Below are 55,773 nucleotides of genomic sequence, written 5' to 3' on the forward strand. Positions count from 1 at the left end.
TGACGAGGAGGCTCGGGCCGAGGTTGAAGCGTCCGGCGACGACTCTGGCGGCGTCGCGTTTGCCGAGCAGGTGCCGGCGGTGCAGATGGCAGTACGCGCGCAGCTGCTCGCGCCAGTCGCCCTCCCGCGGCGGGGGCTCGGCGTCGGCCACCAGGGCGTCGGCCAGCAGGTCCAGCAGTTGCTCCTTGTTGCGGACGTGCCAGTAGAGCGAGGGTGCCTGCACCCCGAGTTCGGCCGCCACCCTGCGCATGGACAGGGCGTCGAGGCCGTCCCGCTCCAGCACCAGCAGGGCGGCCCCCACCAGCGCTTCCTGGGTGAGCGGCGGCTGCTGGCCGGGCGCCTTCGCGCGGTCTGTCCTCATCGGTCGACTCCTCGTGTCCGCCGATACCGCCGATACCGCGGATATCCACTTGCCATCTAACACCGTTAGGGGCAATCTAACGGTGTTAGAGATCGACTAACACTGTTAGGGGACCCCATGGCGGAGCTCGGCTCCCGACGCAAGTACCTGGTGCTCGCCACCCTGTGCGCCACGATGTTCATGGCCATGCTCGACAACGTCGTGGTGAACACCGCCCTGCCCCGGATCGGACAGGAACTCCATGCCGGGGTGAGCGGCCTGCAATGGGTCGTGGAGGGCTACAGCCTCGTCTTCGCCGCCCTGCTGCTCACCGGCGGCACCCTCGGCGACCGCTACGGGCGGCGGCGGACCTACCTCGCCGGCCTCGCCCTGTTCACCGCCGGCTCGGCGTTCGCCGCGCTCTCCGGCACCACCGGACTGCTCATCGCGGCGCGCATGACGCAGGGACTGGGCGCCGCGCTGCTCACCCCGGGCAGCCTCTCGATCCTGCGGCACACCTTCGAGGACGAACGGGAACGCGCCCGCGCCATCGGCCTGTGGTCCGGCATCTCCGCCATCGGTCTCGCCCTGGGGCCGGTCATCGGCGGCCCGATGGTCGACGCCTTCGGCTGGGCCAGTGTCTTCTGGATCAACGTCCCCATCGGCGGGGCCGCGCTGCTCCTGGGCAGCCGCGTACTGCCCGAGTACTTCACCCGCACCGCGCGGCTCGACCTGCCGGGACAACTACTCGCGGCCGTCGGACTGGGCGGACTCGTCTACGCCCTCGTCGAGGGGCCGAGCCGCGGCTGGACCGACCCGGTCACACTGGGCGCCGCCGCGGCCGGGGCGGTGGCACTGCTGCTGTTCGGCGTCGTGGAACTGCGGACCGCCGACCCCATGATGGATCTGCGGTTCTTCGCTGACCGGGTCCTGGCCGGGGCGGCGCTGGCCGCGTTCACGGTCAGCTTCGGCATGTTCGGCGTCATGTTCTTCCTGCCGCTGTACATGCAGAACGTGCTGGGCTGGGCGCCCACCGGCTCAGGCGTCGCGGCGCTGCCGTGCACCGCCATGATCATGATCGCGTCACCGCTGTCCGGCAGACTCGCCCTGCGGTACGGGGTCCGGCCACCCCTCGTCGCCGGTCTGACGCTGTGTGCGGTGGCGCTGGCCGGGCTCTCCCTGTACGGATCCGGCGCCCGGTACCCGCAGTACCTCTGGGTGCTGCCGCTGATGGGCTTCGGCATGGGGCTGAGCTTCGCCCCCGCCTCCATCGCGGTACTGCGCCGCGTCGCGCCGTCCGCCGCGGGCATGGCGTCCGCGGCGCTCAACACCGTCCGCGAACTCGGCGGTGTCGTCGGCGTTGCCGTCCTGGGCGCGGTGCTGACCAGCCGGCTGGCCTCCGGCCTGACGCACCGTCTGGAGTCCGCAGGCACTCCGCCGCGGGCACGCCACGACATCGTCGCCTCGGTCACGGGCGACGGCGCGGGCGGACTCGTCCGCGGCTCGGGGCTGCCCCCGGCACTGCACCGCACGATGGACGCGTCCTTCGTGGACGCCCTCCATCTCGCGGTCCGCTGCGGGGCGGTGGTCATGGCCGTCACCGCCGTGGCCGTCTTCCTCCTGCTGCGCTCCCGGCCCGACCCGGTGTCCCCGGTGTCCGGACCGGTGCTGGAACAGTCCGGAGCCGCCCTCGGTGCGTAGGAGGCCGCCGACACCGACCGTGGTCGTGGTGCCCCCGCCCCCTCGGGGGCACTACGCCGGGCGCACCGGAAGGTAGCTGAGGATGATCATCCCGGTGCTGTGCACCTCGGTGCCGTTCAGGGTGAACCGGGTCTGCAGCGCGTCGCGGTACAGCAGTTGCTCGGAGGTGGCCTTGCCGGACAGGACGGGGTGGAGCCACACCCGGAACTCGTCCAGCAGGCCGTTCTCCAGCAACAGCCGGGTCACCGGGCCGAAGCCGTACTGCAGGATGTTCCCGCCCGGCTCCTCCTTGAGCTTCCGCACCTCGGCGACCACGTCACCACTGATCACGCTGGTGTTCTCCCAGCCGGGGTCCTTCAGCGTGGACGACACGACGTGCTTCCGGATGCCGTTGATACGGTCGGCGAACTCATCGGCTCCCGCACGCGAGGACCACGCCGGCGCGAACCCGTCGTAGGTCTTGCGCCCCATGATCAGCGCGTCGCTGCCGAACAGCTGGGCGTGGGCGGCCTTGGTGGCTTCCGCACCGAAGAAATCCATGTGCCAGTCCTGCATGTTCGACATGTCGCCGTCGAGCGTCACATAGGTGGCGTTGATGATCTTTCGCATGGCGTTACTTCCTTCGTTGTCGCTCCGTGCGGCGCGTCTCATGGGGGTAGACGCCGGCGAAGATCCGAACTCATCGCTGCCTTGAGGAAAATCCCGGCACCCGGCGCGGACCCGTGGCTACGGTGAGCGGATGACGAACGCCTGGAGCACCACCGACGCCGGCGTTCTCCGGCTTCCCTCCGGACGCCTGGTGCGCGGTCGTGCCCTGCGCCGGCCGCTGCCGGCCGGACCGGTACCCGACTTCGCGGTCCATCTGCTCGGCAAGCGGCCGCCCGAGGTGCCGTGGGAAGCGCGCTGGCTGCGCTGGCCGGACTTCCGGCTGCCGGGCGACGACGCGGAGGCCCGGTCCGTCCTCGCCGAGGCGCTGGCCCGGGCCGGCGGCGAACGCGTCGAACTCGCCTGCGGCGGCGGCCGCGGACGCACCGGCACCGCCCTGGCGTGCCTCGCCGTCCTCGACGGAGTCCCGCCCGGCGAGGCGGTCGCCTACGTCCGCCGGCACTACGACGCCCACGCCGTGGAAACGCCCTGGCAACGCCGCTATGTACGCCGCTTCGCGCCCGGACGCCCGTGACCGTGCCGACAGCACGGCCCCGGAGTCCGGGCCACCCGCGGTCTCAGGCCCCGACGGTCCCGTCGACACCCTCCCGCAGGAGGTCGGCATGGCCGTTGTGCCGGGCGTATTCGTGCATCATGTGCAGCATCACCAGCCGGAGCGAGACCTGTTCGTCGCCCTTGGGCTCGTGGACGGTCACATCGAGGGACTCCGCCTCCCGCTCGATCCGGCGTGAGTGCTCGACCTCCGCCTGCCAGGCGTCGAAGGCCTCCGTCCGGGTGGCGGAGCTCGCGTCGTACGCGACCTGGAAGTCGCGCTCGTCCGACCAGACGAGCGCGATGTCCTCCCCGTTGATGATCCGGCGGAACCACGCGCGCTCCACCTCGGCCATGTGCCGCACCAGACCGAGCAGGGAGAGCGTGGAGGGCGGCATCGACTGCCGGCGCAGCTCCTCGTCCGAGAGCCCGTCGCACTTCATGGCGAGCGTGGCGCGGTGGTAGTCGAGGAAGGCGCGCAGCATCTCGCGCTCATCCGCGACCGCGGGCGGGCCTATGCGTTCGGTGGTCATTCCACGTCCTCTTTCGTCTGCGCCGAAGGTAGTGGGGGATCCGGGGCCGACGCGGTCGCGTGGCAGGCGCCGCGGCCGTCGGCGCGGGCCGTGATCCGGTTCGCCCGGATGCGGACGGCGACCTCGGTTCCATCGCTGACGGCGGGCACACCGGCCGCCGCGGCGAGGGCACCCGACTCGTCGAAGACCACCTGGAGGCGCGGCCAGGCCGACGGCGGAAAGGCCTGGCGCAGGCAGCCGCAGAGGTCCGCGACGGCCAGCCGCGCCAGCGGCGCCAACTCGTCGGGGTCCCCGGTGACCAGGACCGCGGTGACCGTCGCGCCGGGCGGCGCCGCCCGCACCGCCTCCTCCACCGCCTCGAGCCGGTGCAGCCCCAGGATCGCCACCACGCCGTCGTCCGTGAGCCGCGCGGGTCCGCCGTGCACCGCGTCGACGGTGGGCGGCGGCGACCACGGTTCGTCGGTCGGCCACGCCTGGGTGATCACGTGCGGCGGCGGCCACCAGCCGTTGAGATCGAGGCCCGCCAGCTGTGCGCAGGCACTGACGACGTTGAACGGTTCGACGAAACCGGGCGCGGCCGCGGCCAGCTGGGCGGCGCCGTGCAGGGTCGTCAGGACGGCTTCCGCGACCCGCACCAGACTGCCGGCCGGCGCTCCGGGCGGCCGGAGGCCCTCCAGCGCCAGCCCGAGCAGCAGCGCGTCCAGTTTCATCAGCTGGGCGAACGGCCGCCGGATCCGCTCCTCGGCGAGGATCTCGGGCATCAGGTACATCCCGAGCCGGGCCGGGCCGTGCGGCTCGTCGGTGTCCGCGAGCGGGAGGCGCGCGACCCAGGCGCGGGCGAAGGTGCCGAGCGCCTCGGGGGCGGTGTGCCCGGGCTCGGGGTGCGGCGGTCCTGGGGCGCGTTCTGCGAGGGCGGCCAGGACCGAGAAGTACAGCGCGCGCTTGCTGGGGAAGTTGGAGTAGACGGCGCCACGGGTCAGACCGGCGCGCCCGGCGATCCGGTCCACCTTGGCGTCCCGGAAACCGTGCTCGGCGAACTCGTCCCGGGCCGCGGTCAGTACCTTGGCGCGGTTGCGCTCCTGCAGCTCCACCCTGCTGGGCCGGCCCATCGCCCTCACTCTTGCCTTCGCGCTTCCGCGTTGCGTCCGTAGCGGCTCAAGATACCTTGACCATTCAAATGGTGACGTCATATGGTCGCAGCATTCGAGTGGCCGTCCCGACTCCCGAGTCCTTGCCTCCAGGGCCGTTCGACCGGCACAACCGTTTGAGGAGACATTTCCGCGTGGCACGCATCGGTGACGGCGGTGACCTGCTGAAATGTACGTTCTGCGGGAAGACCCAGAAGCAGGTCGGCAAGCTCATCGCGGGACCTGCCGACATCTGCATCTGCGACGAGTGCGTCGAGCTCTGCAATGAACTCATCGTGGAGGAGACCGGCGCGCCCCCCGAGGCCGGCTCGCTCGAGCTGCCGACACCGCGCGAGATCCACACGTTCCTCGACAGCTACGTCATCGGGCAGGAGAGCGCCAAGAAGGCGCTGTCGGTGGCGGTCTACAACCACTACAAACGGGTCCGTCCGCGGACCGGCGGGACCGGGCAGCGCGGTGCGAAGGACGAGCCCGTCGAGCTCGGCAAGTCCAACATCCTGCTGATAGGCCCGACCGGCTGCGGCAAGACGTATCTCGTCCAGACGCTGGCCCGGATGCTCGACGTCCCGTTCGCGATCGCGGACGCCACCGCCCTCACCGAGGCCGGTTACGTCGGGGAGGACGTCGAGAACATCCTGCTCAAGCTGATCCAGGCCGCCGACCAGGACGTCCGCAAGGCCGAGCGCGGCATCATCTACATCGATGAGATCGACAAGATCGCCCGGAAGAGCGACGGGCCGTCGATCACCCGGGACGTCTCCGGCGAGGGCGTCCAGCAGGCGCTGCTGAAGCTGCTGGAGGGCACGACCGCGAGCGTCCCGCCGCAGGGCGGCCGCAAGCAGCCCCGCCAGGAGTTCATCCCGTTCGACACGAGCAATGTGCTGTTCATCGTCGGGGGCGCCTTCGCCGGGCTGGAGCGGATCATCGAACAGCGCGCCAGCCGCTCGGGCATCGGATTCGGCGCCGAGGTGCGCAGCACGGAGGAGCGGCGGAAGCGGGCCGAGGACGCCTTCGCCGACGTCATGCCCGCGGACCTGGTGCAGTTCGGGCTCATCCCGGAGATCGTCGGCCGGCTGCCCATGGTGTCGACGGTGCAGCCGCTGGACGTGGCGGCGCTGACACGGATCCTGACCGAGCCCCGCAACGCGCTCATCAAGCAGTACCAGAAGCTCTTCGAGCTCGACGGCGTCGAGCTCGAGTTCACCGAGGACGCCGTCGCCGCCGTCGCGGAGCAGGCCCTGCTGCGCCGCACCGGCGCCCGGGCGGCCCGCACGATCCTCGAAGAGGTCCTGCTCAACGTGATGTACGAGGTGCCGAGCCGGAACGACGTGGCCCGCGTCGTCGTCGACCGCGACACGGTGCTCGACAACGTCAACCCGACCCTGATCCCGCGGGACCGCCCCGGCCCCGCCCCGGAACCCGGCGAACGGACCGCCTGAGCCGGCTCGCGGGCCGGGCCCGGGGGAGCGCGGCTGACTACGCTGGGGGCGGTGTTCACCTCCGAAGGACCCACGTTCCGCGAACTGACCGTGCAGGCGCTCTCGTCGATCGAGCGCGGCTACGACCTGCTGGCGCCGAAGTTCGACCACACCCCCTTCCGCACCCCCGACCGCTTCCTGGACGCGGTCACCGGCGCGCTGCGCCCGCTCGGGCCGTTCGGGACGGGGCTCGACGTCTGCTGCGGTACGGGCGCCGGGGTCGGGGTGCTGCGGGAGCTGTGCGAGGAGCGGGTCACCGGAGTCGACTTCAGCACCGGGATGCTGGCCGCCGCCGCGGCGGCCGTCCCCGCGGAGGGCAAGCCCGCGGTGGACTGGGTGCGGGCGGACGTGCGGGCGCTGCCGTTCACGGCGGGGTTCGATCTGGCCGTGAGCTTCGGGGCGTTCGGACACTTCCTGCCCGCCGAGCGGCCGGGTCTGTTCGCCGGGATCCACCGCTCGTTGCGGCCCGGCGGGGTGTTCGCCTTCCCCCTCGGCGCGCCGCTGCCGGTCCGCTCCCCGCTGTACTGGGCGCTGTACGGCTTCGACGCGGTCATGCGGGTGCGCAACGCTCTGTGGCGTCCGCCGTTCGTCATGTACTACCGGACCTTCCCGCTGCGGGGAGTGCGGGACGATCTGCTCCGGGCCGGGTTCACCGTGGAACTGCTGCCGCTGGAGGAGTTCGGCCGCCGCCCGGACGGCAGCCCGCACTGCCGGCTGGTGGTGGCCCGGCGTACCTGAGCACGTCCGAACGGCGAATCCTCGCCGGTGGATATGAGGAAAGTGTCAGGATGCGGGAAACATCTCACGGCGACTTTCCTGAACACCAGTGCGCTTAACATCCCAGGGGTGTGCGCACATATTCTGGTCGCGGAAGACGACGAAATGCAGGCGGAGCTGGTACGCCGGTGCGTGGAGGCGCACGGCCACACCGCGACCGTCGTCCATGACGGCCGGTCAGCCGTCGACGAGGTGCTGCGCAGCCGGCCGGACCTGCTCGTCCTGGACTGGATGCTGCCGGAGATCGACGGCCTGGGCGTGTGCAGAATCCTCCGGCCCGGCAGCGATCTGCCGGTGCTGATGCTCACCGCCCGCTCGCACGAGGACGATCTGCTGCTCGGCCTGGAGCTGGGCGCGGACGACTACATGACCAAGCCCTACAGCCCCCGGGAGCTGATGGCCCGCATCCACGCCCTGCTGCGGCGCGTCCAGCGGCCCCCGGTGGCGGCCGACGGAGTGCTGTGGGTCGACACCCTGGCGGTGGACCCCGCCCGGCGGGCGGTGAGCTGCGCGGGGGAGCCGGTGGTCTGCACACCGGGGGAGTTCGAGATCCTGCTGGCGCTGGCGGCCGAACCGGACCGGGTCTTCACCCGCGGTCAGCTGCTGGAGTGCGTCCGGGGGTACGAGCGCGCCATCTCCGAGCGCGCCATCGACGTGCACATCCTCAACCTGCGCAAGAAGATCGAGATCGACCCGCGCAAGCCGGTGCGCCTGGTGACCGTGTTCGGCGTCGGATACAAACTCACCGGAGGCCGCCGTGCCCCGTAACGTTCCGCTGCGCAAGAGCCTGCTGGCCCGGCTGCTGGTCACCTCGATGCTGATCGCCGTCTGCTCGATCGTCGCCACGGCGTGGCTCGCGGTGCAGACCACCACCCGGGCCATTCAGCAGGAGCAGGGCCAGATACTGTCCGACGACGCGATGATCCACGACACGCTGACCGGCTACGCCGCCGGGCACCGGGCATGGGAAGGCGTCCAGCCGACGATCGACCGGCTGGCCCGGGCGACCGGCCGCCGCGTCGCGCTCACCGACCAGGACCGCCATGTGCTCGCCGATTCCGCGCCGAAGGGCCCTGAACTGCCGCCGCGCGCCTTCGCCGTCATCGACGCCCTGCGGACCGACACCCCGCTCCAGGGGCAGAGCGGAACGCAGCCGGTGTCCCGGATCGATCCGCGCGCCGTCGGCCCGTACCGGCTGCCCGCCGCCGAGCACGCGCTGCTGACGCAGTTCGCCGGCAAGGTGCTGACGTGTCTGCGCGACGAGGGGTGGGTGGGGAAGGTGGCCGACAGCCCCAGCGGCCGGCCCACCGTGCAGGTGTCCCGCGACGGCCAGACGAAGCTCGACGAATACGCCTACGACGACTGCGGTCTGGCGGGGCTGAGCCGGCCCACCGCCACCGAACAGCGCGCGCTGACCGGACTCGACACCCTGGTGAACGCCTGTCTGGCCCGCCAGGGATCCACCGTCGCGGGATATGTGACCCTGTCGTCCGACTTCACCTGGGGCAAGGGCTTCAAGGAACCGTCGGACTACCAGGTGCTGCAGGACTGCATCGACGCCAGCCGCCGGGAGCAACTGCGCACCTTCGTCGCCCCGGCCGCCCAGCTCTTCGTCAGCGACACCGGCGCCGGCGCCGGCCGGCCGCGCTTCGACCTGTCCCGGGCCAACACCACCCGCATCGCCGGCGTGACCGGACTCGTGCTGCTCCTCACCGTCACCGTGACGGCCCTGATCGCCACCCGGCTGGTCCGGCCGCTGCGCGCTCTGACCGACGCCGCGCAGGAGCCCATAGAACGGCACACCCGCGTCCCGGTCACCACCAGCGACGAGATCGGATTCCTCGCCGCGGCCTTCAACGACCTGTCCGAACGCCGGGAACGCACCGAGACCCAGCGCAAGGCGATGGTCAGTGACATCGCCCATGAACTGCGGACCCCGCTGACCAACATCCGCGGCTGGCTGGAGGTCGCCAAGGACGGCATCGTCGTGCCCGACCAGCGGCTGCTGTCGTCGCTCCACGACGAGGCGCTCCTTCTGCAGCACATCATCGACGACCTGCAGGACCTCGCGTCCGCCGATGCTGGCACCCTGCGGCTGCACCCCGAACCGGTGCGGCTGGGCGACCTCCTGCAGCAGGTCACCGACGCGAACCGCGCCCACGCACAGGTCGCCGGGGTGAGCATCGCCGGCTCCGTGGAGGGGGATCCGCAGCTGAGCGCCGACCCCGTCCGGCTGCGCCAGGCCCTCGGCAACCTGGTCTCCAACGCGCTGCGGCACACCCCGGCCGGCGGGAGCGTCTCCCTGCACGCCTACCGGACCGGCGAGATGGTCACGATCGACGTCACCGACACCGGTTCGGGGATCGCGCCGAAGGACCTGGCCAACATCTTCGACCGCTTCTGGCGGGTGGAGAAGTCCCGCAGCCGCCGCACCGGCGGCAGCGGACTGGGGCTGGCCATCGTCCGCCAGCTCGCGCAGGCCCACGGCGGCACCGTGACCGCGCGCAGCGTTCCCGGAAAGTCCACCGTCTTCACTCTGCGACTGCCCTCGCACCCTGTCCTGGAAGCGGCGGACGGGGTGGCCGGCGGTCCGGCGTCAGCGGGAAGGGTACCTGGCGATGCCGCCGTCCCACGCCGCCGTTTCGGGCGCGACCACTCTGGTGACCGTCACGGCGGTCACTGAACGGGCGGGGGCGCCCGCCGCTTTCAGCGGGGCAGCCGCGTCGGCCGCGTCAGCCGTGTCAGCCGTGTCAGGTGCGTCGGGGGCCAGGACCACCCGGGACTCCCGGACGCCGCCCGCTTCGCCACCGACGCAACCGGTCACCACGGTCAGGACCGCGAACGTGAGGGTGGCCAGTGCGGCGGACTGCCACATCTGCTGCCGGATGGCTGTCGATCGCTTCCGTGCGCTCATCATGCCGGTCAGTTTCGCCGACACATTTTAGGAAGTTGTCAGGGTCGGCCGCTGAATTGTTCGCGGTATCCGGAACAGCCGGAAAGCCGCGACAGCGACCGCTGCCAGAGCAGCGGTCGCTGTGCGGTTCCGCCGCGACGGGGAGGCGTGCGCGCGACGGCGCATATCCGCCGATACGTCGTCTTCCCCATTGCGGAGCATGATGCGGAAAGCTCAGTTGGAGAAGTCCTGGGTGAGCCAGACAGTTCCTGAACTGTCCCGGAATACCGCGATACCGATATGGGTGAACGAGGAGCTCAGCATGTTGCGGCGGTGGCCGTCGTCCGGCGGTCGCTCGTCGAGCATGCTCTGGGTGAGCCCGAGTGCCATCTTGGCGATGGCCTGCTCGGAGTTCGCGACCGGTCCGCCCTCGCCGATGTTCTCTCCCGCCGACATCCACTCCACGCCCTGCGCCCGCTCGCGGTCGCCGAACGCGGGCTCGCCGGGGCACTGGTGGGACAGCCCGCAGCCGCCGGACATCACCTTGTTGTGCGCTGCCGCACTGCGGTTCAACCCTTCGAGGAGCTTGTACGCGGGCAGCCCCTGACCGGCCCTGGCCTGGTTGACCTTGGCCAGCACCTGCTGCACCGCGTCGCCGGAGACCGGCGGGGTCGACGGGGCGGAGGTGGTGGGGGCGGTCTTCGTCGGGGTCGGCGCGGGCCGGGGCGGGGTGGTGTGCCGCGGGGGCGTGTGGGTCGGCTTCGCCGTCGGCCGGGCGGGGTGCGTCACGGGAGACGTGGGCGGGGTGCCGGTCGGCGGCTTGTGTGTGCCCACCGCTGCGGTGGGGGTCGCAGCGGTGGGCTGTCCTGAGGTGTGGCCGGAGCCGCCGCCTATGCAGGCGAAGGCCGTCCCGCCGCCCAGCGCGGCGATGACGGCCGCGCCCAGGACGGCTTTGCGCAGCCGGGGCTGCCGCGATGCGCGGTGCTGCGGCGAGGGGGCGCTGGGCAGATCGGCGCGGCGGTGCGAGCTCATGTGTGGAAGACCTCGGGGGATCGGAGGTGGGGGCCGGCGCGGAGCACAGGGGGATGCCCCGCGCCGGATGTGTCACGACCGGTCGGAGGGGTGGTGCTGAGTGACCGGGCGAGATCGAACCTAGGCGCTTTCCGGTCCATGTCACACACCGAGACGGGAACCTTAGATTCTCCTAAGGTTGCCCACAGGTTCCGCTCGGTTCCGGGCGGCCGGAGCCGCCGCGACGCGACCGTCCGCGGCTACCAGGAGACTTCGCGGGTGGCCGCCTGCGGCTGCGGGTGGATGGTCCCCGTGGTCTCCGAGCGGTGGGTCGCACTGGAGAAGGTCACGGTCAGGGTGTCCGGTGCGTCCTGGACCGTGCTCGTGGTGAAGCCCGGCGACGGCACCGCGGAGACCAGGCAGATGGCGTCGGCGCCCATGTTGAACGTCACCCGGCCGCCCACCGACTGCATGCTGTGCACCCCCACACCGCCCCGGCAGGTGCTCGACGCGTTGTGCCCGTTCACCGGGGCCGTCGTCGGAGGGCGCGTGGTGGGTGCCTTGGTGGTCGGCGTCGCCGTCGGGGTCTTGCGGGGGTGGGGGTGAGCGGGGTGCTCGGCGCCGAAGTGGCGGGGATGAGCAGGCCAGGTGTGGCGGACGGCGTGCTGAAGACCGTCGGCAGCGCATGCGCGGTCGGCGGCAGGGGAGCGGTGGAATGCACCACGAAGCGCACGGCCAGGAAGGCGGCGGTCACGGTCAGAGCCGTGCAGCACAGCCAGATCATGAGGTAGCGCAGCGGACGGGGCACGGCACCATCATGGCTGATCCGTTACGGTGTGCCGCATGGCCAGCGTCCTTGTCGTGGAAGACGACCCCGCCATACGCGCGGCACTGATCGAGATCCTGACCGGTGACGGCCATGTGGTGCGCAGTGCCGCCGATGGATTCAGCGGACTGAGAGAGGTGACACAAGGGCCCCTCGACGCCGTCATCCTGGACCTGGGACTGCCGGATCTGGACGGAAGTGACGCGCTGCGCATGATCCGTGGCATCTCCCAGGTGCCGGTGCTCGTGGTCACCGCCAGGGACGACGACGCCGAGATCGTCCGGCTGCTGAACGCGGGCGCCGACGACTATCTCGTCAAGCCCTTCTCCAGCGGACAGTTGACCGCCCGGCTGACCGCGGTACTGCGACGCGTCGGCCGGGCCGTCGCCTCCGTTCCCGGAGGCCTGCACGAGGGCCCGACCGCGACGCAGGGCCCGATGGTCGTCGGTGAGCTGCGGGTGGACGCGATGGCCCGCACCGCGCATCTCGGCGGCCGGGAACTGCATCTCACCCGGCGCGAGTTCGATCTTCTCGCCTACCTGGCAGGCAACGCCGGCTGCGTCGTCTCCAAGCGCAAGATCCTCACCGAGGTGTGGCGCGAGTCGTATGTCGACGATGCGACGATCGATGTGCATCTGTCCGCACTGCGGCGCAAACTCGGTGAACGGGCGATACGTCCGCGGTATCTGCACACGGTGCGCGGTGTCGGCATCAAGCTGGTGACCCCACCGTGAGACGCACCCTGGCAGGGGTGGCGCTGGCGGTCACCTCCATGGTGGCCCTGTCCTTCCTGATACCCCTCGCCCTGCTGGTGCGTTCGGAGGCCCGCAACCAGGCGATCACCGCCGCGGAGCAGCAGGCCGCCGCCCTCGCTCCGGTGCTGGCCCTGACCGACGACATCCCCGACCTGCGCCAGGCCATCTCCGTACTGGCCCCCGGCGAGGACCTGAGCGTCCACTTGCCGGCCGGACAGGTCGTCGGACCGACGCACGCGCCCGCCGCCCTGCTGCGGCGGGCCGCCCGCGACGGCGAGGCCATCGCCCAGAACCGCCCAGGCGGCTGGGTCTATCTCCAGCCGGTCGTCCTGGGTCCCGGGCGGGTGGCGGTGATCGAGGAGTTCGTTCCGTCGGACCGGCTCAACCGGGGCGTGGCCGCCTCCTGGGGGGCCATCGCGCTGCTCGCGGTGGCCCTGGTGGCCGGCTCCACCCTCGTCGCGGACCGGCTCGCCGCCCGCGTGGTGCGCTCCTCGCACAATCTGTCCCGCGCCACCCACGCCCTGGGCCGCGGCGACCTCAACGTCCGGGTGGACCCGATGGGACCGCCCGAGCTGTACGAGGCGGGGCTGGCCTTCAACGCGATGGCCGACCGCATGCTGGAGCTGCTCGCCGTCGAGCGTGAGCTCGTCGCGGACCTCTCGCACCGGCTGCGGACGCCGCTGACCGCACTGCGTCTGACCGCCGACCGGATGGGGCCGACCGCCGACGCGGAACGGATCGCCGCCGCGATCCACCACCTCGACGCCGAGCTGCACTCCATCATCACCGCGGCCCGCACACCCCTCGCCGTGGGGCCGATGGGATGGGGCCTGCGGCCGCTCTCGGGAGCCGCCGCCCCCGGCCGGTCGCCCGTCTCGGGCCCGCCCGCGGAGAGCTGCGCGGCGGCCTCGGTGATCCGTCGCAAAGCGGCCTTCTGGGCCGTTCTGGCCGAGCAGCAACACCGGCCGTTCCACGTGGACATCACGCTCGAAGAGGCGCTGATCGACCTGCCCGAGGACGACCTCGCGGCCGTTTTCGACGCCCTGGTCGGCAATGTGTTCCGGCACACGGCACCCGGCACCGCGTTCGCGGTGCGCCTGGAGCGTGGCGCACAGAGCGTGGCGCTCGTGGTCGAGGACGCCGGTCCCGGCATCCCGGACCCGGGCGGCGCAGTGGCCCGCGGGGTCAGCACGGTCTCCACCGGCCTTGGACTGGACATCGCCCACCGGGCGGCCGCCGTGACACGCGGAGCGGTGGCCATCTCCCGGGGCCGGCTGGGCGGCGCACACATCGAGGTGACCTTCGGACTCGCCGCGGCCCAGGGCAGCGGCGGCCGCAGCAAACGCCGCCGCCGCAACGCCGCCTCCAGGGCCTCCCGGACCCGCTGGTGGACCACGTCGTGACGTTGCCCGGCAGGCCCGCCCGTTTCCCCGGCAGGGCCCGCACGCCGGGCCGGGCCGTCGCGTCCGGGTCCACGTTCCACGGTCTACGGGCCGGCGGGGAGCGGCTGCTCGGCCCAGATGGTCTTGCCGCGCGCGTCGTAGCGGGTGCCCCAGATCCGGGCGACCTGGGCGACCAGGTACAGCCCGCGCCCGCCCTCGTCCGTTTCCAGGGCCCGCCGCACATGCGGTGACGTGCTGCTGCCGTCGGAGACCTCACAGATGAGGCTGCGGTCGCGGATCAGCCGCAGCCGGATCGGCGGATTGCCGTACCGGATGGCGTTGGTGACCAGTTCGCTGACGATCAGCTCGGTGCTGAACCCGAGCTCCTCCAGCCCCCACTCGGCCAGCTTCGCGGCCACCAGGGCGCGCGCCCGGCCCACCACCTCGGGCGTGGCCTCCAGCTCCCACGTGACATGACGGTCCGGACGCAGCCCGCGCACCCGCGCCATCAGCAGCGCGGCGTCGCCGCCGGGTGCCAGCCGCTGCTTCACCGCCTCGCAGAGGTCGCCGAGCCCGGGGGACACCGGCAGCGGCGGATCGGACAAGGCCGTGCGGAACTCCTCCCGGTCCCGGGTGGCGGGTCCGTCCCCGGCCGCCGTCCGCCGGCCGGTGTACAGCACCAGCACGTCCCCGTCGGTCAGCGTCACCTCGCCGGTCTCGAACGGGTCGGTGCCCAGGCCCAGCGGAGGGCCGCCGGGCAGATCGGGGAAGCCGACCCGGCCGTCAGCGGAGAGCAGTGCGGGCGGTGGATGGTCCGGATGCGCGGCCCGCGCCATGACGCACCGGCGCGAGACCGGGTCGAAGACCGCGTACAGGCACATCGTCCCGGCCGCGCCCTGCGCGAGACCGTCACCCTGCGCGGCGTCCTCGTCCTGGTCGCCGCCCTCGTCCGAGGACCGGTGGACGTGGTCGTCGAGCCGGGTCAGCAACTCCTCCGGTGACAGGTCCAGATCGGCGAGCGTCCGCACCGCGGTGCGCAGCCGCCCCACCGTGACCGCCGCGTGCAGTCCGTGCGAGCCCACGTCACCGACGACGAACGCCACCCGGGCGCCCGACAGCGGAATCACGTCGAACCAGGCACCGCCCAGTTCCGCGCGGCCCCGCTCCGGCAGATACCGGCCCAGCGTCTCCGCGCTCCCGAGCACCGGCAGCCGCTGCGGCAGCAGACTGCGCTGCAGGGCCAGCGCTGTCGTGCGCTCGCGGGTGTACCGGCTCGCGTTGTCGATGCACACGGCGGCGCGCGCCACGACCTCCTGGGCCAGCAGGATGTCGTCCCGCTCGAACGGCTCCGGGTGCTGGAAACGGGTGAAGACCGCGGCGCCGAGCACCGCGCCCCGCGCGGACATCGGGACCATGAGCAGCGAGTGCACCCCGGTCTCGCGGATCATCGCGGCCCGGTGTGGATCGATCGGGGTGATCTCGGCGATCAGTTCCTCACCCGTGAGCAGCAGCGGCTCACCGCCGGCCAGGATCCGCGGCATCAACGGCCCGGGTCCCGAGGTGAACGTGTCGATCTCACCCCGCGCGATCACCGGCCCCGCCGGCCCCTCGGGGATGGACGACGTCGCGGCCCGGCGCAGCGGTACGGTCCCGGCCGGCGGGCCGGCCGGCGGCTCCTCACCGCCGAACACCGGCTCCAGCAGATTGACGTAGGCGTAGTCGGCCAGCCGCGGGACCAGGGCATCGGTCAGTTCCTGCGCGGTCGTCAGGACGTCCAGCGTGCTGCCGATGCTCACACTCGCGGCGTTGACCAGGGCCAGCCGCTCCCGCGCACGGGCTCGTTCGGTCACATTGGCCACCGCGTGCGCCAGCCCGACCACCTCTCCGCTGCGACCGCGCAACGGCATGATGGTCTCCGACCAGACCCGGTCCTGTTCCGGGTCGTCGGCGGAACGGCCGTGCACCTCGGTCGCGATCAGCGCCTCACCGGTGGCGAGCACATGGCGCTGACGGGCCTCCAGCGCGTCTATGTCCACATGGCTCAGCGGTGTGACCTCCCGCATGGTGCGGCCGATGGACTGCCCCGGACGGAAACGCTGCGTCCGGTTGTGCGCCAGGAAGCGCAGATCGGTGTCGAAGACGTCGATGACGAACGGTGACTCGGTGAACAGCCCCTGCAGGAGGGCGCGGCCCAGATCCTCCTGGTTCACCGCTTCGGCGTCGGTCCCGCGCAGCAGCCAGTACCGCTCGCCGGCGATCGGGGTGAGGCGATGGGCCCACAGCATGACGGCCACCGGACCGCCGTCCTCGCGGCGCAGCATCGTCCGCCCCAGGGATGTCTCCGGCTCCGCCGTGCAACGCGCCGCGATCCGGGCGGCGTCCGATGGGGTGTGGAGCAGGTCGGCCGCCCGCAGCCCGCCGAGCTCGTCGGCGCCACGGCCGAGCAGCTGCTCGGCGCCGCGGTTCCAGCTCACCACCATGCCGTGCGCGTCGACGACGACGTAGCCCGAATCCTGGGACTCGGGGAGCTGGTCGAGGGCAACGTGGAACAAGGGATCCTGCACGGCTCCCACCTAATCCGCGACCGCCAACCGGATATCGGATCGATTCTACACCGGGAGTATTGCACGGGTTTATGGGGAGTGGCCTTAAGATTTCTTTAAGTCATTTGCGAGGCCGTCAATGCGTTTCCCGGAATACTGCGCTGTGTGCCGGACGGTAAAACCACCGCGGGAACAACCGGGCGTTCCTTCCGTCCCGCGGACGGTCGCGTCGTGCTCAGCCGATGAGCACCGACACGACCGCCGCCGCGATCGTGACGACCGCGAAGCCGACCATCGCCCCGCGCGCCCGCCGGGCCGGATCCACCCGCGGCAGGGGTTCATCGACCCGCCCGCCCCATGAACCCCCGTCCACCGTGCCGTCCGGTCCGTAGGTGCTGAGCCACCGGACGACGAGCGGGGTCCTGTCCTGCTTCTCCACGTGATGCATACCCACGCCAACGATTCGCCCGGGGACCGGAAACGCGCCCCCCGGCACCGCAACCGGATCGTCACCGGCGGGCCGACCGCATCAGTTTCCGAGGGCCGCCAGCGCTTCGTCCTGGGTGTCGTGCCACAGGGTGGTGACCGGGTCGTAGACCGCGATGCCCGGGGTCGGCGCGCCGATCCCGGCCGCCGTGAAGGTGAGCCCGCTGTGCGCGGGGTCGGCGGCGACCGTGAGCGTCGGGGCGTACCGGGCCGGGGCACTGCGGTCGTCGGTCCTGAGCGCCGCGAACTGGCGCTGGCGCGCCTGGACGACCCGCGGGCCGTCGGCCGAGTCCGGGACGGTGCGGGCCTCTCCGTCGAGGCCCCCGAACGTCACGGTCGGGAAGCGGTTGACGGTGCATCTGCTCGCGCTCTGGTTCTTCACACTCACGAGCGCCACCGCACTCGCGATGGGCGGCAGCATGCGGACGGTGAAGGAGAGGTCCCCCGGCGAGCACGCACGCACCTTGGCGGATGCGGCAGGTGCGCCGGGGGCCGCGGATCCGGCGAGTGCGCCCGGGGCCGCGGTGAGGGCGAGAGCGGATGTGAGGGCGAGTGTCGTCAGAGTGCGCATGACCACTCCCTATCCCCGCCGTCGCCCCGCTACGCTCCGTCAGGCCGAACGCCGGGGACATCGACCGGTTCGGCGTAAACCCGCGCAAGGGCCCCGTCCGCGCCGGAAACGGCCGGCTGCTACCGTCGGGAATCATGAACGACAGCGTGTATGTGGGCAATGCGGGCGTCGACGCCGCACTGGACCGGGGCTGGTTGCTCGGTCACTTCAAGGACGGGTCCGACCCCCGGCACAGCGAGGACGTCGAGATCAAATGGGGCGTCCACCCGCCGGGTGACGAGCGGGCGGTCTGGGTGACCGCGGAGGAGCGTACCGCTCTGCTGGTCCTCATCAAGGGCCGCTTCCGGGTGGAGCTCCCCGGGCGGAGCGTGCTCCTCGCCGAGCAGGGTGACTACGTCGTATGGGGCCGGGGCGTCGACCACTCCTGGTACGCGGAGGAGGAGTCGGTCGTGCTGACCGTCCGCTGGCCCTCGGTCGCCGGTTACAAGGTGGTGGAGGAGAGCGACTCCGCCCGGGTGTCCGGCTGACGCCGTCAGGGTTCCGAACCCTGACCTGAGTCGGGTTCTCAGCGGCGCTGGTCGTCGTCGGCGCCCCGGGCCGCCGGGCGGAGGGCGGGATCAGAAGGGCTTCGTCGGCAGGTACTTGCCGTCGAGGGTGATGACGGCCCGGGAGCCGCCGTCGGGGTCCTCGACCTTCCGCACATCGAGCTGGAAGTTGATCGCGCTGATGATGCCGTCGCCGAACTGCTCGTGGATCAGCGCCTTGAGCGTGGTGCCGTAGACCTGCAGCATCTCGTGGAAGCGGTAGATCGTCGGATCGGTGGGGACGCCGTTCGGGGCGGAACCGCGCGAGGGGATCGTCCGCAGCAGCAGGGCGGCGTCCCCGTCCAGGCCGAGGAGCCCGGTGACGGCGTCGGCGGCGTCGGCGGGCAGCGGATGCTGGCCGAGCAGCGCGGCCGTCACGAAGGCCACCGACAGGCCGGTGACATCGGCCAGTTCCTGCCAGCTGAGGTCCTTGCGCATCTTGGCGTCGACGACCTGGATCGCGAGCCGCTCGCGGGCCTGCGGGTCGAACTGGGCGTGCATCATGGGAGGTTCCTTCCGGAGGGTGGGGGAGTGACGGCCGGCCGACGTGGTCGTCAGCCGGCGAGTGCGGTGAAGCGGCCGCTCGCCGAGTCGAGTTCCTCGACGGCGCCGGTGCCGATGTCGTAGACCCAGCCGTGCAGGGTGACCGTGTGCCGGTCCAGTGCGCGGGCGACGCTGGGGTGGGTGGCGAGATGCTCGAGCTGCGTCAGGACGTTGTCGCGGATCAGGGCGGCGACCGCGTCCCCGCCGTCCGCCGGGGCGGTGCCGGACGGGGCGGTGCCGGCCGGGGAGGCGTCGGCGTGCCGCAGCCAGTCGGCGATGGCGGGCAGTGCGGTCAGGTCCCGGCCCTCGGCGAGCGCGGTCATCGCGCCGCAGGCGGAATGACCGCAGACGATGATGTCGCTGACGCCCAGGACACCGATGGCGTACTCGATGCTGGCCGCCACACCGTCCGCGCCGGCGGCGTGGGCGGGGACGAGGTTGCCGGCGGTCCTGATGACGAACAGCTCGCCCGGCTCGCGCTGGGTGATCAGCTCGGGGACCACCCTGGCGTCGGAACACCCGATGAACAGGGCGGTCGGCCGGTGGGTGGCGGCGAGGTGCTCGAAGAGCGCCGCCCGGGCGGGGAAGACGTCCCGCTGGAAGCGCTGGACTCCCTCGGCGATGTCGCGCATGGTCACTCCCTTCAGTGAGGGTGTCGGCGGAGGCCGACGTGCTCCACCCTGCGTGACCTGTGCCTATAGTGTCCAAGACGTAGCATTCATGACATCGATTGCTGTCATCTATAGCTGGGGGCGCAGCCTTGGAACTACGGCACCTGCGCTATCTGCTCGCCGTCGCGGAACACGCGAACTTCACCCGCGCGGCCGAGGCCCTGCACATCTCCCAGCCGACGCTCTCCCAGCAGATCAAGCAGCTGGAACGCTCCTTGAAGGTGCAGCTGCTGGACCGGACCGGGCGCACCGTCCGGCTGACCGACGCCGGCCGGACCTACGTCCACTACGCCCGCCGCGCCCTGCGCGACCTGGCCGCCGCGGAGCGCGCGGTCCTGGACGTCCAGGACCTCTCGTCCGGCACCCTGCGGCTGGCCATGACCCCGACCTTCACCGCCTACCTCGCCGGCCCGCTGACCGGGGACTTCTACACCCGCCACCCCGGCATCCTCCTGGACGTCCAGGAGGACGCACAGGATCGCATCGAGGCCCGGCTGCTGGCCGACGAGCTGGACCTGGGCATCGGCTTCAGCGGCCCGCACCTGCCGGGCATCGCGGGCACCGCGCTCTTCACCGAGACCCTGAGCCTCGTCGTCGGCACCGGCCACCCCTACGCCGCCCGGAAGCGGCCGTTGCCGGTGCGGGCCCTGCACGGGCACCCTCTCGCACTGCTCACCAGCGGCTTCGTGACCCGCGGCCATATCGACGCGCATCTCGCCGCGCACCAGGTACAGCCGCACATCGCCATGGAGGCGGACTCCGTCAACGCGCTCACCGAGATCGTCCGGCACACACCGCTGGCCACCGTGCTGCCCGACGCCATCACCCGCGACCACCCCCATCTGCACCCCGTCGCCCTGGCACCGCCACTGCCCGCCCGAACGGTCAGCCTGCTGCGCCGCGAGACCGCCTACGAGAGCGCCGCCGCCCGCGCGTTCGCCGACGTCACCCACCAATGGGCCGCCGCCAGCGGCCGCGCTCCCGCCTGACACGGGCAACGGGTCGCGGACGGCGGCAGACGACCCGTCAGGCACCCGTGGCAAAGTAGCCGAGCTGTTACCGAGTGTCGTCATGGCGTGGTGCGCAGGGGCCTGGTAACGGGTGATGCCGGGGGTGACCTGCTGTCGTTGTGATCGTTTCCTGAGGTGAGTGGCACCCACCACATTTCCACGCCAGTGGTATCCCTCAGAACAGGACGACACGATGAGCAAGCACCAAAAAGGCCGTAGGCACCGGACGGTCAACCGCAACCCCCGGCCGGCCGGCCCCGCGCGGCCGCCGGCCGCGCCCCGGGCCCCGGCCGCCGGACGGGTGGTCCCCGAAGAGGAGCAGAGCGCAACGCGCACACCAGAGACGTCCGCGCAGCCTGCGAAGGCTGCGAAGGCTGCGAAGCCGGACGTACCCAGAGCCTCGGAACCGGTGGCGGACGGCGGCCTCGGTCATCATGCGGCGCGTACCTGGGAGGAGGTGCGGTCCGCCGGGGACGGCTGTATCACGGTGGAGGAGCTGTGCACCGCAGTCGGCTACCAGTCGCGGACCGTCCTCAAGCACCTCAAGGTGCTGGCCCAGGACGGGCTGGCCGAACCGTTCGGAGAACGGTGGCGGCCCACCGGCCAGAAGCTGTTCTAGGGTCCGTCAGATCTCCCGCTGGATGGAGCAGTAGACGTCGGCGAGCCGGACCAGTGCCTCCAGCCGGGCCAGCCCCCAGCGCCCGTATCTGCGGTTGAGGGCCTCGAACCGGGCGGGCCCGGCCCGGTCCACGGTCTCGGCGGTGCCCAGGGCGACCTCCTGACCGGCGATGGTCAGCCGGAGCAGCCGGGGGTCCGGGTCGGCGACCGGCGGCAGCAGCGGCCGGGCGAACCCGTGGTGGGACGCGACCAGATGAATGACCAGGTCGGTGTCGAGGTCGTCGCGGCCCGCCGTGTGCAGTGCGGCGATGCGGGCCGAGAGCGCTTCGTGCCGCATCCCCTGCGGATAGCCGGAGGCCCGCCGGGCCTTCCCGGACCCGGCTCGGTCGGCCGGGTCCGTACCGGACTTGGCGAGCGGCTCCGGTGCGGCGAGGGCGGCGTCCTCGTCCCCGCCGTGCAGCATCGTCTGGAAGCGCGGGTCCCGCTTGCCCTCGTCGTGCAGGGCGGCCGCGAGGGCGACGGCGGCGATCGTAGGGCCGTCCAGGTGAAGATTGCGGGCGTAGAGCCCGGCGGCCGCGGACACTTCGGCCTGGTGTTCGGCGAGGGTCTGTGGCAGACCGGCCGTGGAGGGCCCGTTGAGGACGGCCTGGCCGGCGACGAACAACCGGAGGCCGTTGACGGTGAGGAGACGCCCTCCGCGGGCCAAGGCGCCGAACACCCTGAGGTGCGGGACGTCGTCGGCCGCGCTGCCGGCCAGTTCGGCGAAACGGTCGCGGTAGCGGGCCTCCTGCTCGGCGGTGAAGGGCGCGGTGTCTGCGGCGATGTCGGCGATCAGCCGGTCCACCCGGGAAGCGAGCGCGGGGTCGCAGACGCGCACGGCGGTGGCCAGGGCCGGGCCGATCCGGACGGCGGCCCGCTCGTCCCCGCCGCCCCCCAGGTCCGCGATGTCGATGACCGGATCCGTGGCATCGGGGTTCCAGCCGTACGCGTCGCACCCCCCGAAACCCGTCGGCAGGACGATGAGATCGTCGGCCTCGATGGCGTCGGGCGTGACGATCGCGGTGGCCGCGTCGAACCGGTACCGGAGGACCTCCACCCCGGACCCGCCGTCCGGCGGTCCGTCCGAGGGCCCCTCGCCCGGCCCGGGAAACGCGTCGTCGTCGGAGATCGCGGCGGCGTTCGGGGTACCGGTCAGCCAGCGCCGTACGGCGTGCAGCGGCAGTTCGATGCTCTCCTCGGCGGCGGGAGGGAACAGGTTCACCGTGTCGCGCCACTCCTCGGCGGTCCGGCCCGCCTCGCGGGTCCGCCACGCGACGCTGACGACGGGACGGGCGTCCGCGCCGATGCCGTGCAGATACGGGGCCACCGGCTCGTCCACGTCGGGTGCCGGTTCCGTGCGCACCCAGGCGTCAAGCGCCGCCGCGTGCACGGGGGTTCTGGCCGGCGGGGATCCGCACATCTCCTGCCATGCCGTGGCGTCGAGGCCGGCCGTCAGCCGGCGCAGCGCGGCGGGGGAGACGGCCAGACCGGGGCCGGTGAGGTCCGGGGTCTCGCCGGGGCCGGTCACGACCGGCGGGCAGAGCCCGGCCAGCAGACGCCAGGTGGCGTCGCTCGCGTCGCTCGCGTCGCTCCGGGCCAGGGGCACGTCCGCCGTACCGCGGAGCACGACCGCGCGGGCGTCGGTGCGCCGCCCGGCGCGGTTGAGCCGGCCCAGCCGCTGGACCAGGGCCGGGAGCGGGGCTGCTTCGGTGACCAGCGCGTCGAAGTCGAGGTCGGTGCCGACCTCGACGGTCTGCGTGGTCACCACATGGAACGGGCCGTCGTGGCGGGGCTCGTGGCCGGCCTTCGTCCGGTCGAACCAGCGGCCCCGCAGGTACTCCCGGTCCAGGGCGCGGCTCCGCCCGGTCAGGAGCACCTTCTCACCGGGCAGCAGCTCCAGGACGGCGCGGGCCCGCCCGAGCGTGTTGCAGACGACCCCGACGACCTCGCCGTCGGCGGCCAATTGCCGCGCCCATGCGGCGAGTGAGGCGGCCATCGACTGATCCGGGCCCGCGGCGTCCGTGCCGACCCCGACGGGGTACAGCCGCTTGGCCGACCGCAGCCGCGGGCCCGCCACCGGATGGCGCTCGTCGTCACCGGTGATGCCGTGCGCGTCGGCGCTCCCGCGCCCGGCGACCGCCGACATGGTCACCAGGACGGGGCGCAGCGCCTCGGGTGTCCCGTCCAGCGCGAAGGCGGCGCGGACGCCGGCCGCGAACTCCTCGGCCCCGTGCGCCTCGTCGATGACGATCAGTGAGTCGGTGCCGGTCAGGGCGGCGTCGATCGACCGGCGCCGGGTGCCGGTGCCGCGGAAGAGCAGGCGGCTGCCCACCTGGTCGACCGTGCCGACGGCGACGGCGAGCCGGTCGGGGCGCTCCAGCCAGTTCGGCGACCAGGTCACCCCGCCCCGCATCCGGGTCGCCTCCAGCACATCGGTGTCGCCCTCGCGCCACAGCGCCCGCGCGACGCGTCCGGTGACCGTGCCCACCGGAACCGTCGGTGGTCTCGGTGCGATCGGGGTCGTCGGCCGGCCGGCGTACGGATCCGACAGCGCGGACCGCAGCGTCCGGGCGAGCCGCGCCGCGTGGTCGTACGCCTCGTCGGAGACCAACCGCCGGTCCACGACGTAGAAGATCCGCAGCGGTGCCCGCGAAGGGCGCACCTCGGCTCCGGTCCGGCCGCGTTCCAAGGCGGCGGTGAACACCGCGACATCGAGGACACAGGTCTTGCCGAGCCCGGTCGGCACCGTGACGGCCCGCGGCCAGCCGTCCTTCACCACCCGGTCCACCAGAGCCGTCTGCCACGGAAAGGGCTCGTACCCGTGAATCTCGCGGCAGAAGGCGGTGAAGTCGCCCGGCTCCAGTTCGAGTTCCAGCATGGATCGGACTCTCCTCAGGTGTCGGCGCCCAGTTTCTCAGGCGGCACCCGGGCTTGTGAAGGTCGAGCCGGTCGCGGAGGCGGGGTGAGGGGAGTGAACGGAGAGTTGCTCGGAATTACCAGTTAGGAAACTTTACTAACTCCTATTGACGGGTACCTGGACCTTTGCCACGCTCGCTGCACGCGGCTTGGCGCGGCATCCCCGGATGTGACGCGCTCAGTGAGAGATCTGCCCCGGCCGTGGGCCTCGCGATGTCCCGGTGCAGCCGGGCTCCGCGATCGATCTCCCACGCCCGGAGGCAGTCGTGTCCCTGCTCCTGCCCGCCCGCCATCGCCGTCTGTACGGCCTGGTGGCGGCCCTCGCCCTGCTCATCACCCTGTCGGCCTCGTCGTCCGGATTCGCGGCCGGCGACGTGCTGCTGTCCCGCGGCAGGCCGGCCCTCTCCTCGTCCGACGAGAGTTCGTCCCTCAACGCGGCCAAGGCGGTGGACGGGAACACCGCCACCCGCTGGGCCAGCGAGGAGGGCCTCGACCCGCAGTGGATCCGCGTCGACCTCGGCGCCGCCCACACCCTCACCCGCGTGCACCTCGACTGGGAGGCCGCCTACGGCAAGGGCTACCGCGTCGAGGTCTCGCCCGACGGCTCCGCCTGGACCAAGGCGTACTCGACGACCACCGGTGACGGCGGCATCGACGAGGTGACCCTGCCGGCCGCCACCACCGGCCGCTACGTCCGCGTGTACGGCACCGCCCGCGGCACCGCATACGGCTACTCCCTCAAGGAGTTCGAGGTGTACGGCCCGGCCGGCGGCCCGGACACCACCGCGCCCACCGCGCCCGGGAACCCCCGCGTCACCGGCACGACCGCCACCTCCGTCTCCCTCGCCTGGGACGCGTCCACCGACGACGTCGGTGTCACCGGCTACCAGGTGGCACGGGACGGCGCGGTCGTCGCGACCGCGACCGGCACCACGTACACCGACACCGGCCGCACCCAGGGAACGGCCTACACCTACACCGTCAAAGCCGTGGACGCGGCGGGCAACGTCTCCGCCGCGAGCGCTCCGGTGACCGGCACACCCGGTCAGAGCACCACGTCGTTCACGGTCGTCGCCGCCGGTGACATCGCCGATCCCGGCTGCGCCGCGGGCAACAACTGCGGGGCGGAGAACACCGCCAAGCGCGTCGAGGCCATCAACCCCGACGAGGTACTCACCCTCGGCGACAACCAGTACGACACCGGCAGCCTCAGCGACTTCAAGAAGTACTACGGGACGACCTGGGGCCGGTTCCTCAACAAGACCCATCCGTCGACCGGCAACCACGAGTACGACGACAGCACCCCGGCGGCCGGCTACAAGGGGTACTTCGGCAGCCGTGCCACCCCCGACGGCAAGACCTACTACAGCTGGGACCGGGGCGGCTGGCACTTCGTCGCGCTCGACACCGAGATCTCCATGTCCGCGACCTCCGCGCAGGGCAAGTGGCTGGAGGCGGACCTCACCAAGAACACCAACGGCTGCGTCGCCGCGTACTGGCACCGGCCGCTGTACAGCTCCGGGCCGCAGGCCGACATGGTCAGCAAGCCGGTCTGGCAGATCCTGCGCGCCCACGGCGCCGACCTGATCCTGAACGGCCACGACCACCTCTACGAACGCTTCGCCCCGCAGAACGCGACGGGCGGCGCCGACCCGGCGGGGGTGCGGGAACTGATCGTGGGCACCGGCGGCGCCGACAGCTACGGCTTCGAGAGCGCACAGCCGAACAGCCAGAAGCGGATCACCGACGTCAAGGCCGTCCTGAAGCTGACCCTCACCCCGACCACGTACACCGGGCAGCTGATCCGCGACAACGGCTCGGTGCTCGACACCTTCGGTCCCGTCACCTGCCACTGACACCTCCCGTCACCCGCCACCGACCCACGCTCAACTCGCGGCGCATGCCGTGGAACAAGGAGACACCACGTGAAACGACCCCTGACGGTGCTCGCCGCCGCCATGGTGGCCCTGACGGCCGGAGCCGGTGCGATGTTCGCCGGCTCCGTGCCGGACCGGGCCGAAGCCGCCGACCGCGGCAACCCGCACGGCGTCACCGGTGACCTGGCGCATTCGTCGACCCGGGCGATCAGCAAGGCGGAGGCACTCGCCCACCCGGAGCGACTGGTCACCCTCGCCAAGAGCCTGCACACCCGAGTGGTCAACGCCCGGCTGCCGCTGACGACCGATCAGGGCGCCCTGTGGCCCAGCGACTCCGACCCGCGCTGGCTCATCAGCTGCAACGAGAGCGACCCGGACAAGCCGGGACTGCTGCGCACGGAGCTGGCGACCGGCAGGTCCCAGACCATCCTGACCGGCACCGACAGCTGCGACCCCGTCCGGCGCACCGCCTGGGGGACCATCGTCATCGGCGAGGAGACCGGTGGCGGCCCCGAGGGCGGCCGGCTCTACGAGCTGATCGACCCGCTGCACACCACCGGAGTGACGCTCGACCGGTCCACCGGCCGCTTCAGCGGCGGCACCGGCGCGGCGAACCTCACCGTCCGGCCCGGCGTCGGCCGGATGTCCTACGAGGGCATCTCGGTGCTGCCCAACGGCCTGCTCTACTACGCCGACGAGAACCGTCCCGACAAGGGCGCGCCCGGCGGCGCGCTGTTCAAGTTCGTGCCGGACAAGCCGCGGGCGGCGGGCGCCGGCCCCATCCACCGGCTGAGCGACTCGCCCTTCGCGTCCGGCCGGGTCTACGGGCTCCGGCTGGGCCGGTACGAAGGCGGCCGGGACTACGGCCAGGGCACCCAGACCGGCCAGGGCGCCTGGATCCCCGTCCCCGACCGCACCGACCCCGACCTGACCGGGGCCACCGCCGCGCTCCATCTGACCGGCCTGTACCGGCCGGAGGACATGGACCTGGACGGAACCGCGCTTGCCGCGGGGCAGGTCCGTGCCTGCGTCAACGAGACGGGAAACGAGGACGAGGCGCAGAACTGGGGCGAGTCGGTGTGCCTGACCGACGGGACGGTGGCCGCCGCCACCACCAACGCGGCCATCCCGCAGGTCCAGTTGTTCGTGCCGGGCAGCCCGGCGGTCAACATGCCCGACAACATGGCCTTCCGGCCCGGCCGCGGCAGCTGGATCGTGCACGAGGACGGTGACACCGAGAGCGATCTCCAGGGCTTCCACGGCAACGACCTGTGGAGCTGTCTGCCGGACGGGTCCGACCCCGACCTGCAGAGCGACGGCTGTATCCGGGTGGCGACCGTCAACGACCCGATGGGCTCCTTCACCGGGGGCGTCTTCGACGCGACCGGGCGCCATCTGTACGTGATCGTCCAGTACAACGTCACCGGCTACGGCGTACTGCTCGACATCAGCGGGTGGAAGTAGCCGATGTACATCTCGGCGAGCAGCAGCACCAGTGCCGCCGACGGCGCCCCGGGCCTCCGCCCGGGGCGCCGGGCCGGGCTGCTGCGTACGGTCCCCGCCAACGTGGTCGCGCTCGGCGCCGTCAGCATGGTCACCGATGTCTCCTCGGAGATGGTCAGCGCGGTGCTGCCGCTCTACCTGGTACTCCAACTGGGCCTGAGCCCCCTTGCGTTCGGCATGTTCGACAGCCTGTACTCCGGCGCCACCGTCCTCGTACGGCTGGTCGGCGGCCATCTCGCCGACCGCCGCCAGCGCCGCAAACTGGTCGCCGGGATCGGCTACGGGCTGTCGGCGGTGTGCAAACTCGGCCTGCTGGCCGCGGGGAGCTCGGTGGGCGCTCTCGGCGCGGTGGTGGCCGCCGACCGGGCAGGCAAGGGCCTGCGCACCGCCCCGCGGGACGCGCTCATCTCCCTCAGTACGCCACCGCAGACCCTCGGACTCGCCTTCGGCGTGCACCGGGCGATGGACACCGTCGGCGCCTTCATCGGCCCGCTCGCGGCCTTCGCGGTCCTCGCCGCGACCGGCACCGCCTACGACGCGGTGTTCGTCGTCAGCTTCTGCGTCGCCGCGCTCGGGGTGGTGCTGCTCGTCTCGCTCGTCCGGGACCGGCAGGATCCACCCCCGGACCGGCGGGAGCCCGCGCTGCGCGCCGCGTTCGGACTGCTGCGCGCGGCCGCGTTCCGCCGCACCTGCGTCCTGACCGCCGCACTGGGTCTCGTCACGGTCAGCGACTCCTTCATCTACCTGCTGCTGCAACGGCGGTTGGGGATCGCCCCGGAGTACTTCCCGCTGCTGCCGCTCGGCACCACCGGCGCCTACCTCCTGCTCGCCGTGCCGCTGGGCCGCATGGCGGACCGTACCGGCAGGTTCCGGATGTTCCTGGGCGGCCATGTGGCGCTGCTCGGCGCGTACGCGATGCTGCTCGGACCCGCCGGCGGACTGTTCGTCCTCATCCCGGCGCTCCTGCTGCACGGGGTGTTCTACGCCGCGACCGACGGCGTGCTGATGGCCGCGGCCGGCCCGCTGCTGCCCGCCGGGCTGCGGACCAGCGGGATGGCACTGCTGCAGACCGGCCAGGCGGGTGCCCGGGTGGTGTCGTCGATCATCCTCGGCGCTGCCTGGACGGCATGGGGTCCGCGCACCGGGCTCGCGGTGATGGCGGCCGGGCTCGTGGTGTGCCTCCTGGTGGCCAGGTTCGGCTTCCCGGCAGGTGGCGCGGACGCAGAGGGCGTCCGCGAACCCGACGCCCGGTCGTACGACGAGGAGACGATCTCATGACCGCTTTCCGGCAGCACGCCCGCTTCCGGCTGCTCGCACCGGTGGCCGCCCTGCTGGTGCTGGGCGGGCTCGGGGTCGGCTACAGCGTCCACGCCGCGCGGCGCGAGGCGGTCCCCGCCTTCCACGGCGAGCCGATCGACACCGTCCGCCCCGGCCAACTGCTGTTCCGGGACACCGCTCCCGGGGCCGGCCACGGCAACATCGCGGCCGTGCCGGCCGGCGGGGCCGGCGCTCCCCGTACGGTCAGCGGGCTGGGCTGCGAGCGCTTCTACAGCGCGGCGGGCACCGGCGTCTGCCTCGTCACCAGCACCGGCGCCGTGCCCAGGACGTACGCGCTGATCGTCGACCGTCAACTGCGCGAGGTCCGCCGGGTGAAGCTGTCGGGCATCCCCAACCGCGCCCGGGTCTCGCCCAGCGGGCGGATGGTCTCCTGGACGGTGTTCGTCCAGGGGGACTCCTACAACCGGGGCGGCTTCTCCACCTGGACCGGAATCCTCGACACCCGGACCGGCTACGCGGTGCTGAACATCGAGGACATCCCGTTGTTCATCGACGGCCGCCGCTACCGGGCGTCCGACGTCAACTTCTGGGGGGTGACCTTCGCGGCGGACGACAACCGCTTCTACGCGACCGTGACGACGAAAGGGAAGACGTACCTCGTCCAGGGCGACTACGGGAAGTGGGAGGCGCACACACTGCGTGAGAACGCCGAGTGCCCTTCCCTGTCGCCCGACGGCACCCGGGTGGTGTTCAAGAAGCGGGTCTCCTCCGACGCGGCGCGGCCCTGGCGGCTCTACGTGCTCGACCTGGCGACGATGCGGGAGACCCCGCTCGCCGAGCCGGCGAGTGTGGACGACCAGGCCGCGTGGTTCGACGAGCACACCGTCATGTACGCCAGATCCCGGGGCAAGGGGGGCTCCGACGTCTGGGCCGTCCCGTCCGACGGGACGGGGCGGCCCCGCGAACTGATTGTCGACGCAGCGTCACCAAGTCGCTGAAGGAAGGGTTCCGGGCACGGACGGTGGCCGTCGTGAGCCGGCCGGCGGCCACCGGGACCTCGCTGTGCGAAACCTGAGTGGGGGTACAACTCGGACGAGGACTCCCAAGAGCGGGCGTACGGCGGCCTGGAGAGCAAGCGCTGTCACGAAGTTGCGTCAAAAGCGAACCCAGAACGCGGCTCAAGCGTCTGAAGGAGTGAGCACAACGAGCCTGCCGGGCACAGCCGTGGCGGCGCTGGAGAGTCAGGAGCGCGTTATGGAACCGGAGCCGGCCGTTGACGTCAGGAGACGTGTCGTCTGTCCCCGCTGCCACAGAGTGAGATGCATCTGCACCTGACGGGCTCCGTCCGGTGGTTCCCGAGGCCGGGTCGGCCGGGTCGGCCGGTCAGCCGGTCCGCCCCGAAGCGGCTCCCGTTTCGCCGACGCGGGTCCGGGCGAAGCCGCGGGTCTGCCAGGTACCACCGTCGGACGTGACCGCGAACGCCTCCGCTCCCGGCAGGTCCTCCAGCCACCCGCGGGCCCGGTCCGCGCCCATCGCGCAGGCGGCGGTGGCCCAGGCGTCGGCGTCGGTCAGGCCGCGGGCGAGCACCGTGACCGAGGCGAGGGCGTCGGCCGGGGGTGCGCCGGTGTGCGGGTCCAGGATGTGGCAGCCGCGCTCGGCGGGGCCGGAGGTGGCCACAGCCAGCGTGTGCCGGGCCTCGACGACGGTCACGACGGCACCTGGCCGCAGCGGGTCCGCCACCCCCACCCGCCAGGGACCGCCGTGCAGCTGCACATCGCCGCCGCCGTTGACGCAGACGGCGGGCGCGCCCGCTGAGTGCAGCATCGCCGCCGCCCGCTCCACGGCCCACCCCTTGACGAGACCGGTCGGATCGAGCCCTCCCGCGTACCGGGCGCTGAACCAGCCGCCGCTCCGCCGCTCGGCGTCGGCACACAGCCGCAGCACCTCCCGTACCTCCGGCGAGCAGTCGTCGGGGGCGAGCTCGCCGCGGGCCAGCCGGCTGAGCTGGCTGCCGGGCCGGTAGGGCGAGAACTCCTCGTCGACGTGGTGCAGCCAGGCCGTGGCGGCGGCCAGCGCGGTACGGGTGCGCGGACCGGTGTCACCACGGACGTCGAACGAGAACACGGTGCCCATCACGTGCTCCACGTGCCGCAGCCGCTCCGGGGCGTCAGCCACCGGACCTGTCCAGTGCGCTCTGCAGGGAGCGGATGTACCCCTCGCTGGTGTACGTCGCGCCGGAGACGGTGTCGATGCCGGCGCTCTGGGCGTCGAGGGCCTCCTGAGTGAGTTGTGGAACGGAGAATTCAGCGATCTCCTGGTCCCGGCCGTTCTCGTCGGGCACCTGGAGCACGGTGACCGCGGTGATCTTCGCGCCGGTCAGGGTGATCCGCACCTGCACCGGTCCGAACCGCGTCTGGATGGTGTCCCCGTCGACGGTCCTGACCCCGCCGGACGCCGAACCAGCCGAACCCGCCGAAGCCGACGGGTCGGACCCCGCCGCAGCGGGGGAGGAGGATCCGGAGTTCGTGTTCTGCTGCGCCACCGACTGCTGTTGCGCGTGCGGTTTCAGGGACAGCAGGAGGACGACTCCGGTCACGGTCGCCGCCGCGCTCAGCACGATGCGGCGCAGGGGATGAGTTCGCATGGCGCTCACAGCTCGAAGGATTCGTGGTGGATGCGGCCGGTGGGCACACCGGCCGCGCGCAGTGCGTCGTACGACTCCCGCGCCATGCCGTCCGGCCCGCACAGGTACACGTCGTGCTGTGCGATGTCGGGCAGTATCGTCCGCAGGCCGGTGGCCGTGATGGCGGCGCGGGTGCCGTCCGCCGCGTTGACGGCGTAGTACAGCCGGGCTCCGCGGGACTGGGCTATCGACTCCAGCTCCGACCGCAGGGCCAGGTCCCCCGGTGTGCGGGCCCGGTACAGCAGGGTCAGCTCGCCGGGACGGGCGGGGAGCGTCTCGAACAGCGCGCGCAGCGGGGTGACACCCACACCGCCCGCGAGCAGCAGCACCTTGGAACGGGTCCGGCGGGCGGCGGTCAGCGCCCCGTACGGGCCCTCCGCCCAGACCCGGGTGCCGGGCCGGAGCAGGGCCAGCGCCGCGCTGTGGTCGCCGGCCGCCTTGACGGTGATGCGCAGCCGGTCCTGGCGGGGGGCGGCCGACAGCGAGTACGGGCTGGAGGTCCACCACAGTCCGCCGGCGAGGAACCGCCAGCGCAGGAACTGGCCCGGCTCGGCGCGCAGTTCGGCCAGCCGGCGCCCCTGGATCAGCACGGAGACGACGCCGGGCGCCTCGCGCACGACGGCCGCGACCCGCAGCCGGTGCCGGACGTTCAACCGGACGGGGACGAGAACGCGGAACCACACCACCAGTGCCGCGACCCCGAGGTACAGCGCGTACCAGGCGTTCCGGGCCGCCGCGTTCCCGGCGAAATCGGCGCCGAGGGCGAGTTGGTGGCCGAAGGCGAGGAAGAGCGCGAGATAGGTCAGGACATGCAGGTAGTACCAGGTCTCGTAGCTGACCCGGCGGCGTACGGCACGCGCGGAGATAACACCGACGGCGATGAGGATCAGCGCACCCGCCGTTCCCTTGAGCATCTCCGGATAGTCCAGCACCACGGTCGTGGTCTCCCGCACGATGCCCGTGCGGGCCTGCACCGCGTAGCCCCAGATGATCAGGACGATGTGCGCCAGCAGCAGACAGACGGTGTAGCGCCCGGCCATCGCGTGCCAGCGGGCCACCCGGTCGCTCCCCACGCCGCGTTCCAGGGCGGGCACCCTGGCCATGAGGGCGACCAGGACGGCGCAGCCGTAGCCGGTGAGGAGGCCGGCGATCCGGCCCGCGCCGATCAGCCACCCCGCGGGCCCGACGACCGCGGCGGTGTCGTGCCACCACAGCGCCAGCACCGCGACGGCACCCGCCGCGGCCAGGGCGAGCACCGGCCCGGCCGGTGACCGGCGGCCGCGCGGCACGGGCTGCGCGGAGCCCCGCCGGGCCGCCCGGTGGCCGTAGGTCGTCGCCACGATGTCCCCTTTCGTCGGCTGACGGCCCACTGTGCCGCCGCAACCTCTGAATCAGCTCTGAACCGGCGGCCCGGGGCAGGTCTCATGGGAAACGCAGAGGTTGGGGCGGCATGCTGGACGGACCATGGACACCCCACCCGCGGCACGCCCGCTGCCCTCCCTCACCCGCCCGGACGGCACCCCGGTCCGGGTCCTCGTCGTGGATGACGAGCCGGACCTGCTGGAGGTCCTCGCCGGAGTCCTGCACTACGAGGGCTGGCAGGTGCGGACCGCCGCCGACGGTGCCTCGGCGCTCACCGCGGCCCGGGACTTCCAGCCGGACGCCGTCGTCCTCGACATCATGCTGCCGGACTTCGACGGGCTCTCCGTGCTGCGCGGACTGCGGGACCGGCAGCCCGGGATCTGTGTGCTCTTCCTGACCGCGCGCGACGCCGTCGAGGACCGGATCGCCGGCCTCACCGCGGGCGGCGACGACTACGTCACCAAACCGTTCAGCCTCGAAGAGGTACTGGCCCGGCTGCGCGGGCTGCTGCGCCGCGCGGGCATGACCCGGCAGCGGCCCGAAGGGGCCCTGCTGACCGTCGGCGACCTGGTCATGGACGAGGAGGCGCGGGAGGTGACCCGGGACGGGCGGAACGTCGAACTGTCGCCGACCGAGTTCGAGCTGCTGCGGTACCTGCTGCGCAACCCCCGCCGGGTGCTGAGCAAGGCGCAGATCCTGGACCACGTCTGGTCGTACGACTTCGGCGGCCGGGCCCACATCGTGGAGCTCTACATCAGCTATCTGCGGAAGAAGATCGACGTCGGGCACCCGCCGATGATCCACACCGTGCGGGGCGCCGGATACGTCCTCAAGCCGGGCACCCCGTGATCGGACCGCACACCCTGCGCGCCCGGCTGACCTGCGGGCTGGTGGTGCTGCTCGCGGTCAGCTGCGCGGCCGTCGGCGTCGCCGCGGTGCTCGCGCTGCGGGGCTTTCTCACCGAGCGCCTCGACCAGCAGCTCAGCGACGCGGGCGGCCAGTTCCCGGCGAGCCTGGAGCACGCGGGGGAACACGGCGAACCCGACGCGGACAACCACGCGGACACCCGCCGCCAGTCGCCCGGCACCTTCGGCGCCCGGCTGCTCGCCGGAGTGGTCACCGACGCCGCGGTGGTGCGCTCCGGTACCGACACCACGGTGGAGCTGACCGCGGCCGACAAGGCGGAACTGGCGGCCGTTCCGGTCGACGGCCGGGCCCACGACATCGGGCTGTCGGCACTGCACGGCTACCGGGTCAGGGCCGTGGCAGGCGACGACCAGGACGTACTCGTCACCGGTCTGCCGCTGCGGGGCGTCGAGGAGGCCGTGCGCCGGCTCGAACTGGTCGAGGCGGCGGTCTTCGGCGGGGCCCTGGTGGTGACCGGTGTGGCAGGAGCGCTCTGGGTGCGCTGGTCGTTGCGGCCGTTGCGCAGGGTCGCCGCGACCGCCACGGCCGTGACGCGGCTGCCGCTGGACAGCGGCGAGGTCGCGCTGCCGCTGCGAGTGCCGGACGCGGATCCGCGCAGCGAGGCGGGACAGGTCGCCACCGCCTTCAACCTCATGCTCGGCCACGTCGGAGACGCCCTGTCCAAGCGGCACACGAGCGAGGAACGGCTGCGCCGGTTCGCGGCCGACGCCAGCCATGAACTGCGTACCCCCGTCGCCTCGGTGCGCGGTCACGCGGAACTGGCCCTGCGCCACCCCGGACCGGTGCCGGCCGAGGTACGGCGGTCGCTGGAGCGGGTGGCCGCGGAGTCAGCGCGGATGGGCGAGATGGTCGACGACCTGTTGCTGCTCGCCCGGCTGGACGCCGGCCGGCCGCTGGAGCGCCGACCGGTGGACCTGACGCGGCTGGTGCTGGACGCGGTGGACGATGCACGGGCCGCCGGCCCCGGTCACCGATGGGTCCTCGATCTGCCGGCGGAGCCCGTCACCGTCCCCGGCGACGCCCACCGGTTGCAGCAGGTGGTGGCGAACCTGCTGGCCAACGCCCGCATCCACACCCCGGACGGGACCGAGGTCGCGGTGCGGCTGCGGACCGTACCGGCAGGCGACGGGACGGTCGAGGTGAGAGTCGCGGACAACGGCCCCGGGGTGCCGGAGGCGGTGCGCGCGACGCTCTTCGAACGTTTCGCGCGCGCCGACCGGCGGCGCCCCGGCGCGGGCAGCGGCGCGGGCAGCGGCGCGGGCCTGGGCCTGGCCATCGTCGCCGCCGTGGTCGAGGCCCACGACGGCACGGTCACCGCCCGCAGCCGGCCGGGCCGGTGCGAGTTCACCGTGCGGCTGCCGCTCGGTGAGAGCGCCGGCGGCGCGCAGGAGGGGCCGGAGGGTGATGCGGGGCCGCAGTAGTGTGCGGCCCCGCGGCCGGCTCAGGGCCAGTCCTGGGCCATCGAGCGGTCTTCGCGCGCGATGGACTTGCACAACTGCCGGACGAGGGTGTGCGGGCCGACGTGCTTGGTGGCCAGTTCCAGTGCCCGCTCGATCGCGAAGTCGAACGGATCGCGGAGCATCTCCTCGCGGCGTTGCGGATCGGCGGACGCGGTGGCGAAGAGCGACGTGACGGTGCCGCCCTCGCGGGCGGACCAGGCGTTGAGCAGCCCGATGGTGTAACTCCGGGCGGCGGAGGGTTCGTTCCGGCCGGCCCCGGCGTCCGTGAGCGCGGTCCATTCCTGGCCCTCGGCCCGATGGATCCGCATGAGGAAGGTCACCGCGACCTTGGTCAGGGTGAACAGGGTGTCGTCGTCGAGTTCGAGCAGCAGGTCGATCCTGCCGCGAGCCGTGGCCGTCTCGCCGAGAGCGGCTTCCGCGACGGCGGCCTGGAGCAGTACATCGCCCCGCTGAAGGGCATTCATGTCGAGCACGGAGATCCTTGGGTGTGGGGCCGGGGGACTCGCGGGATGATCGCGCGAGGCGGGCCGTCCAAGTCTGTCACCGGTGACTCGCGCGGCGCTGGAATGCGTCTCGGGAAGCGCCGGGCCACCCCTCGAGTTCCGCTGGAGGACCGCCGGAACGCCCGTAAGGAGGATCGGTTTACGGCCAAGATCGGAAGATGCTGATCGACTTCCGGGTGTACATGTTCGATATTTTGGAACACTTGGATCCGATGTGGTGAATCAATTGAATTGAAGATACACCTGACATTATTATTGCCTTCAACTTCGTTGTAATCATCACTGCTGGTCGTCGGGGGACTTCATGCTTGACTTACGTGCGCACCTCCGTCCCGCCGTGAGTCACCGCGACAGCAACCGCAAGCGGATCATCCTCGCCATCATGATCAAACCCGATACGCAGGCGGGTATCGTGCGTCGCACGCTCCTGTCACAGGCCACGGTCTCCACCGCCGTGCGCGATCTGGAGAAGGACGGCATCGTCCGGATGGAGCGCAACTCGGCCGCCCAGGGAAAGGGCGGCCGCGGAGTCCCGGTCTGTCTGCAGAGCGCGGCCAATGTGGCCGTGGGCGTCGACCTGGGCTTCAACCACGTCACCGTGATCGCCCGGCGGGTCGACGAGCAGTACGACCGGGTCAAGGTGCAGCAGAGCACCGACGGGGCCAACCGCGGCCTCGCGCACGTGATTCCGCTCGTCAAGAGGATGATCGAGCAGGCGGTGGCCGAGACGGGCCGCACGTCCGACGACATCATCTCCGTGGGCATCGCCGTGCCCCGGATGATCGATCCCCGGAGCGGGACGTTCGCCGCCCCGGTGCTGCCTCCCTGGAGCGAGGGCGGGGACCCGGCGAAGGAGCTGGCCAGGGCGCTCGGGGTCCGTGTGGTGATGGACAACGACGCCAACCTCGGCGCTCTCGCGGAGCAGACCTACGGCGGGAGCGAACACCTGGAGACCGTCGTCTATGTGAAGGCGTCGACCGGGATCGGATCCGGCCTGATCGTCGGCGGCAACCTGCTGCGGGGCCGCAGCGGTATCGCCGGCGAGCTCGGCCATCTGACCATGGATCCGCACGGGGTGATCTGCAAGTGCGGCGGGCGCGGTTGCCTGGAGACCATCATCGGCGCCGAGTACCTCATCGACCAGGTCAGGAAGTCGCAGTTGGGGAACTCGGCGGACCTGCCCGGCTCCCTCGCGGCGCTCATCGCGAAGGCGCACGCGAACGACGCCGTGTGCGTGCGCGCCCTGCAGGACGCGGGTCGGCTGCTCGGCAGGGCGCTCGCGCAACTCTGCAACCTCTTCAACCCGGACGTCATCGTGCTCGGCGGGCAGCTCGCCGCGGCCAAGGACCTGGTCCTGAAGCCCTGCAGGGAGGCCCTGGAGCGGTTCGCGCTGTCGGGCGCCGTGGACCCGTCGACCGACTTCGAACTGCGGCTCAGCTCTTTGAAGCAGCGGGCCGAGGCGCTGGGCGCGCTCGTCCTCGGGCTCGACTCGATCCTCGCGGACGAGGAGATCGAGGAGAGCTGACGGGCGGGATCGATTTGAAGTCGGAACGGGAAATCCGGCAACCGTCCGGTTCAATTAAGTGAGCCCATGTCATCGACCCGCGAACGCACCGTTTCCCGTCCTATTCGGCACGGACGGTGGCGCCGTTCCTGACGTGGCACTCCTCGACTGGATGTGCGACAACGCGCCTGGACCGTTGGCGGAATCAGGCAACTGATGATGCATCAGTCCAGGTAGAGTTTCATCTTGCCGCACGGTGTTCCCCGACGTCCAACGGTCCGGGGCCACGCGGCGACTGATGACTGCCGACCCATTGCGGAGACCTGATGTCTTTCCTTTCGCGGAACGAGTGTTCCGATGACCTCTGTGTCCAGTGCGGACCGGGTTCTCCGAGGTCAGCGGAGGACAACGGGCCGGCGGTCTACGAGGCCCCGCTCCTCGCCGATCTCGGCCATGTCCGGGAACTGACCCTGGGGAGTTCCTCCAGCGGCAATGCGGACGCCAACTCACAGTATTACTGGTAGGACTCCGGTGACATCGCAGCACATTCCGACCCGGGACGCGCGATGACCCTGCTGACCCGTTTGCCCGCACAGTGTGCGCCGTATGTGGCCGGCACATTCCCCGTACCCGCCCCCGTCCCGGAATCAGCGGATGCGCATGCCGCGCCGCACGACCCGAGGCACTTCCCGGCGGACTTCCCGGCGCACGGGATGAGCAGGGTCTGGCCGGGACTGTCCTCCCTGTGGTCCAGAGGCCCGTGGCGATCGGGCGAGTTACGGGTCGTGAGCTGCCAGGGGGCGGGCCTCGTCACGATGGGGCAGTGTTTCGCCGACGACCGACAGCTCAGGGCGGGACTCGTCCAGGCGGTGGAGAGCGACCGCTGGGAAGCCCTCACCCGATGGCCCGGCAGCTACCTCGTCATCGTGGCGCGGGACGACGAACTCCTCGCGTTCACCGATCTGGCCGGCCAATTCCCGCTGTACTACTGCCCCGTACCCGGGCGGGTGGGCCTCGGCTCCCAACCCGCCGTCGCGGCAGCGGCGGCGGGCATCCCCGTACGGCCCGACCGCGCCACCCTGGCGGCCCAGATCCTGTGCCCCACCGCAGGACCCCTGCTCGGGGAGCGGTCCGTCCTCGACGGTGTACACCGGCTCGGTGGTGGCCAGGCGCTGCGGATCGACGCCGCGGGACATCCGGAGACGTGGACGTACGAGCCCCTGATCCCGGACCGCCACGCGTCGCTCGCGGACAGCGCCGAAGCGCTGAGGACAGCGCTGACGGCCGCGGTCGGCGCACGCGTGGACCTGGGGGAACGGCTCACCGCGGATTTCAGCGGCGGTCTGGACTCCACCTCCCTCGCCTTCCTCGCCGCACACCGGACGCCGGCGCCGCTCCCCGTCTTCGTCTACCACCACCCGGACGCCCCCTCAGGGGACCTGGAGTACGCCCATCGGTTCGCCCGGCTCGACGGGCGGCTGGAGCTGACCGTCCTTCCCGGCTCCCGGCAGACCCTCACATACCACGGACTGGATCAGGTGCGCCCGGCCGGCGAGCCGGAGGCAGCCGCGGTGAACAGCGCCCGGCTGCGACTCCGGCTCGCGGGCATCGCCGCAGGGGGCAGCACGATCCACCTCGGTGGCGAGGGCGGCGACGCCCTCCTCGTACCGGCCGCCGGCCATCTGGCCGACCTCGCACGCCAGGGCGGACCGCGCACCTTCCTGCGGCACTGCCGCGAGGTGGCGCGAGCCCGCCGCGAAGCGCCCACGGCCGTGGCCGCCCGCGCGCTGCGCCTGTCACGAACTTCCCCGGCCGGAGCGCTGGAAGGGCTGGCCGACCGCCTGGAACGGCCGTCGGAGAGCATCCCGCAGTGGCTGGACACCATCGCATGGTGGCCGGACCCGGGATCCGAGGCCGGCTGGCTGACCGGGGCCATGCGAGGCGAGCTGGCCGGGCTGGCCAGAAGCCGCGCACGGACCGGGACGGTGACACCGGGCCTCGGCGTGGGCGACCGGACGGCCCTCACCGAACTCCGTATCGCGGCGACCGTCCAGCACCAACTGTCGGATACGGCACGTGAGTTCGCGGTGTGGCCGCACGCCCCGTTCCTCGACAACGACGTGGTCAGGGCGTGTACGGGACTGCCGTCGTACCGCCGGGCCGACCCCCGCACCGTCAAACCACTGCTCGGAGCCGCGCTGGCCGGTCTGGTGCCGGAACCCGTGCTGACGAGGCGCGGCAAGGGGAACTACACGGCTGAGGACTACCAGGGCGCACGGCTGCACGCGCAGGAGATCAGATCAGTGCTCACCGGCTCGCGACTGGCGGACCTCGGGATCATCGACCCCCGGGCCGTCGTCGGTTCGCTCGACCGGGTGCTGATGGGGATCCGGGCTCCACTGGCGGCGCTGAACCGGCTGCTGAGTGCCGAACTGTGGCTCCGCGGTCTGGACTGACGCCCCCCGCGGACCGACCCACCTTCCTGAGGAGAGGGCACCCATGCCGGACCTGTACATCCCCGAGCACATCCATGACAGCGTCGCCCCGCACGGCGGCAGCGTTCTGCTGAACGCACACTCGGGGCAGTGGTACGCCCTGAACTCCACCGCGCACACGCTCTGGCAGGAGTGGCAGCGCACCGGCGACTTCGATTCCGCCGTCGACGCCATGGTACACCGCTACCCACGGGAGCAGCGCACCCAAGTCCGGTCGGACGCGGAAGAGCTGGCTGCCGGGTTGGCCGCGCGCGGGCTGGTGGTGTCCGGGCAGCCGGGGGAGCCGCGGAGCCCGGGGGAGCCGGCCGAGAAGATCCCGGCCGCACGGACGGCACCGCGGTCGCGATCCCATCGGGGGCTTCCCCAGCTGGCGTTCGCCATCGCGCTGCTGCTGCTACGACTCCCGTTCCGGCTCACCGTCGCGTTGGTCGGGGCCCGGCAGCGATGGTGCCGAGTGGCCGCCACGCAGGAGCAGGCGCTGTGGGCGGTGATCGCGGTTGAGGCCGTGGCACGCCGATTCCCCGGACGGGCCGCCTGCCTCGAACTCTCCCTGAGCGCCGTGCTGGCGATGGCACTGCTGGGCCGGCGGCTCGATTGGTGCATCGGAACGGTCGACGATCCCTATCGGTTCCATGCCTGGGCCGAGGTCGATGGAGTTCCCGTCACGCACCCCTCCGATTCCGAGAGAGCCCTTTTCCGGCGCGTCCTTTCCCTTTGACCGGCACAAGCCTTCCTTCGGTCCCGCGGTGGCCCCTGCAGTCCCAACTGCGGCAGCGGCGCCATCGTGTGACGGGGTCTCACGCCTGGTCGAGATGGGCGGTGGAACTGGCGCCGATGATGGGGATGACCGGCAGCTCGCCGTCGAGGAGCCAGGCGAGGACGACCTGCCCGACACACCGATCCGCCCGGCCGCGCGTCCCCCGCGACGGCCGGGCGGCACGGCTTACGAGCTGCGGCAGAGCATTCCCCTACCGGTCGTCCGTATGACGCTCATCCGCCAGGCGTCGAACGTGACGGACTCGCCCGGCAGGATCAACAACCCGTCGTCCCCGTCCTGCCACGTCTCGCCGATACGGCGCACCTGGACCGCCGGACCCCCGACACCGGCCATGAACATGGTCGGGTCGATCTCCCATCCCCGCGCGTCGAGCCAGGCCTCGAACGCGGCGGTGTCCTCCGCGTCCGCCCCCCGTGGCCATAGGAATTCCGTCATGCTGTCCCCATCCCCCGTACATCCCCCGTAGCGCTCGTGGACCGAGCACACTGATCCTGTCAGGCGGCACTGACAAGCCGCTAAATTTTCGGTATACGCCGACGGTGACCCCGGACACCCCGACCATGACGGCGCCGTCCGGCACTCACCAGCGGAAGACGGAGAAGTCGACGGGCCGGGGCCGCAGGGCCTGGGTACGGGTGGTCAGATCGCGCAGCCGCCGGGCCATCTCCTCGGCGGGGAGCTGTTTGCGGTCTCCGTGTCCCGGCAGGACCCATTCGAAGCGCAGCCGGCCGGCGGTGCGGGCCAGTGAGGCGGCCAGCGCCTCGATGGAGTACCAGGTGACGCTCTCGGCGACTTCGAGATCCGCCGTGGTGCGGGACCAGTAGAAGCTGTCGCCGCTGAAGCAGTACCGCTCGTCCGCCAGGTACAGCACGCTCCCCAGGGTGTGACCGGGCAGCGGATACGCGGTCACCCCTTCGGCGATCTCGACGAGGTCCGTGCCCCGGATGACGTGATCGGCGTCCGGGGAGGCGTCGAGGTCGCCCTCATGGATCCACAGCCGGGCGCCGAACCGGTCGGCGTACCGCCGGCCGTGGGCCGCGTGGTCGCGGTGGGTGAGCAGCACATCGGTGACGGGGCCCAGCGCCTCGTACCGCGCGGCCAATCCGCGGTTCCAGCGCGGGGTGTCGACCATCATCAACTGCCCGGACGGGCGTTGTAAGAGATACGCGTTGGCGCCCGCGGTGTGCGAGGAGTTGTGCCCGCACAGGCGGACGTCGTCGGTCAGACGCAGCGGGAAGGGGTCGGCCGCCGGGTCCAGGGCGCGGGACGGGTGGCGGATCGACCGGGTGTGGCAGGCGAAGGCGGCGGTGTGCAGCAGGCGGAGCTCCGCCGCGTCGCGGGGCTGCCGCAGCAGCTCCGAGCGACGGCCGACCTCGCCGATGAGTCCTGGCGCGAGCTGGCGGGCGACATCGCAGTTCGTACAGCGGTCGTCCACATACCAACCGCCGTCCGCCTCGGCCTGCTCGGCGTCCGGGCCGGTTCCCCCCGCTCGCGCCGGAAATGACGTCCGTCCGTCGTCCATGATGCGACTCCCTCCAGTGGTGCGGCCGAGGTGCGGCCGGGTGTCCCTGACAGGGGTATCCCGCGGCCGGCCGACAGGGGAAGGGGGTCTGGACCTTGTACTTTGCCGGAAAGGGGTCTCTGCGGAGGGCCGGGAACCGTCGTTCGCCGGCCGGTACCCGGGGCCCCGGGCTGCCGTCCGGTCCCACTGTCAGTGCCCTCGGCTAGGTTCGAAGACGCACCCGATCCCACGATGGAGACGTCCATGCGCACTCTGGAACCGCAGGCCGGCCGGCCCACCGCCGACGACGCCGAAACCGGAGATCGGGGATGAGCACCGATCCTGGGATGAGCACCGCTTTCGAGCCGTGGACCTCGACCGCCGGGCCGGTCCACAGCGATCTGCGCGCGGCGAAGGAACGGGTGTACGACGTGAACGGCTTCGTCTGCTCCCGGCCGGTCCCCGAGGCGGAGAGCGCCGATTACGGTGCGCACGAGTTCACCCTGAACGGCGCCTCCGTCAGGTTCCGGGCGGCCAGGACGACGCCGACGAAGATCGGGCAGTTCGTCACCGTGTGGAAGCGGTCCCCGGAGGGGCCCATTCAGCCGTTCGACTCCACGGACCCCGTCGACCTCTTCGTGATCAGTTCGCGCGAGGATCAGCACTTCGGGCAGTTCGTGTTCCCACGGGAGGTGCTCTGCGAACGGGACGTGGTGTCCAGGAACGGCATCGGCGGGAAACGGGCCTTCCGCGTGTACCCGCCCTGGGTCACAGCGGTGAACCGCCAGGCCCGCGCCGCTCAGGCCTGGCAGCTGCGGTACTTCCTGCGGATCCCTGCGGACGGGCCCGTCGACGGCGAGCGGGCTCGCGCGCTGTACCACCCGTAGTGCGGGGACGGGCCGTGAGCACGGCGGGCGCGTGACCGGCCGGCCACACCGGTGCGGGCGGCCCGGACGAGCCGCTGACGCCGCTGTCCGGCCGGGGTGCAACCAGGCGTCCCGCGGCCTCGTCTCAGTGATCCAGTGGTCGGAGCACTTCCAGGAGGTTCGATGAAGGCTTGTGTGCGTCTCGCGATGGCCGGCATGGCCGCGGCGGGACTCGTCGTCACCCTGTCCGGCTCGGCCTCGGCGGTGTTCGGCGGCAAGCCCGCCACGACCGACAAGTACCCCTACCTGATCGCGATCGAGACTCCGGACCGGCAGGAGCTCTGCACCGGGGCACTGATCGCTCCCGACAAGGTGCTCAGCGCGGCGCACTGCTTCGACGACATGGATGTGACCGGCCTGCGCTTCATCGGCGGGCGTACCGACCTGGGCACCACCAAGGGGCAGGTCCGGCACGGGGTGAAGGTGAAGGTCCACCCGGACTACCAGGGTTTCGCGGGTGACTACGACGCCGCGGTCGTCACTCTCGACAAGGCTCTGCCGTACAGGACGATCCCGGTGGCCCGGCCGTCGGACTCCGCCCTCTACGGCTACGGGCGCCCGGCCACCGTCCTGGGCTGGGGGCGGACGGGAACCGAGGCAGCCGTGGCGAACGGTGACACGGCCGCCGCGGGTCGCCGGCTGAAGGAGGCGACGCTCAAGCTGGCTCCGATGAGTGACTGCGGCCCGTGGTCCTCCACCTCGGCGGTGAAGATCTGCGGACTGCCCCGTGGTGCCGCGCCGGAGAGCATCTGTCCCGGGGACTCCGGGGGACCACTGATCGCCGGTGGCCGCGTCATCGGTGTGGTGAGCAGCGGCAACAAATACTGCACCCCGGATACCGCCTACTCCACGTTCTCCCGGCTGAGTTCGGTGGCAGCGGGTCTCGGACTCCTTAAACAGTCTCCTTGAGCAACGACAAAGAGGAATTGCAGGAGAGACCTGACGCGTTCGGCCTCCTGCCCCGCGCGAAGCCGGGGCAGGAGGCAACCTTGGAGAGCCGGTGCGGGTCTTTACCCATGGCCCCGCCGAACCGGTACGGCCGCGCCCCGCATTGGGCCTGCGAGCGAAAGAGGCTGCATGCTCCGCGTTCACTTCACCCCCCACGACCTGCAGAACATTCGTATTGCCCAGCACCCCGACCCGCTGTGGGAACTGGTGTGCAGTGTCTGTCGTCTGCAGACCAGACAGGGGCCGCTTGATTTCGGCCAATGGCGCGGTACGGCATATGACCGGCTGCGCAGAGATCCCGTTGTGAAGGGGGCGCTGCATCTGCTGCGGCTATTGATCCCCCCTTCTGGCTACATTCCGGACTTTCTCACACCGAGCAATACCGGCGGCGAACTGTTCGCCGGCATCGACCAGGTGCGCGGCACTCCCCGGGGACAACTGACCCGTGAATTGACACGGCTTGCCGAGTCCCGGCCGGTCCCGGCCTGGGCCACGACGCTGGGCCGGCCGGGGGACAAGGGGCTCGTCCCGCTCACCAAAGCGCTCGCCACCTACCACCGGGCGCTGCTGCAGCCCTTCTGGCCGCGCATCCGGACTGCGATTGACAACGATATCGGCCGGCGGGCGAGCACGCTGCTGGGCGGCGGCACCCAGGCGCTGCTGGAAGGACTGCGCCCGCTGGCGCGGTGGAACTCCCCGACGCTGGAAGTGGATTACCCGGTCGACCGTGACCTGCACCTGGCGGGGCGCGGGCTGCTGCTGGTGCCCTCGTACTTCTGCTGGGGGCGTCCGACCGCGCTCGCGGACCCGGGCCTGACTCCGGTGCTCGTCTATCCGGTGGCGAAGGTGCCGCTCGACGGCGAGGGCGCGACGGAACAGGGACTGGTGCGCCTGCTGGGCAGGACCCGGGCCGCGGTACTGGCCGAGGTGGCCAACCGGAACGCCCGGACCACCTCGGAGGTCGCCGAGGCCGTCGGCGTCACCCTGCCCAGCGTCAGCTACCAGATCGGGGTGCTGCGGGACGGCGGGCTCGTGGCCAGCCGCCGTGACGGCAAGTACGTTCTGCACACGGCGACCCCGCTGGGCCTCCGGCTGCTCGGCGGGGGTACGCCGGGCCTGGTCGACAGTCCGCTCCCGCGGGGGCCGTTTAGCCTGTGCTCGAAATGATTGCCCGTCCGGCCGCCCCGCCGCATGCTGTCCCCGCACCTGCACCTTGATGGTGCACCGACAACGGCCTTCGCGGTGACGCCCTCCGTGTCCCCTTCGGCCGATGCCGCGGCAGCGCAGGAAACGGCAGTGCATGAAAGGGCTCTCGTACAGTGAATGTGACTACCAGGTCGAGGCTGCCACGGTGGCTTCTGCTCCTCTCCGTCCTGCTGGCGATGGTGGCGACCACGACGCTCGGCGCGGCCCCGGACGCCCGCGCCGACTATCCGAATCCTGATCCGGGGGACCCGGTCTGCGGGCCCAGTTGGGTGGTGATCTCGGCGTACGGCACCGAGGAGGACACCACACACCAGGGCGCCGGGATGGAATGGGGTTCCAGCGGCGTCAACAGCTGGTTCATCGCAGGGATCGTGCAGTCCCTGCACGACAAGGGCGTCCAGGACCAGGCGATCAAGGTCCGCAACCTCAAGTACCCGGCGTCACTGATCTCCCGCCCGTTGCCGGGCGGCCTGCCGGACTACTGGACGGGTCTGGGCATCGGCCGTGACCGGCTGGCCAGCGAGGTCAACTTCTACGCGGGGTGCGCCAACCATCCCCATCTGATCCTGCTGGGCTACTCGATGGGCGCGCACGTCGTGAAGTCGGCGCTGCAGCTGCCCGTCGTGCAGTCCCACGCGGACACCATCGGCGCCGTGCTCACCGTCGCCGACCCGAGCCGCAACAACGGCCAGATCGGCATGGCCCAGGCCGGTGCGATGCTCACCATCAACCCGGACTTCAGCACCGGCACGTCCGCCGTCGCCGACGGCGGCCTGCTGGGGCGGCTGAGCGTCCCCGGAGCCTTCGCCGGATTCATCGGCGACGGCCGGTACTTCGACGTGTGCCGCACCGACGACCACGTCTGCAACCGTCCCGGGCCGCCCAGTACGGACGACCTGGTGCAGCAGTTCGCGTACAGCCTTCCCGCACACACCCAGTACGGCGCCGGTGACCACGGCGCGACGGCGAACCGCATGGCGGCCAAGGCGGTGTCCACCGCGGTCAGCTTCGCCGCATCGGGCGGATCGGATCCCAACCCCAACACCCCGTGCGCACCGCACACCGACACCGACCCGATGGGCGCCGCCGCCATCGCGGCCGCCTGCTCCGTCATCGCCCAGGACACCTGGTACACCTGGGGCGGCGGACACAGCGTCTCGCCACCGCAGGCGACGTTCGGCTCGGTCGACCGGTCCGACCCCGTGCGCAGTGCCAACGACCCGTTCCGCAAGGGCTTCGACTGCTCCGGCTACGTCCGCTTCGCCTACTACAAGGCCGCCGGGTACGACATCATCGGTGACCGCACGGCGGACTCGGCCTACCGGGCGCCGTGGTCGGTGCGGTTCGGTCCGCCGATGGGTGAGAGCGTGCTGCGGGCCGGGGACATCGTCTACTTCGGCACCTCCGCGAACATCCATCACACCGCGATCTATCTGGGCACCGGGCTGATCGCCGAGGCCCCGCAGTCCAACGAGAAGATCCGGGTGTCACCCATGTCCAACCACCACGACTACATGGGCGCGGTCCGCCCGTCGGGCTCCGGCAGCGGGGGCGGCGGGGGCGTCGGCGGTCCCAACTCCACCTGGGGCACGGACGTCCGCACGCACACCACACCGTCGACGTCGGGGCCGGTGTACACGACGCTCAGCGGTCCGACGGCGATCCGGATCGACTGCCAGAAGCACGCCCAGTCGGTCACGGCCGAGGGCTACACCAACGACGTCTGGTCGCATCTGCCGGACATCGGTGGCAGCTGGGTCTCCAACATCTATGTCCGCGGACCGGCGTGGCTCCCCAACATCCCGGCCTGTGACGGTTCACCGCCGGGAGCTGGTGCCCACTCCACCTGGGGTACCAATGTCAACATCCGGGCGATCCCCTCGGCCGCCGGCCGGCTGGTGACCACCCTGGCCGGCCCGACGGACATCGACATCTCCTGCCAGAAGCACGCCGAGTCGGTGACGGCGTCGGGCATCACCAACGACGCGTGGAGCTTCCTGCCCAACTACAACGGCTGGGTGTCGAACATCTTCGTCAAGGGCGCCGCATGGCTGGTCGACGTCCCCACCTGCGGGGGCGGCAGCGGCGGGGCGGTGGGCGGCGATCACATGACGTGGGGCACCAACGTCTACCTGCACACCGCTCCGACGGCCACCAGCGAGCGGGCGGACCTGCTCCCGGGTCCGACCGCGGTGTCGATCGACTGCCAGGTGCACGGCCAGTCGGTGACGGCCGAGGGGATCACCAACGACGGCTGGAGCCACCTCGCCGACCGCCAGGCGTGGATCTCCAACATCTATGTCAAGGGTGCCGCCTGGCTCGACGGCGTGCCGGCCTGCGACGGTGATCCTGGCAGTCCGGGCGGCGAGACCCACGGCAACACCCGTACGACCTGGGGCACCAACGTGCGCGTCCACCAGGACGCCACCTCCGGGTCGGGGGTGGTCACCACGCTGGCGGGGCCGACCCAGGTGACCGTGGTGTGCCAGAAGCACAGCGAGAGCGTCACCGCCGACGGCTACACCAACGACGGCTGGAGCCGGCTGGCGGACCAGCAGGGCTGGATCAGCAACATCTACATCAAGGGGCCGGCCTGGGACGACTCCCTGCCCACCTGCTGACAACCGGAGCCCGGAGCCCGGACAACTGACGACCGACGACTGACGACTGACGAACGGCTCACGGACACGGCGGTCAGATCGCCGTGTCCGTGAGCCGTTCCGTCCGGACGTCCGGAGAAGCGGGACTCAGCAGCCCAGGTTGTTGCCGGCCGGGACACCGAGGATCTGGACGAAGCGCTGATACGCGTCGATCCGGCTCTGCACCTGGGCGGGGTTGCCGCCGTTGCATTCGATGCTTCCGTTGATGCTGCGGATGGTCTCGCCGAAGCCGGCACCGTTGACCATGGCGTTGTGCGGGGTCATGGTGCCGGGACCGCTCTGGGTGTTCCAGTACCACAGGCCGGTCTTCCAGGCGACGGACGAGTCGTTCTGGACGAGGTTGGGGTTGTGGAGCAGATCGATGCCGAGTGCATCGCCCGCGGCCTTGTAGTTGAAGTTCCAGCTCAGCTGGATCGGACCGCGCCCGTAGTACGCGGCCTGGCCGGCGGGGCAGCCATAGGACTGGCTCGCGTCGCAGTAGTGGGGGTAGTTGGCGGTGTTCTGCTCGACGATGTAGACGAGTCCGCCGGTCTCGTGGTTGACGTTCGCCAGGAACGCGGCGGCTTCCTGCCGCTTGACGGTGTCGCTCCCGGTGTTGGCGAAGCCGGGGTAGGCGCTGAGGGCCGCGGTCAGGCCGCTGTAGGAGTAGAACGAGTTGCGGCTCGGGAACATCTGGTTGAACTGGGACTCGCTGACCGGGAAGCCGCTCTGGCCGGGCGGTGTGGTCGGCGATCCGCCGCAGGTGTACGGCTCCCAGTACCAGGTGCTGATGACCGGGTCGTAGCCGGGATTGTCGTGCTCGGCCCGGTACGCGTTGCCGTCGGTGTACTTGACGACGTCACCGGTGACGTAGGGCCGGCCCGCGACCCACGCGGGGTAGTCGCACGATCCGGTGCCGCCGGTGGTGCCGCCGGAGCCACCCGTACTGCCGCAGGCACCCTGGTCGGCCCAGACCGCGGCGTTTCCGGGGGTCTCGTTCTGGGTCCACCACTTCGCGGACCAGTTGTGACCGTTGTAGGACGCGGACAGGCCGCCGGTGTACACCGTGGAGGCGTTCCACGCGGTCGTACACTGCGCGGCGGAAGCGGTGGAGGCCAGCGGTACGAGGACCGCCAGTCCGACCGCGACGATCAGAGCGGTGAGGAACGCCATGATCCGTTTTCTTGACACGGGGCCACTCCTAGTGGGGGATCGAGTGGGGATAGCCCTGCACTCAACCCGATTGGTCTGGACCTGTCAAGGTCTGGACCAATAGTGCGCGAGGTCCGAGCCGTTCGCCAACGAGCCGCCCCCAACGAGCCGCCGCCGGGGAACCGTTGGCGGCGGCTGCGATAGCCTCCTGGGCAGTGGCGGCAGTGACCGCCGTGACGGTGGCAGCGACGGCAGGACGATCGACGGGACCGGGACCGGAGCAATGGCGTCAGAGGGCAGTGCGCGGCATCCGGCGGGCCGAACGGCGTTGGTCATCAAGGTGCCGGAGGCGGAACCCCTGGTGGGGGAGTGGCGGCGGCGGTTCGACCCCGCCGCGGCGACCGGGGTCCCGGCGCATGTGTCGGTGCTCTACCCGTTCCTGGACCACGCGCGGATCGATGCTCCCGTCATCGAGGCCCTGCGGGAGTCGCTGGGCGCTCACGCCCCGTTCGAGCTGAGCTTCCGCCGCTGCGGACGCTTTCCCGCGATGCTCCATCTCGTCCCCGAACCGGACGGCCCCCTCCGGGCGCTCACCCGTGGCGTCGTCGACCGCTGGCCGGAGGCACAGCCGTACGGCGGCCGGTACGCCGACGCGGCACCCCATCTGACCGTCGCCTACAGCCCGGATCCGGGCGTGTTCGACACGATCGAGACCGCTCTGACGGCCGGGCTTCCCTTCACGACCCGCGTCGCCGCGGTGCAGCTCGTGGTCTGGGACGGCGCCCACTGGCATGACGCGGAGACGTTCCCGCTGCGCGGCTGAGCAGCAGGACCGGATCCGGCCGCTGAGCCGTACGGGTCACTCCGTCAGACAGGGGCAGGACGTCACGCTCTCCAGATTCACCGGGCAGCCGTTGTCCGGACCTCTGACGCAGGCACCATCTCCGCAGCACGAGCAGTTGCCGCAGTAGGTCGACAGCAGGCGCGGCTGCCGGGACATCTGGACCGGGTCGTTCACATCACGTTGTTCTTCCACAGTGGACTGGATACCACCGGCGGCCACGTTCCGCCCGTCGTCAGGACGAACCCGCCAGTTCCACCAGGTGCTGGGCCACCGTCCGGGCGCCGTCGTCGCCGATGAGGATGGTGTAGTGGTTGGTGCCCGCCAGCTTCAGCGGGGTGACGTTCGGGTGGTCCAGGCCGGCCGCGGCCAGCCGCTCCTCGTCGTACAGCCCCTGCGGCTCGTCCATCAGACCGCGCTCCGCCCACAACAGCCGGGCACGGCCGGGCAGATGGTGGACGGCGGCCAGGACGTCCTCGGAGAACAGGTCGACACCGTCGGTGCGCACCGCCTCGATCCGGCAGGAGGACCGCAGTTCCGGCTCCTGCCCGACCAGGTCGCGCTGGAGATAGGCGTCCACCCAGGGCTCCCAGGGGGAGCCGAAGGCCGGATGCGCCTGCCAGAAGGACCGGTAGGTGGCCCGGTCCGGGAAGGTCATCGACAGCCGGCTCATGGCCGGTCCGATGACAGCCGTGATCAGCTCGTCGGGTTCCAGCTCCAGCGGTGCCGGAAAGCCGACCGCGCCGTCCACCAGCAGCAGGGAGGGGAACCGATCCGGGTGGCGTACCGCGGCCACGGCCGCCACGAAGGCGCCCATGGAGTGTCCGGCCAGCACCACGCGCCGCGCACCGACCGCCGCCATCAGAGCCGCCGCGTCATCGGCGTGGCGGGCGATCCCGTACGGTCCCGGTACCGCGGCACTGCCTGCCCGCCCGCGCAGATCGGGGGCGAGCAGGGTGACGCGGCCCGCCAGATGATGGGCCACCCGCGCCCAGGACAGGGCGTTGCCGGTGATCCCGTGCAGCGCCAGCACCACCGGCGCGTCCGGCACGGCCGCCGGCCAGCGCAGTACGGCGAGCTCCCCTCCCTCGACGGGGACGGTGAACTCCTCGAACGTTTCCGACTCGACGGCGGGGACTGGATTCTGCGTCATGACGCGGGCATCTCTTTCCGTTCGGCGGACTCGGCCTCTGTCATGGTGCGCCCGGTGGCCCGTGAGGACCAGGTGACGTGGACCCCTTACGAGGTCGCCCCCTTCGAGCGCTGTTCGTATTCAGCTCCGACGCAGATCGCATCGTACGGGTGGTGCCGCGCGTCGTTCCGGGCGCGCCGGGGAATGATTCCCCTAGCATGAAGCCGAGTTGAAAGCCGATCCTCTGTCCCGTCCGCCCTGTTCCGTCGCCGTATGAATCAACCGGGGCCGGATGACGGCCTCCGTTTTCGAGTTTCGAGTTCGCGTTTCGATTTCGAGAGGAGGGGCAACGTGAACCAACGAGGATCGGTGCTCCTGGAATGGCTCACCAACAAACTCGGGCCCAAGCATTCCGTTCCCGCCCCCGGCGGACCGCCGCCGATGGAGGGGAACACGCGCTCCACGGAGGAGAACCTCCGGTTCACGGCGGACTTCACCTCGCAGGAGCAGTGGGTCGCCGGGCATTCATGGGCGTATCCGGACGGCGGGCCGGTGAATCCGGGGGACGACAAACTCGATCACCTCGTGACCGATGCCGACTACTGTCGCAGCGGATCGTTCCGGGCGACCCGCCGTCCCGACGGCAACTGGAACACCGGACTGCTGACCACCGAAGGCAGTGCGGAGGAATTCACCCTCCGTACCGGCGACATTCTGGAGACCCGGGTCCGGCTGCCCGAGGCGATCGGGGCCTGGCCGGCGATCTGGACGTGGCGGGACGGCGGAAACGAGATCGACGTATTCGAATACCATCCCGACAATCCGCATCTGCTGGAATTGTCGAACCATGTCAGGGGCGCCCACCGCTCCTACACCGACGCGTCGATCCATCCCGGTGCCTGGGTGGATCTGAAGGTCGAGTTCCGTGCGAGATCCGTCATCTGGTGGGTCAACGGCACCCAGGCCTTCGCCGACGGGAAGGGCGTGGGCCGCAACTGGCACGCCTACGTGATCGTGAACCTCTCGGTGTGCGGTGGCAGATACCACCCGGCGCCGGAGGCGGACGTGACGGCCATGTCGTACGAGGTCGACCACCTGCGCGTCCGTGCGTCCGCGCGCCCCTGAGCGACCTGGGGATGTCGACGGAGATGGCAATGGCCTCCCGGTGAGTACGTGATCCGCAGATCCGCCGGCCCCTGAAAACACGTTGCCGGGTGGTCGGCGGGTGGGGGAGGCTTCCGGTCATGTCCGACAACGATCCAAGCAGTTCACAAGGGGTGGCCGGCCTGTTCTCCCACGGGAGACTGGTAGCGATCCCGCGCAAGACCGCCCGCCGCGAGCAGCTGCTCGTCCACCTCACGGAGACCCTGTTCGAGCGGGACCGGGAGTACACCGAGCGAGAGGTCAACGAGGCACTGCACACGGTGCACGAAGACAGCTCGGCGCTGCGCCGGTATCTGGTGGAGGGCGGCCTGCTGGCCCGGACGAGGGACGGCGCGAGCTACCGGCGCGTCCACTGACCGAACGCGGGGCCCCTGGCTGCGAGTGCGTGCGGCTGGGCACGCGTACGGCCATGCCGTGTCGCTCGACGTCTACTGGCTGTAGACCGGGGCAGTGAACGCCCGCGCCACCGGACTCCCGGTGGCGCGGGCGAGACCACTGGTCTCGGAACCGACTGAAGGGCGCCGCTGTCAGGCGCGTTCCGCCGTGAGGGCCGCCAGTTCGCGGTCGACGGCGAGCTGGTGCTCCTCGGCGTCCTCCCGGGCCTTCTTCGGGCTCCATCGTCCGGACATCACGAAGATGAACGGAAGGAAGAGCACCTGGCCGCCGACGCAGATCCACCACCAGGTGCGCCACTGCCCGGGGCCGTCCTTGGCGGCCTTCTGCACCTTGGGGCCGTACTCCTGCAGCAACTGCAGCTGGGGCTGGGCCTTCTGGACCACCGCGAGGTCGGCGGGTCCGACCTCCTTCACCGCGCGCGCCGTGAGGTCCGGCGGGATGGCGGTCGGCGGGAACTTGCCAAGTTCGGCGAACAGCTCCTGGTGCGCGCCGACCACGGCGAGGGCCGGACCCGCCTGGACCTGGGCCGCCTGGACTTCGGCACCGTGGTCGACCAGCGGGGTGACGGCCGTGACGAGGACCGGGATGAAGGCGGCGGAGACCGCGACGACGGCCCGGATGATCCAGCCCCAGATCGCCAGACCGGTGGCCGTGGCGGCCGGGTTGTGCTTCTCCACCGTCTCGGTGAAGCTCGCCATCCACGGTGCGTAGGCGAACCCGGCGAAGGCACCGATGCCGACGAACAGCCAGGCGAACGTGTAGTAGTCGGTGCCCGGATGCGTGGCGCGCATCGCGAACGCGGCGGTGACCACGATCGAGCCGAGCGCCCCGACGACCATGAACGGCTTGCGCACCCGGAGCCGGTCCGACAGCAGGCCGGCCACCACCAGGGCCACGGCGTTCGCGGCCCAGTACCAGTTGGCCACCGCGTTGGCGCGCTGCTCGGTGTAGCTGAAGACGGTCGCGAAGAACACGACGAAGTTCCCGACCGCGGCGAAGTACAGCAACAGGTAGACGCTGATGGCGAACGCCGAGCCGACCACGTCCAGCCGGAGCATCTGGCGCCAGTGCCCCTGCTGGACGGCCTGCGGGTCCATGCCTTTGGCGCGGACCTCGACCAGGGCGCGGTCGCGCAGGCTGACCATGATCTGGTCGCGGAGCGCGGGCGAGAGCTCGCGCAGTGCGAACAGCGCGATGACGAAGACGACGAGTCCGGAGGCGCCGGAGTACCGCAGTTCGTCCTGCCAGCTGGCTGAATCCAGGGTGTGGCTGGTGACCGTGGTGACGACGAGGCTGCCGATCACCGGGCCCATCGTCCAGTACCCCATGGCGGTGGCCCGCCCGAGCTGCGGGGAGAAGTCACGGATCAGCGCGGGGGTGGCGACCAGGACGACACCCTCGATGAAGCTCACACAGGTGAAGAGCGCCAGGTACATGCCCTTGGAGGAGGCGTTGGGCAGTCCGAACAGGACGAGCAGCGCGGCGATCAGCAGCCCGTAGACGACCATGTTGGCCCGCCCCCAGCGGTCCGCGAGGCCGGCGGCCAGTGATGCGAAGGCTCCCACCGCGTTGCCGACGACCGAGACCCAGATGAAGTAGCTGTAGGTCATGTGGAAGTGCGCGATGATCGAAGTGGCGACCGCGTACTGGATGTACAGCATGTAGTACAGGACGACGGTGGTCACGACGACGATCGCCAGGTACGCCATACGGCGGCCGGTGGCGGGATAGTGCGCGAGGTCGCGGTGCCACAGTCGGGCGGCGAGGCCGGGCCGGGGTCTGGCGGGCGGTTCGGGGACGGCGTTGGCTTCGTCGTGCAACGACGGGGGCGTGGCCATGCGGCTCCTCCTGGATACGGATGTGCCGAGCGGAGCGCCTTCGGGGGGCGTGGCCAGAGGGTAGTACCGACCAGTCGGTACGGCCTAGATGTGTGCACGAAGGATTCGAACCCGTTCGACACGGCGCGACGGGATCGTCGAGCGCCGTGTTCCGGCCGGTGAGGAGTTCAGCTCTCCGGACTGCCGACCCGGCCCCTGAGGAACGGGGCCAGGGAGTCCTGGAGTCGCTGGTCATGGGCCGCCGAGAGGCCGGTGGCCGGGGTGTCGTCCGCCGGGGTGTCGTCCGGCGGGTCGGTCAGAACTGCCAGAGCACGCCGTGGTTGGCGATCGTCATGACCAGCAGGATGCCGAGGTCGGCGACGCCGAGGGCCAGGCCGATCAGGGCGCGGCCGCGGCGCTGGGTGCCCTTGGCGAGCGCGGTGCAGGCCAGCGCGATGGCGCAGGGGCCGAGCACGAGGTTGAGGACGAGCAGGCCGGGCAGGCCGAGCAGGAACGAGGCGACGGCCATGCCGTCGGCGTCCTTGCGCTCCCGGGTCGAGTGCGTGGCGGGCGTGGTGGGCGAGGTGAGCTGGGTGTTGATGGCGTTCATGGTGTTTCCCCCTTGCTAATTGGTGTGGAACCGGGTGGTTCTGCTGGTCAGCGGTGGTTCCGGACGCGGGCGATGCCCTCGCGGACGCCGAAGGCCAGCAGCCAGGCGACGATCAGGGCCGACGCGATGGTGAAGACCGAGAGTGAGGTGTGGGCGGCGGCGCCCATCAGGATGCCCATGGCCATGAGGAGTACGACGAGGCTCATCTGCGTTCCCTCCTTGGGGAGTTGGGAAGTTCGGGTAACAACTGTTCACTGAGTGAGAGTCTACCCTGGCAAATTTCGGAGAACAGATGTTTACTGAATGACATGAGTCACACCCTCGGCGTCCGACAGGCCCGTAAGCAGCAGACCCGCCAGGCCCTCCTGGATGCCGCGCTGGGCCTGCTGGAGCACCAGAATCTGAGCAGTCTCGGGCTGCGCGAGGTCACCCGCGCGGTGGGCGTCTCGCCCACGGCGTTCTACCGGCACTTCCAGGACCTGTCGGATCTCGGGGTCGCCCTGGTCGAGGAGTCGCTCGGCAGCCTGCATTCGGCGATCCAGGCGGCGATGGCCGAGCAGCGGGATCCTGACCGGCTGATCGACCGCACGGTGGAGATCATCGCCGGCCATGTCCTCGACCACCGGCCGCACATCCGCTTCATCGCCCGTGAACGGCACGGCGGCGTCCGTCCGGTGCGCGAGGCGATCGCCACCCAGCTGACGCACTTCGCCGACGAGGTGGCCGCCGGTCTCGCTCTTCAGCCCGTCTCCGACGGCTGGACGGACGACGACGTGCGGATGCTCGCGGAGCTCTACGTGGACCACATGGTGACCACCGCGTCCCAGTTCCTGGAGGCGACGCCGGAGGACGAGGAGCGCATCACCTCCACCGCACGCCGTCAGCTGCGGGTCATCAGCCTCGGCCGGCGGCATTGGCTCGACTCCTGAGGCGGTCCGCAACCTGGTGTTCTTCGTCAGGAATACCTATATTTGTGGTATATAGCCCAGCGCCTGCCCCATGGCTTCGGCTCCAGTGCCCACAGGCCGGCGGTACGGCGGCCCGGGCGG

At 71.3% G+C, this 55,773-nt stretch carries 53 protein-coding genes (1 of these 53 only partly in view); 30 read left to right on the forward strand and 23 right to left on the reverse strand.

The genetic code is table 11. The features are described 5' to 3' along the window. Window positions 1-361, reverse strand: partial view of a TetR/AcrR family transcriptional regulator gene (locus tag LNW73_RS32225; protein ID WP_250992385.1) — the 5' portion only. It extends 338 nt beyond the left edge of the window; only the first 361 of its 699 coding nucleotides appear in the window; its start codon is at window positions 359-361; its stop codon lies off the left edge, out of view. Between the two features lie 117 nt (window positions 362-478). Here LNW73_RS32225 and LNW73_RS32230 point away from each other — a divergent pair, with 117 nt between their 5' ends. Then, the gene (locus LNW73_RS32230; protein WP_250992386.1) at window positions 479-2,041 is read left to right on the forward strand and encodes an MFS transporter; all 1,563 of its coding nucleotides are present in this window, start codon (window positions 479-481) and stop codon (window positions 2,039-2,041) included. A 51-nt stretch (window positions 2,042-2,092) separates the two neighbouring features. Here the strand turns inward: LNW73_RS32230 and LNW73_RS32235 are convergent, their stop codons facing one another. Continuing rightward, window positions 2,093-2,650 (reverse strand): dihydrofolate reductase family protein, encoded by a 558-nt coding sequence (locus LNW73_RS32235; protein ID WP_250992387.1) that lies wholly within the window; start codon window positions 2,648-2,650, stop codon window positions 2,093-2,095. A gap of 130 nt (window positions 2,651-2,780) precedes the next feature. Between LNW73_RS32235 and LNW73_RS32240 the strand changes: the two genes are divergently transcribed. Next, complete coding sequence (locus LNW73_RS32240; protein ID WP_250974150.1) at window positions 2,781-3,221, forward strand: protein-tyrosine phosphatase family protein; 441 nt, start codon at window positions 2,781-2,783, stop codon at window positions 3,219-3,221. A gap of 43 nt (window positions 3,222-3,264) precedes the next feature. Here the strand turns inward: LNW73_RS32240 and LNW73_RS32245 are convergent, their stop codons facing one another. Both LNW73_RS32245 and LNW73_RS32250 read right to left on the reverse strand, forming a co-directional pair. Beyond that, window positions 3,265-3,771: a DinB family protein gene (locus LNW73_RS32245; protein WP_250992388.1), complete on the reverse strand. Its 507-nt coding sequence runs from the start codon at window positions 3,769-3,771 to the stop codon at window positions 3,265-3,267. Continuing rightward, entirely contained in the window at window positions 3,768-4,880 is a 1,113-nt protein-coding gene (locus LNW73_RS32250) for a TetR/AcrR family transcriptional regulator (protein WP_250992389.1), read from the reverse strand. Before LNW73_RS32250 ends, LNW73_RS32245 begins: the two co-directional genes overlap by 4 nt. A gap of 173 nt (window positions 4,881-5,053) precedes the next feature. Here LNW73_RS32250 and clpX point away from each other — a divergent pair, with 173 nt between their 5' ends. The 4 genes from clpX to LNW73_RS32270 all read left to right on the forward strand — a co-directional run bounded on the left by clpX (window position 5,054) and on the right by LNW73_RS32270 (window position 9,857). Then, window positions 5,054-6,358, forward strand: coding sequence for an ATP-dependent Clp protease ATP-binding subunit ClpX (gene clpX / locus LNW73_RS32255; protein ID WP_250974147.1), 1,305 nt, complete (start codon window positions 5,054-5,056; stop codon window positions 6,356-6,358). 51 nt (window positions 6,359-6,409) lie between these two features. Further along, a complete protein-coding gene (locus tag LNW73_RS32260; protein ID WP_250992390.1) occupies window positions 6,410-7,135 on the forward strand; it encodes a class I SAM-dependent methyltransferase in 726 nt (241 codons plus the stop codon). A 108-nt stretch (window positions 7,136-7,243) separates the two neighbouring features. After that, on the forward strand, window positions 7,244-7,942 hold the full coding sequence (locus LNW73_RS32265) for a response regulator transcription factor (RefSeq protein ID WP_250974145.1): 699 nt from the start codon (window positions 7,244-7,246) through the stop codon (window positions 7,940-7,942). After that, complete coding sequence (locus LNW73_RS32270; protein WP_250992391.1) at window positions 7,932-9,857, forward strand: sensor histidine kinase; 1,926 nt, start codon at window positions 7,932-7,934, stop codon at window positions 9,855-9,857. Before LNW73_RS32265 ends, LNW73_RS32270 begins: the two co-directional genes overlap by 11 nt. 444 nt (window positions 9,858-10,301) lie before the next feature. Here LNW73_RS32270 and LNW73_RS32275 read toward each other — a convergent pair whose 3' ends face one another. Continuing rightward, window positions 10,302-11,099 (reverse strand): CAP domain-containing protein, encoded by a 798-nt coding sequence (locus LNW73_RS32275; RefSeq protein ID WP_250992392.1) that lies wholly within the window; start codon window positions 11,097-11,099, stop codon window positions 10,302-10,304. Window positions 11,100-11,338: 239 nt separating this feature from the next. Continuing rightward, complete coding sequence (locus tag LNW73_RS32280; protein WP_250992393.1) at window positions 11,339-11,605, reverse strand: hypothetical protein; 267 nt, start codon at window positions 11,603-11,605, stop codon at window positions 11,339-11,341. A 75-nt stretch (window positions 11,606-11,680) separates the two neighbouring features. Here LNW73_RS32280 and LNW73_RS32285 point away from each other — a divergent pair, with 75 nt between their 5' ends. The 3 genes from LNW73_RS32285 to LNW73_RS32295 are packed head-to-tail and all read left to right on the forward strand — an operon-like array spanning window position 11,681 to window position 14,062. Then, window positions 11,681-11,869, forward strand: a complete 189-nt coding sequence (locus tag LNW73_RS32285; protein WP_250992394.1) for a hypothetical protein — start codon at window positions 11,681-11,683, stop codon at window positions 11,867-11,869. 52 nt (window positions 11,870-11,921) lie between these two features. Further along, window positions 11,922-12,638 carry a response regulator transcription factor gene (locus tag LNW73_RS32290; protein WP_138351361.1) on the forward strand — a complete coding sequence of 239 codons (717 nt, stop codon included), beginning with the start codon at window positions 11,922-11,924 and terminating at the stop codon, window positions 12,636-12,638. Further along, a complete protein-coding gene (locus LNW73_RS32295; protein ID WP_250992395.1) occupies window positions 12,635-14,062 on the forward strand; it encodes a sensor histidine kinase in 1,428 nt (475 codons plus the stop codon). Before LNW73_RS32290 ends, LNW73_RS32295 begins: the two co-directional genes overlap by 4 nt. A gap of 83 nt (window positions 14,063-14,145) precedes the next feature. On the opposite strand, the gene LNW73_RS32300 is transcribed toward LNW73_RS32295, so the two are convergent. The 3 genes from LNW73_RS32300 to LNW73_RS32310 all read right to left on the reverse strand — a co-directional run bounded on the left by LNW73_RS32300 (window position 14,146) and on the right by LNW73_RS32310 (window position 17,641). Next, window positions 14,146-16,605, reverse strand: coding sequence for a SpoIIE family protein phosphatase (locus tag LNW73_RS32300; RefSeq protein WP_250992396.1), 2,460 nt, complete (start codon window positions 16,603-16,605; stop codon window positions 14,146-14,148). A 214-nt stretch (window positions 16,606-16,819) separates the two neighbouring features. After that, on the reverse strand, window positions 16,820-17,038 hold the full coding sequence (locus LNW73_RS32305) for a hypothetical protein (protein ID WP_250992397.1): 219 nt from the start codon (window positions 17,036-17,038) through the stop codon (window positions 16,820-16,822). A 75-nt stretch (window positions 17,039-17,113) separates the two neighbouring features. Further along, complete coding sequence (locus LNW73_RS32310; protein WP_250992398.1) at window positions 17,114-17,641, reverse strand: DUF4232 domain-containing protein; 528 nt, start codon at window positions 17,639-17,641, stop codon at window positions 17,114-17,116. Window positions 17,642-17,775: 134 nt separating this feature from the next. On the opposite strand from LNW73_RS32310, the gene LNW73_RS32315 reads away from it, so the two are divergent. After that, entirely contained in the window at window positions 17,776-18,168 is a 393-nt protein-coding gene (locus LNW73_RS32315) for a signal peptidase I (RefSeq protein WP_250992399.1), read from the forward strand. A 90-nt stretch (window positions 18,169-18,258) separates the two neighbouring features. On the opposite strand, the gene cynS is transcribed toward LNW73_RS32315, so the two are convergent. Continuing rightward, window positions 18,259-18,729: a cyanase gene (gene cynS, locus LNW73_RS32320; protein ID WP_250992400.1), complete on the reverse strand. Its 471-nt coding sequence runs from the start codon at window positions 18,727-18,729 to the stop codon at window positions 18,259-18,261. Window positions 18,730-18,779: 50 nt separating this feature from the next. Next, on the reverse strand, window positions 18,780-19,400 hold the full coding sequence (locus tag LNW73_RS32325; RefSeq protein WP_250992401.1) for a carbonic anhydrase: 621 nt from the start codon (window positions 19,398-19,400) through the stop codon (window positions 18,780-18,782). A gap of 128 nt (window positions 19,401-19,528) precedes the next feature. Between LNW73_RS32325 and cynR the strand changes: the two genes are divergently transcribed. Together cynR and LNW73_RS32335 are read left to right on the forward strand one after the other, a co-directional pair. Continuing rightward, window positions 19,529-20,428, forward strand: coding sequence for a transcriptional regulator CynR (cynR, locus tag LNW73_RS32330; protein ID WP_250992402.1), 900 nt, complete (start codon window positions 19,529-19,531; stop codon window positions 20,426-20,428). A 214-nt stretch (window positions 20,429-20,642) separates the two neighbouring features. Then, entirely contained in the window at window positions 20,643-21,068 is a 426-nt protein-coding gene (locus LNW73_RS32335; protein ID WP_250992403.1) for a hypothetical protein, read from the forward strand. A gap of 6 nt (window positions 21,069-21,074) precedes the next feature. On the opposite strand, the gene cas3g is transcribed toward LNW73_RS32335, so the two are convergent. Then, window positions 21,075-23,984: a type I-G CRISPR-associated helicase/endonuclease Cas3g gene (gene cas3g / locus LNW73_RS32340; protein ID WP_250992404.1), complete on the reverse strand. Its 2,910-nt coding sequence runs from the start codon at window positions 23,982-23,984 to the stop codon at window positions 21,075-21,077. Between the two features lie 304 nt (window positions 23,985-24,288). Between cas3g and LNW73_RS32345 the strand changes: the two genes are divergently transcribed. The 4 genes from LNW73_RS32345 to LNW73_RS32360 all read left to right on the forward strand — a co-directional run bounded on the left by LNW73_RS32345 (window position 24,289) and on the right by LNW73_RS32360 (window position 29,678). Next, the gene (locus LNW73_RS32345) at window positions 24,289-25,878 is read left to right on the forward strand and encodes a discoidin domain-containing protein (RefSeq protein ID WP_250992405.1); all 1,590 of its coding nucleotides are present in this window, start codon (window positions 24,289-24,291) and stop codon (window positions 25,876-25,878) included. Window positions 25,879-25,947: 69 nt separating this feature from the next. Continuing rightward, window positions 25,948-27,363, forward strand: coding sequence for a PhoX family protein (locus LNW73_RS32350; protein ID WP_250992406.1), 1,416 nt, complete (start codon window positions 25,948-25,950; stop codon window positions 27,361-27,363). A gap of 3 nt (window positions 27,364-27,366) precedes the next feature. Then, window positions 27,367-28,680: an MFS transporter gene (locus tag LNW73_RS32355; RefSeq protein ID WP_250992407.1), complete on the forward strand. Its 1,314-nt coding sequence runs from the start codon at window positions 27,367-27,369 to the stop codon at window positions 28,678-28,680. Further along, entirely contained in the window at window positions 28,677-29,678 is a 1,002-nt protein-coding gene (locus LNW73_RS32360; protein ID WP_250992408.1) for a TolB family protein, read from the forward strand. Before LNW73_RS32355 ends, LNW73_RS32360 begins: the two co-directional genes overlap by 4 nt. Before the next feature lie 385 nt (window positions 29,679-30,063). Here LNW73_RS32360 and LNW73_RS32365 read toward each other — a convergent pair whose 3' ends face one another. Genes LNW73_RS32365 through LNW73_RS32375 form a run of 3 tightly spaced genes read right to left on the reverse strand, consistent with a single transcriptional unit; the run spans window position 30,064 to window position 32,703 of the window. Continuing rightward, a complete protein-coding gene (locus LNW73_RS32365; RefSeq protein WP_250993106.1) occupies window positions 30,064-30,813 on the reverse strand; it encodes an FAD:protein FMN transferase in 750 nt (249 codons plus the stop codon). Window positions 30,814-30,847: 34 nt separating this feature from the next. After that, window positions 30,848-31,324, reverse strand: a complete 477-nt coding sequence (locus tag LNW73_RS32370) for an FMN-binding protein (protein WP_250992409.1) — start codon at window positions 31,322-31,324, stop codon at window positions 30,848-30,850. Between the two features lie 5 nt (window positions 31,325-31,329). Next, window positions 31,330-32,703: a ferredoxin reductase family protein gene (locus LNW73_RS32375; RefSeq protein ID WP_374118236.1), complete on the reverse strand. Its 1,374-nt coding sequence runs from the start codon at window positions 32,701-32,703 to the stop codon at window positions 31,330-31,332. Window positions 32,704-32,827: 124 nt separating this feature from the next. Here LNW73_RS32375 and LNW73_RS32380 point away from each other — a divergent pair, with 124 nt between their 5' ends. Both LNW73_RS32380 and LNW73_RS32385 read left to right on the forward strand, forming a co-directional pair. After that, the gene (locus LNW73_RS32380; protein ID WP_250992410.1) at window positions 32,828-33,574 is read left to right on the forward strand and encodes a response regulator transcription factor; all 747 of its coding nucleotides are present in this window, start codon (window positions 32,828-32,830) and stop codon (window positions 33,572-33,574) included. Then, window positions 33,571-35,073, forward strand: a complete 1,503-nt coding sequence (locus LNW73_RS32385) for a sensor histidine kinase (RefSeq protein WP_250992411.1) — start codon at window positions 33,571-33,573, stop codon at window positions 35,071-35,073. The genes LNW73_RS32380 and LNW73_RS32385 overlap by 4 nt, the downstream gene beginning before the upstream one ends. 20 nt (window positions 35,074-35,093) lie before the next feature. Here LNW73_RS32385 and LNW73_RS32390 read toward each other — a convergent pair whose 3' ends face one another. Next, entirely contained in the window at window positions 35,094-35,585 is a 492-nt protein-coding gene (locus tag LNW73_RS32390; RefSeq protein WP_250992412.1) for a hypothetical protein, read from the reverse strand. Between the two features lie 367 nt (window positions 35,586-35,952). Between LNW73_RS32390 and LNW73_RS32395 the strand changes: the two genes are divergently transcribed. From LNW73_RS32395 to LNW73_RS32405, 4 genes are all read left to right on the forward strand, one after another. Continuing rightward, entirely contained in the window at window positions 35,953-37,140 is a 1,188-nt protein-coding gene (locus LNW73_RS32395) for an ROK family transcriptional regulator (protein ID WP_250992413.1), read from the forward strand. A 305-nt stretch (window positions 37,141-37,445) separates the two neighbouring features. After that, window positions 37,446-37,643, forward strand: coding sequence for a lasso RiPP family leader peptide-containing protein (locus tag LNW73_RS36755; protein ID WP_374117138.1), 198 nt, complete (start codon window positions 37,446-37,448; stop codon window positions 37,641-37,643). 189 nt (window positions 37,644-37,832) lie between these two features. Beyond that, the gene (locus LNW73_RS32400; protein WP_250992414.1) at window positions 37,833-39,575 is read left to right on the forward strand and encodes an albusnodin/ikarugamycin family macrolactam cyclase; all 1,743 of its coding nucleotides are present in this window, start codon (window positions 37,833-37,835) and stop codon (window positions 39,573-39,575) included. A 43-nt stretch (window positions 39,576-39,618) separates the two neighbouring features. Continuing rightward, the gene (locus LNW73_RS32405; RefSeq protein ID WP_250992415.1) at window positions 39,619-40,332 is read left to right on the forward strand and encodes a lasso peptide biosynthesis B2 protein; all 714 of its coding nucleotides are present in this window, start codon (window positions 39,619-39,621) and stop codon (window positions 40,330-40,332) included. Between the two features lie 225 nt (window positions 40,333-40,557). On the opposite strand, the gene LNW73_RS32410 is transcribed toward LNW73_RS32405, so the two are convergent. Together LNW73_RS32410 and LNW73_RS32415 are read right to left on the reverse strand one after the other, a co-directional pair. Then, on the reverse strand, window positions 40,558-40,827 hold the full coding sequence (locus LNW73_RS32410) for a hypothetical protein (RefSeq protein WP_250992416.1): 270 nt from the start codon (window positions 40,825-40,827) through the stop codon (window positions 40,558-40,560). Window positions 40,828-40,972: 145 nt separating this feature from the next. Continuing rightward, the gene (locus LNW73_RS32415; protein WP_250992417.1) at window positions 40,973-41,914 is read right to left on the reverse strand and encodes an MBL fold metallo-hydrolase; all 942 of its coding nucleotides are present in this window, start codon (window positions 41,912-41,914) and stop codon (window positions 40,973-40,975) included. A gap of 308 nt (window positions 41,915-42,222) precedes the next feature. On the opposite strand from LNW73_RS32415, the gene LNW73_RS32420 reads away from it, so the two are divergent. The 4 genes from LNW73_RS32420 (at window position 42,223) to LNW73_RS32435 (ending at window position 47,594) form a co-directional block, all read left to right on the forward strand. Continuing rightward, window positions 42,223-42,780 (forward strand): MepB family protein, encoded by a 558-nt coding sequence (locus LNW73_RS32420; RefSeq protein WP_250992418.1) that lies wholly within the window; start codon window positions 42,223-42,225, stop codon window positions 42,778-42,780. 162 nt (window positions 42,781-42,942) lie between these two features. Beyond that, window positions 42,943-43,728 carry a S1 family peptidase gene (locus LNW73_RS32425; protein WP_250992419.1) on the forward strand — a complete coding sequence of 262 codons (786 nt, stop codon included), beginning with the start codon at window positions 42,943-42,945 and terminating at the stop codon, window positions 43,726-43,728. Window positions 43,729-43,896: 168 nt separating this feature from the next. After that, on the forward strand, window positions 43,897-44,934 hold the full coding sequence (locus LNW73_RS32430; protein ID WP_250992420.1) for an ArsR/SmtB family transcription factor: 1,038 nt from the start codon (window positions 43,897-43,899) through the stop codon (window positions 44,932-44,934). Window positions 44,935-45,092: 158 nt separating this feature from the next. Further along, window positions 45,093-47,594, forward strand: a complete 2,502-nt coding sequence (locus tag LNW73_RS32435; RefSeq protein WP_250992421.1) for an NlpC/P60 family protein — start codon at window positions 45,093-45,095, stop codon at window positions 47,592-47,594. A 126-nt stretch (window positions 47,595-47,720) separates the two neighbouring features. On the opposite strand, the gene LNW73_RS32440 is transcribed toward LNW73_RS32435, so the two are convergent. Then, window positions 47,721-48,785, reverse strand: a complete 1,065-nt coding sequence (locus LNW73_RS32440) for a glycoside hydrolase family 19 protein (RefSeq protein ID WP_250993108.1) — start codon at window positions 48,783-48,785, stop codon at window positions 47,721-47,723. 262 nt (window positions 48,786-49,047) lie between these two features. Here LNW73_RS32440 and LNW73_RS32445 point away from each other — a divergent pair, with 262 nt between their 5' ends. Further along, a complete protein-coding gene (locus tag LNW73_RS32445) occupies window positions 49,048-49,587 on the forward strand; it encodes a 2'-5' RNA ligase family protein (RefSeq protein ID WP_250992422.1) in 540 nt (179 codons plus the stop codon). A gap of 253 nt (window positions 49,588-49,840) precedes the next feature. On the opposite strand, the gene LNW73_RS32450 is transcribed toward LNW73_RS32445, so the two are convergent. Beyond that, window positions 49,841-50,758, reverse strand: coding sequence for an alpha/beta fold hydrolase (locus LNW73_RS32450; protein ID WP_250992423.1), 918 nt, complete (start codon window positions 50,756-50,758; stop codon window positions 49,841-49,843). A 420-nt stretch (window positions 50,759-51,178) separates the two neighbouring features. Here LNW73_RS32450 and LNW73_RS32455 point away from each other — a divergent pair, with 420 nt between their 5' ends. Next, window positions 51,179-51,862, forward strand: coding sequence for a glycoside hydrolase family 16 protein (locus LNW73_RS32455; RefSeq protein ID WP_250993109.1), 684 nt, complete (start codon window positions 51,179-51,181; stop codon window positions 51,860-51,862). A 119-nt stretch (window positions 51,863-51,981) separates the two neighbouring features. Then, window positions 51,982-52,257 (forward strand): DUF2087 domain-containing protein, encoded by a 276-nt coding sequence (locus LNW73_RS32460; RefSeq protein ID WP_250992424.1) that lies wholly within the window; start codon window positions 51,982-51,984, stop codon window positions 52,255-52,257. 171 nt (window positions 52,258-52,428) lie between these two features. On the opposite strand, the gene LNW73_RS32465 is transcribed toward LNW73_RS32460, so the two are convergent. The 3 genes from LNW73_RS32465 to LNW73_RS32475 form a co-directional block, all read right to left on the reverse strand. Beyond that, window positions 52,429-54,135, reverse strand: a complete 1,707-nt coding sequence (locus LNW73_RS32465; RefSeq protein WP_250992425.1) for an MFS transporter — start codon at window positions 54,133-54,135, stop codon at window positions 52,429-52,431. A gap of 295 nt (window positions 54,136-54,430) precedes the next feature. Next, window positions 54,431-54,724 (reverse strand): DUF4190 domain-containing protein, encoded by a 294-nt coding sequence (locus tag LNW73_RS32470; RefSeq protein WP_250992426.1) that lies wholly within the window; start codon window positions 54,722-54,724, stop codon window positions 54,431-54,433. Between the two features lie 47 nt (window positions 54,725-54,771). Next, window positions 54,772-54,930: a hypothetical protein gene (locus tag LNW73_RS32475; protein ID WP_187144730.1), complete on the reverse strand. Its 159-nt coding sequence runs from the start codon at window positions 54,928-54,930 to the stop codon at window positions 54,772-54,774. A 102-nt stretch (window positions 54,931-55,032) separates the two neighbouring features. Between LNW73_RS32475 and LNW73_RS32480 the strand changes: the two genes are divergently transcribed. Then, window positions 55,033-55,653 carry a TetR family transcriptional regulator gene (locus LNW73_RS32480; RefSeq protein ID WP_138351404.1) on the forward strand — a complete coding sequence of 207 codons (621 nt, stop codon included), beginning with the start codon at window positions 55,033-55,035 and terminating at the stop codon, window positions 55,651-55,653. Window positions 55,654-55,773: the final 120 nt, after the last annotated feature.

This window comes from Streptomyces sp. RKAG337 (assembly GCF_023701715.1).
Taxonomy (GTDB): Bacteria; Actinomycetota; Actinomycetes; order Streptomycetales; family Streptomycetaceae; genus Actinacidiphila.

What these genes read in the sequence shown, in the direction of transcription:
- LNW73_RS32355 (WP_250992407.1), top strand. Translation starts at nt 27,367, where the DNA reads ATGTACATCTCGGCGAGCAGCAGCACCAGTGCCGCCGACGGCGCCCCG.
- LNW73_RS32455 (WP_250993109.1), top strand. Translation starts at nt 51,179, where the DNA reads ATGGAGGGGAACACGCGCTCCACGGAGGAGAACCTCCGGTTCACGGCG.
- LNW73_RS32250 (WP_250992389.1), bottom strand. Translation starts at nt 4,880, where the DNA reads ATGGGCCGGCCCAGCAGGGTGGAGCTGCAGGAGCGCAACCGCGCCAAG.
- LNW73_RS32275 (WP_250992392.1), bottom strand. Translation starts at nt 11,099, where the DNA reads ATGAGCTCGCACCGCCGCGCCGATCTGCCCAGCGCCCCCTCGCCGCAG.
- LNW73_RS36755 (WP_374117138.1), top strand. Translation starts at nt 37,446, where the DNA reads ATGTCTTTCCTTTCGCGGAACGAGTGTTCCGATGACCTCTGTGTCCAG.
- LNW73_RS32445 (WP_250992422.1), top strand. Translation starts at nt 49,048, where the DNA reads ATGGCGTCAGAGGGCAGTGCGCGGCATCCGGCGGGCCGAACGGCGTTG.
- LNW73_RS32415 (WP_250992417.1), bottom strand. Translation starts at nt 41,914, where the DNA reads ATGGACGACGGACGGACGTCATTTCCGGCGCGAGCGGGGGGAACCGGC.
- LNW73_RS32360 (WP_250992408.1), top strand. Translation starts at nt 28,677, where the DNA reads ATGACCGCTTTCCGGCAGCACGCCCGCTTCCGGCTGCTCGCACCGGTG.
- LNW73_RS32420 (WP_250992418.1), top strand. Translation starts at nt 42,223, where the DNA reads ATGAGCACCGATCCTGGGATGAGCACCGCTTTCGAGCCGTGGACCTCG.
- LNW73_RS32335 (WP_250992403.1), top strand. Translation starts at nt 20,643, where the DNA reads ATGAGCAAGCACCAAAAAGGCCGTAGGCACCGGACGGTCAACCGCAAC.
- LNW73_RS32310 (WP_250992398.1), bottom strand. Translation starts at nt 17,641, where the DNA reads ATGCGCACTCTGACGACACTCGCCCTCACATCCGCTCTCGCCCTCACC.
- LNW73_RS32405 (WP_250992415.1), top strand. Translation starts at nt 39,619, where the DNA reads ATGCCGGACCTGTACATCCCCGAGCACATCCATGACAGCGTCGCCCCG.
- LNW73_RS32475 (WP_187144730.1), bottom strand. Translation starts at nt 54,930, where the DNA reads ATGAGCCTCGTCGTACTCCTCATGGCCATGGGCATCCTGATGGGCGCC.
- LNW73_RS32480 (WP_138351404.1), top strand. Translation starts at nt 55,033, where the DNA reads ATGAGTCACACCCTCGGCGTCCGACAGGCCCGTAAGCAGCAGACCCGC.
- LNW73_RS32425 (WP_250992419.1), top strand. Translation starts at nt 42,943, where the DNA reads ATGAAGGCTTGTGTGCGTCTCGCGATGGCCGGCATGGCCGCGGCGGGA.
- LNW73_RS32290 (WP_138351361.1), top strand. Translation starts at nt 11,922, where the DNA reads ATGGCCAGCGTCCTTGTCGTGGAAGACGACCCCGCCATACGCGCGGCA.
- LNW73_RS32400 (WP_250992414.1), top strand. Translation starts at nt 37,833, where the DNA reads ATGAGCAGGGTCTGGCCGGGACTGTCCTCCCTGTGGTCCAGAGGCCCG.
- LNW73_RS32470 (WP_250992426.1), bottom strand. Translation starts at nt 54,724, where the DNA reads ATGAACGCCATCAACACCCAGCTCACCTCGCCCACCACGCCCGCCACG.
- LNW73_RS32240 (WP_250974150.1), top strand. Translation starts at nt 2,781, where the DNA reads ATGACGAACGCCTGGAGCACCACCGACGCCGGCGTTCTCCGGCTTCCC.
- LNW73_RS32380 (WP_250992410.1), top strand. Translation starts at nt 32,828, where the DNA reads ATGGACACCCCACCCGCGGCACGCCCGCTGCCCTCCCTCACCCGCCCG.
- LNW73_RS32410 (WP_250992416.1), bottom strand. Translation starts at nt 40,827, where the DNA reads ATGACGGAATTCCTATGGCCACGGGGGGCGGACGCGGAGGACACCGCC.
- LNW73_RS32235 (WP_250992387.1), bottom strand. Translation starts at nt 2,650, where the DNA reads ATGCGAAAGATCATCAACGCCACCTATGTGACGCTCGACGGCGACATG.
- LNW73_RS32465 (WP_250992425.1), bottom strand. Translation starts at nt 54,135, where the DNA reads ATGGCCACGCCCCCGTCGTTGCACGACGAAGCCAACGCCGTCCCCGAA.
- LNW73_RS32245 (WP_250992388.1), bottom strand. Translation starts at nt 3,771, where the DNA reads ATGACCACCGAACGCATAGGCCCGCCCGCGGTCGCGGATGAGCGCGAG.
- LNW73_RS32370 (WP_250992409.1), bottom strand. Translation starts at nt 31,324, where the DNA reads ATGCGAACTCATCCCCTGCGCCGCATCGTGCTGAGCGCGGCGGCGACC.
- LNW73_RS32440 (WP_250993108.1), bottom strand. Translation starts at nt 48,785, where the DNA reads ATGGCGTTCCTCACCGCTCTGATCGTCGCGGTCGGACTGGCGGTCCTC.
- LNW73_RS32430 (WP_250992420.1), top strand. Translation starts at nt 43,897, where the DNA reads ATGCTCCGCGTTCACTTCACCCCCCACGACCTGCAGAACATTCGTATT.
- LNW73_RS32325 (WP_250992401.1), bottom strand. Translation starts at nt 19,400, where the DNA reads ATGCGCGACATCGCCGAGGGAGTCCAGCGCTTCCAGCGGGACGTCTTC.
- cynS (WP_250992400.1), bottom strand. Translation starts at nt 18,729, where the DNA reads ATGATGCACGCCCAGTTCGACCCGCAGGCCCGCGAGCGGCTCGCGATC.
- LNW73_RS32230 (WP_250992386.1), top strand. Translation starts at nt 479, where the DNA reads ATGGCGGAGCTCGGCTCCCGACGCAAGTACCTGGTGCTCGCCACCCTG.
- LNW73_RS32315 (WP_250992399.1), top strand. Translation starts at nt 17,776, where the DNA reads ATGAACGACAGCGTGTATGTGGGCAATGCGGGCGTCGACGCCGCACTG.
- LNW73_RS32460 (WP_250992424.1), top strand. Translation starts at nt 51,982, where the DNA reads ATGTCCGACAACGATCCAAGCAGTTCACAAGGGGTGGCCGGCCTGTTC.
- cas3g (WP_250992404.1), bottom strand. Translation starts at nt 23,984, where the DNA reads ATGCTGGAACTCGAACTGGAGCCGGGCGACTTCACCGCCTTCTGCCGC.
- LNW73_RS32365 (WP_250993106.1), bottom strand. Translation starts at nt 30,813, where the DNA reads ATGGGCACCGTGTTCTCGTTCGACGTCCGTGGTGACACCGGTCCGCGC.
- LNW73_RS32450 (WP_250992423.1), bottom strand. Translation starts at nt 50,758, where the DNA reads ATGACGCAGAATCCAGTCCCCGCCGTCGAGTCGGAAACGTTCGAGGAG.